The organism is Xanthomonas axonopodis pv. maculifoliigardeniae (genome assembly GCF_041519315.1).
GTDB classification, from domain to species: domain Bacteria; phylum Pseudomonadota; class Gammaproteobacteria; order Xanthomonadales; family Xanthomonadaceae; genus Xanthomonas; species Xanthomonas euvesicatoria.
In genome coordinates this window covers 1,259,946-1,317,616 of the sequence record NZ_CP167998.1, presented here as the reverse complement: position 1 = coordinate 1,317,616, position 57,671 = coordinate 1,259,946, and the positions used below count along the sequence as shown (strand labels likewise).

Genomic DNA, 57,671 nt, shown 5'->3' with positions numbered 1-57,671 from the left:
GGGAGCGCTTGCCGTGACCGGCATCACATCGGCACATGCCGGCACGGACCTGGCGGATGCGACGTTCGTTACCGCGCACACAGCGTCGTGCGCCGGCCCTGGGTCGCAACGGCACCCGCGCACGCTGGATCGCATGGTGCTGTCCCCGGCTCTGCGGTCCAGCGACCACTGTCGCCTCACCGGCCAACGGGCAGATGGCCGAGGCGGTCACGCAGTCGTCCCTTCGGGCGGCGTGACGCTGCGTACGAAGGGAAAACCCGTGAGGACGTCAACATGAATCTGTCGAAAAAATCGCCAACCAATGGTGCGCAAGCGCTGCAGCGGCCCGCCGGGGCCAAGGGCCAGCTGGAGCCCCTGGACCAGCGTCTGTGGAAGCATGTCGGCGGTGGGGACTATCCCCCGCCGGGCGCCAATACCAAGCACGATCCGCCGCCCAAGAACGGGCACCACTGATCCGCCTGCGCGGGCAGTCGCGAGCGGGCGCTGCCGTTGCCGGACCACCCGGTAGCGGAGAACAGCAGCCGCTCAAACCCCGGAGGCCGGACGAGGCGACTCGCCCGGCCTTTGGCATTTCATGGCGCCGAAAAGCGTTTCGCCAAGCGGCTGGGCGCTGGCTATACTAGCCAGGCAACACGGTGGGAGAAGCGGCACTGCCGCTGCCGAAGGCGCAACAGCCCGTAATCGCTCAGGCCCGATACCATCCGCAGTACAACTCTGGAGAGACCGGCCGATGCCGGCGCCGAAGGGGCACGAAACGCAGGCAGGCCGCGGGCCAGGCCGCGTTTTTAAACTCTCAGGCAAAAGGACAGAGGGGCGCGAGGAAGACTGCTGCTGCGGCAGGTCGTGGTGCGCGCATGCGCGTCATACCGGCCGTGATGCGGGTCGACCATTCGTCTGCCCCTACTCCGGATGCCCGCCATGTCCCAGACCCCGTCTTCCCTGCGCGACCTCGAACACCACAGCGCGTTCGTCGAGCGCCACATCGGCCCCAACGACGCGGAAATCGCCCAGATGCTGGACGTGGTCGGCCACGCCTGCCTGGATGCGCTGACCGATGCCATCGTGCCGGGCAACATCAAGTCGCCGGCGCCGCTGGCGCTGCCCGAGGCGATCACCGAAGAAGAAGCGCTGGCCAAGATCCGCGCCATCGCCGACAAGAACACCGTGTTCCGCAACTTCATCGGCCAGGGCTACTACGGTACCCACACGCCGAAGGTCATCCTGCGCAACATCCTGGAAAACCCGGCCTGGTACACCGCCTACACACCGTACCAGGCGGAAATTTCGCAAGGCCGCATGGAAGCGCTGATCAACTTCCAGACCCTGTGCGCCGACCTCACCGGCATGCAGATTGCCAACGCCTCGCTGCTGGACGAAGCCACCGCCGCGGCCGAGGCGATGACGCTGGCCAAGCGTTCGGCCAAGTCCAGGTCCAACACGTTCTTCGTGCATGACGCAGTGCATCCGCAGACGCTGGAACTGCTGCGCACGCGCGCCGAGCCGCTGGACATCGTGCTGCGCGTCGGCACGCCGGAAGAAGCGCTGCAGGCCGAGTGCTTCGGCGTGCTGCTGCAGTACCCGGACAGCTTCGGTCATATCGGCGATCACGCCGCACTGGCAGACGCCGTGCACGCACAAGGCGGCCTGGTTGCGGTGGCCACCGATCTGCTTGCACTGACGCTGATCGCCGCCCCGGGGGAATGGGGCGCCGACATCGTGGTCGGCAATTCGCAGCGCTTCGGCGTGCCGTTCGGTTTCGGCGGCCCGCATGCCGCGTTCATGGCCTGCCGCGATGCCTACAAGCGCTCGATGCCGGGCCGTTTGATCGGCGTGTCGATCGATGCCGCCGGCAACCCGGCGTATCGCCTGACCTTGCAGACCCGCGAGCAACATATCCGCCGCGAAAAGGCCACGTCCAACATCTGCACCGCGCAGGTGCTGCTGGCGGTGATGGCGTCGATGTATGCGGTCTACCACGGCCCCGACGGCCTGACCCGCATTGCGCGCCGCACGCACCGCCTGGCGGCGATCCTGGCGGCGGCACTGCGCAGCGCCGGCATTACCGTGGGCGAGCGCTTCTTCGACACCTTGCACGTCAAGGCCATCGATGCCGATGCCATCCACGCCCGTGCGCGTGCAGCCGGCATCAACCTGCGCGCCATCGACAGCGAAGCGGTCGGCATCAGCCTGGACGAAACCAGCACGCGCGCCGATGTGGTCGCACTGGCTGCGTTGTTCGGTGCGCAGGCGGATGTGGACGCGCTGGATGCCGCCACCGCCGATGCCTTGCCGCAGGGTCTGCTGCGTACCACCCCGTTCCTGACCCACCCGGTGTTCAACACCCACCACAGCGAACACGAACTGCTGCGCTACATGCGTTCGCTGGCAGACAAGGACCTGGCGATGGATCGCACCATGATCCCGCTGGGCAGCTGCACCATGAAGCTCAACGCCACCGCCGAGATGATTCCGGTGACCTGGCCGGAGTTCGGCGCCATCCACCCGCTTGCACCGGCAGAACAATCGGCCGGCTACGCGCAGCTGATCGACGAACTGGAAGCGATGCTGGTCGAGTGCACCGGCTACGATGCGGTCAGCCTGCAACCCAATTCCGGCGCGCAAGGCGAATACGCCGGCCTGCTGGCGATCCGCGCCTATCACCGCGCACGTGGGCAAGCGCATCGCGACATCTGCCTGATTCCCGAGTCCGCGCACGGCACCAATCCGGCGTCGGCGCAGATGTGCGGTATGACCGTGGTGGTGACCAAGTGCGATGCCAACGGCAATGTGGACGTGGATGACATCCGCGCCAAGGCGGAAAAATATTCCGACCGCCTGGCGGCGCTGATGATCACCTACCCGTCCACCCACGGCGTGTTCGAAGAAGACGTGGTGGCGATCTGCGAAGCGGTGCATGCGCATGGCGGCCAGGTCTATACCGATGGCGCCAACATGAACGCGCTGGTCGGCGTGGCCAAGCCCGGCAAGTGGGGCTCGGACGTGTCGCATCTGAACCTGCACAAGACCTTCTGCATTCCTCATGGCGGCGGCGGCCCGGGCGTGGGCCCGTGTGCGGTGAAGTCCCACCTGGCCCCGTATTTGCCGAAGACGCTGGGCGGCGAAGGCGATGTCGGCATGGTGAGCGCAGCAAGTTACGGCTCGGCCTCGATCCTGCCGATCAGCTGGATGTACGTGACCATGATGGGCAGCGCCGGTCTGCGCAAGGCCACGCAAGTGGCATTGCTCAACGCCAACTACATCGCCAAGCGCCTGGCGCCGCACTACAAGACGCTGTATACCGGCCGCAACGGGCTGGTGGCGCACGAGTGCATCCTCGACGTGCGCCCGCTGGAGAAGACCAGCGGCATCGGCGCCGAGGACATCGCCAAGCGGCTGATCGACTTCGGCTTCCATGCGCCGACCTTGAGCTTCCCGGTCGCCGGCACGCTGATGGTGGAACCGACCGAAAGCGAATCGCAGCATGAACTGGACCGCTTCATCGACGCGATGATCCAGATCCGCGAAGAGATCCGCGCCATCGAAGACGGCCGCCTGGACCGCGAGGACAACCCGCTCAAGCACGCGCCACATACCGCAACGCAGGTGTCGGCCAGCGAGTGGACGCATGCCTACCCGCGCGAACTGGCCGCCTTCCCGCTGCCCAGCCTCAAGCAGCAGAAGTACTGGCCGCCGGTGGCGCGCGTGGACAACGTCTACGGCGACAAGAACGTGATGTGCGCCTGCATCCCGGTGGATGCATACAAGGAAGACGCCGAGGCCTGATCGCCGTACCCGCGATGGCCGACAAAACCCAGCCGGTGACACGGCTGGGTTTTTTATTGGGCTGCGTGTGAATGCCCGGATGCCATACACGCCCCAGCGCGCTGCCAGCCGTTTTCCTGGCCTACACGTGCCACCAGGATGATGACGGACGCTTTCATCCCACAGCAGACCCTGGCGCATGCGTGAACTGAACTTTCTTGGTGCCGTTCTGGTGGCAGCCTGCCTGCTGATTGGCTGCGCACCGCGCCGTCCCGGCGAGGTGCCGGCGCTGGTGCACGCGCCCGATGCGCGTGCCGAAGTGGTGCAGACAACGGCCGGCCCGGTGCGCGGTGTGGCCAGTGCACAGGGTCGGGCATTCCTGGGGGTGCCGTTCGCGGCGCCGCCGGTGGGTGCACTGCGCTTTCGCGCACCGCAACCGCCAGCCGCATGGACGCAGGTCCGCGATGCCACCCAGGCCGGCCCGGCCTGCCTGCCGCGCTATCGCTTCGGGCAGAAGCATGTGTCCGAAGATTGCCTCACGCTCAATGTCTACGCACCGCCCGGCCCGGCAGCAGCGCATCCACGCGCGGTGATGGTGTGGATCTATGGCGGTGCGCTGGAATTGGGCAGCAATGTCGACTACGACCTGAGCGCGTTGGCTGCGCGCCAGGATGTCATTGTGGTGGCACCCAACTATCGGCTGGGCGTGTTCGGTTTCTTCGCGCATCCAGGCCTGCGTGGCGAAGGCGAAGGCGCCTATGCATTGCTCGACCAGCAAGCGGCCTTGCGCTGGGTGCAACGCAATATCGCCGCGTTCGGCGGCGATGCGCACAACGTCACCGTGTTCGGCGAATCGGCCGGTGCGTGGAGCATCTGTTATCAGCTCGCCTCGCCCGGCGCGGCGGGGTTGTTTCAACGCGCCATCCTGCAAAGCGGCAGTTGCCTGGCGAGCGATTCCAGCGTGCCACAGCGCGAGGCAGAAAGTGGCGGCGTCCGCATGGCGCAACGCCTGGGTTGCGCACGCACGCACGATGTTGCCGCATGCCTGCGCGCACTGCCGGCCGAAACGCTGGCCGATGCAGTACCACAACGGCGCGGCCTGACCGGCAGCGATGCGTGGGCGCCGATGTCCGGCGGCCAGGCGTTGCCGCTGCCGCCGGCCGCCGCAATCGCCAGCGGTCGGCATGCGCAGGTGCCGGTACTGATGGGCACCAATCGCGATGAAGGGCGTTTGTTTGCGCAATTGCTGTCCTACATCGGCAAGCTCAACCTGCGCGGCGGATATGAAGCGCGCGTGCAACGCATGCATGCCTCTCCAGCCCCGGTGCTGACGCAATACGCAGCCGTTGCCGCGCAATCGCGCTGGGAGGCGTTCGCCGACATCGTGACCGATGGCGGCTTCGCCTGCCCCACACGCCGGCTGGGGCGGGCATTGCGCACGCATGCGCCGGTGTACGCCTACGAGTTCGACGACCCGCACGCGCCGTACGGTCTGTTACGCCTGCCGTTTTCGCCTGCATTGGGCGCGTTCCACGCCTCTGAACTGGTGTATCTGTTTCAGCGCCCGTGGGTACTCAGTGGCCGGGCGCAGTTCAGTCCGGCGCAGCAGGCGTTTGCCAACACGGTGCAGGATTATTGGGGTGCGTTCGCGCGCACCGGCGATCCCAACGGTGGCGGGCGGCCGCGGTGGCCGCTGTTTGATGGCGACACGCCACTGACGCTGTCGCCACACAGGATCGGCGCAACGCCCGACTTCGTGCAGCGTCATCGTTGTGCGTTCTGGGATGCGCGTGCAGACACTGCGACAACATCGGTGCAGCCATCGTCGCCGTGACAGGGCGATCGGTGTGATGCGACCGCCACCCTCATTCCAACGCGACAGGAACCCATCATGTCCGAATCGTCTTCCCCTTCCTGCGCACAGGTGCGCCTGCGCAACGGGCGTCGCGTGCCCGCGTTAGGTCTGGGCTCCTGGAACCTGGGCCAGGGCCGGCATGCGCCCGAGCAGGAAATTCAGGCGCTGCAACTCGGTCAGCAATTGGGGATGCAGCTGATCGACACCGCCGAGATGTACGGCAATGGCCGCTCTGAGCAACTGATCAGCCAGGCCATCGGCCGTGCGCAGCCGCCCTACGTGGTGTCCAAGGTGTTGCCCGGCAATGCCAGCGCCCGCGGAATCGCACGCGCCTGCGAAGCCAGCCTGCAACGGCTGGGGGTGCGCACCTTGGATCTGTATTTGCTGCACTGGCGTGGCGGCAGCGATCTGGCCGAAGTGGTGGATGCATTCGAAGCACTACGCGATGCCGGCAAGATCCGCGATTGGGGCGTGTCCAACTTCGATGTCGATGACATGGAGGAGCTCTGGGCAATCGATGGCGGCTCGCGTTGCCTGGTCAACCAGGTGCTGTACCACGCTGGCAGCCGCGGTATCGAATTCGACCTGTTGCCGTGGTGCGCCGCGCACGAGGTGGCCGTGATGGCCTATTCGCCGCTTGGCAGCCGCGCGTTGCTGGATCATCCGGTCTTGCACGCCATCGGCGAGCGTCGTGGCGTTGCAGCCACCGCGGTGGCGCTTGCGTGGGCGATCCGCAGCGGCAATGTCATCGCCATTCCCGAATCCGGAACGCCGGCGCATGTGCGTGCCAATGCCGCGGCCTGCACGCTGCAATTGCACGCAGACGATCTTGCCGAGATCGATCGCGCCTTCGCGCCGCCTACCCGCAAACAGCCGCTGGATCTGCTGTAAAACATGGATAGTCGCGCCCGCTTGTCTGCGCATCTGCACGGCTGCGCGTGTGCGTGCTCGTGATCGCTGCAACATGCAACTGCGACGTCGCGCAATGTTTGCTGCACATGTGAGTTTTCGTTCGCAAGCAGACACATGCAATTAACAGCGCCACTCCCAGGCTTCATTGCTCAGCCCGCATCCCAAGCCCGCCAGAGTGGAGTTCCTATGGCCAAGTCCCCCAGCAAATCCGCGCAGGTCCCTGCCCTCGCACCTGCCAACACCACCGTCGATGGGTCGCGCGGTACTGGCGATGAATTGCACCAGAAGGCAGGCGGCACGCACCCGCAGCTGACCACCAACCAGGGCATTCCGGTAGGTGACAACCAGAATTCGCTCCGCGCCACCCCGCGCGGCCCGACGTTGCTGGAAGATTTCATCCTGCGCGAAAAGATCACCCACTTCGATCACGAACGCATTCCCGAGCGCATCGTGCATGCGCGCGGCAGTGCCGCCCACGGCTATTTCGAGCTCACCAAGTCGTTGAGCCAGTACACCACCGCCAAGATCTTTACCGAGGTGGGCGAAAAGACCCCGTTATTCACCCGTTTTTCCACTGTCGCAGGCGGCGCCGGCTCGGTGGATACGCCGCGCGATGTGCGCGGGTTTGCGGTGAAGTTCTACACCAAGGAAGGCAACTGGGATCTGGTCGGCAACAACATCCCGGTGTTCTTTATCCAGGATGCGATGAAGTTCCCGGACCTGATTCATGCGGTGAAGATGGAGCCGGACCGGGGCTTCCCGCAGGCTGCCAGCGCGCATGACACGTTCTGGGATTTCATTTCGCTGACACCCGAATCGATGCACATGGTGATGTGGGCGATGAGCGACCGCACCATTCCGCGCTCGCTCCGCATGATCGAGGGTTTCGGCATCCACAGTTTCCGATTCCTCAATGACAAGGGCGAAAGCACCTTCGTCAAGTTCCATTGGCGGCCCAAGCTGGGCCTGCAATCGACGATCTGGGACGAGGCGGTCAAGATCGCCGGCGCCGATCAGGATTTCCACCGCCGCGACCTGTTCGAAGCAATCCAGAACGGCGATTTCCCCGAGTGGGAACTCGGCGTGCAGTTGTTCACCGAAGCCCAGGCAGCAACGTTCCCGTTCGATCATCTGGATTCGACCAAGGTCATTCCCGAAGAGCTTGTGCCGTTGCAAATCGTCGGCCGCATGGTGCTCGACCGCTGGCCGGACAACTTCTTTGCCGAAACGGAGCAGGTTGCCTACTGCCCGGCCAACATCGTGCCCGGCATCGACTTCAGCAACGACCCGCTGCTGCAAGGCCGCCTGTTCTCGTATCTGGATACGCAGCTGAGCCGCCTGGGCGGGCCGAACTTCCATCAGATTCCGATCAACGCACCCAAGTGCCCGTTCGCCAACAACCAGCGCGACGGTCACATGCAGATGAACGTACCCAAGGGCCGCGTCGCCTATGAGCCCAGTTCGCTGCAGGCCGATGCGCCGCGTGAAGCGCTGCGTGGCTTCCCCAGCCATGCAACTGCGGCCGAAGAAGGCACCAAGGGCCGAGTGCGTGCAGAAAGCTTTGCCGATCATTACAGCCAGGCGCGGCTGTTCTTCCGCAGCCAGACCGCACCGGAACAGGCGCATATCGCCTCGGCATTGGTGTTCGAGCTGTCGAAGGTGGAAACCGCCCACGTACGCGAGGCCATCGTGGGTCATCTGCGCCACATCGACCAGGAGCTGGCGCAACGTGTGGCCGATGGCATGGGCATGACCGCCCTGCCGCCAGCACCGCCGGCTGCAGTGGCGCCGATCGACATGCCGCTCTCGCCTGCCTTGCAGGTCATCGGCAAGATGAAGGACACCCTGAAAGGGCGCACGGTGGGCATCCTGATTCACGACGGCTCCGATGCCGCGGCGATCAAGGCCGTACGCAAGGCGGCCGAAGCTGCGGGTGCGACGGTCAAGATCGTTGCGCCCAAGCTCGGCGGCGCCAAGCTGAGCGACGGCAAGCAGTTGGCCGCCGATGGGCAGCTGGCTGGGACGCCTTCGGTGGTGTTCGACGCGGTGGCGGTATTGCTGTCCTCGGAAGCGGCCAAGCTGCTGACACGCGAATCGGCGGCGCTGGATTTTGTGAGCTTTGCCTGGGCGCATCTGAAGGCCATCGCATTCGACGAAGGCGCGCAGGTGTTGTTGAAGGCCGGCAACGTCGGCAAGGATGCGGGCGTCGTTCCCGCCGCCGATACCAAGGCATTCATTACCGCAGCAAAAACCCGCCAGTGGGCACGCGAGCCGAAGGTGCGCATGCTGGCGTAACCGCGGGAAGACCCGGTACCCGGGTTTGAAACCGAGGCACGCCACATTCGCCGCGCTGACGGCCCCCAACCCTCGGTTTTCGCCGCTCCCGCGCGTTTGCGCGGTAGCGGCAGGTTACTGCGCATTTCCACGGCAAGCGCTAGCTGTTTCGCGTTAGCCACAGCTTCGATCGCGCTACCAGCATTCGCACTGCGCGATGTTCGTTACCAGGCCGCGATGGAGCACCCTGACGCGAGCGAGGTTTACCTGTCGCTCGCGTCCAAGGTCATGTAGGTCGGGTCGATGACGACGCTCGGTCGCTATTCGCTTCCCGGATGACGATTACGCCAACTGGCGTTGCTTGGGATTGGCCGCATTGCAGAATGTGCCGCTAGTCACTGGAGCACGGTATGGAATCTCGGATCACCCCGACCTCTGGCACAGCAAACTTGCCGCTTCCTGCAGCCGATGACGCGGCGTTACCACGCAGCCCGGCGACCGACGACGATCGGCACCACCGCACTGATGCCCGATTGGCTGGACTAACGCCCCGCCGCAGCGCGGCGCGGACCAGCGCAGCCACCGCGCTCGATTGCGTAATGCCGGACGCCGCGGGCAGCAGGAGCATCGGTGCGCCTGCCTCGGCTCCCGTCGTAAACCGGCCGGATAGACCTCTATTCTCGATCATTCGGCCTATCGCGTTTCTAGCCACCAGGGCCGACATCGGCGGCCATCGCCACCCGATGAGCCTGTCCGAAAGCGCTGTTGTCTTCTCGCGCTCCAAGGCGACATTGGGAGGCAGCGATGTGGGCATGGTCGGGATGCTCGATGGCCAGGAGCATCTTGTCAAAACCGGAATTTCGCGCAGCCTGCTGGGTCAGGCAGTGAAATGTTGCGCGAAGGGGCAAGGCGCGGAGGCCAGCAAGCGCTTGGGCTACATCGTCGGCTCGGCAGCCAGGCTGCTTGAGGGCAGCATGGACAAGCAGGCCACGCAGCAATGGCTGACACTGGCCTTCCATGCCTTTCTCGATACCGAAAAAGGTAAGAGATTGACGGAAAAAGCGAAGACGGATGCGTTGGACATCGACGATGTCTGCGAGATTCACGAAAGCCTGGTTGCTGCAGATCCTCGTCTACGCAATCCGCTTGGCATCCCGGCCTTGTTTGACATCATCAACGTCGCTGCCGCGCAGGATTTGGTCAACGCGCTACAGGCACGCCATCTTCCGCGGCAACACATTCCGGACTCAACGCTGCTGACACTGCCCGACAACGCCTTCATCGCCTCGCGACTGATTCATGATGCAGAGCCGCTGGATACATTCCTGACCAAGGCGTTCCTGCCGCCTGACGTTTCGCTTGCGCAGGCCAAGCAAGCCGCTGCCCGTGTGAAAAGCGCAGCCGGCAGCGGTGCGCAGGCCGATGAACTCGCCGCAGACCACGCGCTGCTTGCGCGGATCAACGATCCGGTCAATCTTCGTTCGGGCAAACAGGCGTTGATCGATACCTTGCGCCACAGCGGTCTGGACGGGCTGTTCGCCTCGTTGCTGGCCAGGCTGACCCTGGGCGAAGCGTCTGATCTGGGCCCTGACAATATGCTGGTCATTCCCGGAGAAGATGCACGCCACAAGGTCGTCAGCATTGACGTAACCGGCTTTCGCTACGACCGGGAGAAAGATACCCCGGCAAATCCACGAGAGCCGCTTCGGTATGGTTGGGGAGACGTCGTCCAGAACCCGGCACGGGCGCTGCAAGTGCTGCTTGATGCCAGCGTGATGAGCAGCCGTTATGCGAAAGGCCTGGATGGCGTACATGCCATGGTGATTGAGGCGATACGCGAGGCGCTTGCCTGGCAAGCCACGCCTGAAGTGGAAATGGTCAAGCAGTGGTACGCCGCGCTCGATGTGGACTCCGTCACGTCCTCCTTGCACTCGCTGGGCGATCAATTGAAAGACATGTCTGGCGCGGGTTGGATGCCGGATGCCGCGCTGGTGAATCAGGTGTTGGCACGCAATTCCTCCTTCCTCAGCAATGTGATTCAAAAATCCCGGACATGACGACTGCGACCAGTACGCGCCACGGGCTGCACGTGCGCGATACCAGTACCGCCCACGGCGACGGTCAGGCGAACCACGCCTGGCCTCGCGCCAATGCCTGCGCGTGCGCGGCTCGGGCGTCGACACCGGCTTCATTCCGCACGGCGTTGGCGGGCAAAAAGACCGAGCTCCCTGCCCGCCGAATTGCCTCTATCAGATGCTCACCGTTTTCAGGTTCCTGCCTGGCCCGCTGCAACTGGCCACTCACGTTGAGCGATCCGTGGAGCTTTGAGCCGTGTGTTCGAGGATCTCTTCCTTGGTGAGGACAGGCGACGCGTCGTGATTAGCGCTCCCCACCAGCGCCAGCCACCCAAAGCTGGCCAAGCAGCTTGGAGCCGATGGTTGCCCGGTGCACCTTGGCCTCGGTATTTCCGAGGGCGCGCATCATCTCTTCCCAGCGTGCGCCCAGGTTGACTTCTCTCTCCGTCTTCAGGTGGACGGCGGCCAAGTCCTTATAGTCGAGCGCGCGCAGCGCGTCGGGGGTGACCGGTCTTTTGGCATGTACGTGGACGAACCAGGGCCGCGGGATGTTTCCATTCGACTGCGGCGTGTGCTCGATACGCACTTCGAATAGCCTGCCACGGTCGCCAATGTCGTCCTCCGAGCGAAGGCGGCGCGGCGACGTGACGCGTGCCAGTCCATTCATCGCCAACAGGCGCTCCAGATGCGGCGCACGTGGCTGCGGATCGGTCTTGAGCGCATCGGCTTCGCGCCGTTTGAAATCGTGCTCGATCCTCTGGAGAAGACGCAGCCGCGTGTCGAGGTGTTCGATGCGCGCGTCTCCTGCACCGAGCTTGCCTTTGAGCTGCAGCACACGCTCACTGGATCCGAACCAGCCCTGCATGGTGATCCTGGCAGAATCGAAGGCCGTCGCCGCGTCATATCTGGAGTCGCCGATCAGGCGCTCTACGTCGGTGGTGTCCTTGCCAAGGCGCTTGGCGAGCGCGATGAAATCACCGCCGAGTTCTGCCACCGGCAACGACTCCAGACGCGTGCCTTTCAGTATCTCGTCGGCCTGCTTTTGCGCTGCGCTGCGCTCATCCATGGCCCGCCGCGCAGGCGCTGCCGCCGAGCTGGAAGCGTCAGGCGTGCGCACGCGTGCCTTGCGCGACCGGCTCGATTTACCTGTTGCCGTCGTGGTTGTCGGCACGCTTGATGTTGTCGACGCCGGTGCTTGCCCGGGCGAGGCCGCTGCTGTGCCAATCAGCTGTCTGTCCTGGACGGCGAACTCACACATGTCAACAATCGCCTGACGTTGGTCGGCAAGTGCCTGTGCAAGATCGAGCATCGTCGGCCATAGATGATCTCTGGCATGTTCACCTGCTTCGATGAGCGCGGCGGCATCCATACACAGCTGCGTCGCCGCTCGGCCACGCAGCTCGGCGTATTCGATAAGCACTTGCTTGTACATGGCCAGCATCTGCGGCGTCAGCGAGTGCTCGGTTGATAGAAAGCGTTCAAGATGGATCTTGGTCAGCTCCGTAAACGCTTGTCCGACCTTGGCTTCCATGCATCTGTCTACTTCTTCGAGCGCGCTCAATCGATCCATCACCTGTCGCAACCCGCAACAACTGGCTTGATCGGAAAGCCTTCTTGAATATATTTCGTACAGCACTCCACGAACGGTTTGCATCCGCGTGTGACAAGATCCCATCGTGATCCTGATGATCGGCAGCTGGGCCTTCAGCACGTCGGGTGGCGCCCGATTCGTCATCGGCGACTTGATACGCCGGAAAACCTCTTCCAATGCTGCAATGACATCAAGAAGATGCGTGCGTAACGCATGCCATGATTCCGGCTGCTGCAGACGGATGGCCTGGACATTAAACCGTGCAAACTGGCTGCTTTCCGCAAGCACAGACCCCAATTCCTGGGTCAATTTGTGATCGATCATTTTTTCGCATGACAGATAGTTCATCGCTGCGGCTTGCCCGAGAGACGAAATCAATCGATCCTCATGGGCTTCGATGTCGGAGGATGACATGCGGCGTTGGATCTTGAGCTCGCTCAGCGCCTGCAAGCCTTGTCGCGCGGATGCGATCGCCGATGCGCCTGACTTGAGCCTTGCTTCAAGGGATCTTGTGTCTGCCACCCCCCTTGGCGCCACGTTTGTGACCAGGTGATTGAACAGTTGCAGCCTGGCCGAGGCCGTGTGCAATACCTCGAGCTGATCTGGTCCTGCTGAGACAGACGCCGAGGTGAAGAGCGGTCCGCGGACGCCCCTGGCGTTAGCGGATGATGATGCAGGCGCACTGGCCCTGGAAGCTCTGGCCGGTCGCGGCGTTCTGATGGCAAGCCCGCTGAGTTGCGTGGAGCGCGCCGCTACCTCGTCAGGCACGCTCGCGTTGGTTGATGCATCCTGTGGCGGCGCCGCTGGTTGAGCGGACCGCGCGGGATCCACTGGGGCTTGATTGGTCGCTCGAACTCTCGGCACGGTGCATCCTCCGACATTGCTATTCTATTGCCACGCATGGACGCCCAGATGCGCCTGTTCTCCGCAGATCCGAGACCTGGTGGTCTGGGTATGCGACGGCACCTGGACCGTTGTGGCTATCGCTGTCCACCAGAGCCAAGCGCCCAAAGCTGGCCAAGCAGCTTGGAGCCGATGGTTGCCCGGTGCACCTTGGCCTCGGTGTTTCCGAGGGCGCGCATCATCTCCTCCCAGCGTGCGCCCAGGTTGACTTCTCTCTCCGTCTTCAAGTGGACGGCGGCCAAGTCCTTATAGTCGAGCGCGCGCAGCCCGTCGGGGGTGACCGGTCTTTTGGCATGTACGTGGACGAACCAGGGCCGCGGGATGTTTCCATTCGACTGCGGCGTGTGCTCGATACGCACTTCGAATAGGCTGCCACGGTCGCCAATGTCGTCCTCCGAGCGAAGGCGGCGCGGCGACGTGACGCGTGCCAGTCCATTCATCGCCAACAGGCGCTCCAGATGCGGCGCACGTGGCTGCGGATCGGTCTTGAGCGCATCGGCTTCGCGCCGTTTGAAGTCGTGCTCGATCCTCTGGAGAAGACGCAGCCGCGTGTTGAGGTGGTCGATGCGCGCGTCTCCTGCACGGAGTTTGCCTTTGAGCTGCAGCACACGCTCACTGGATCCGAACCAGCCCTGCATGGTGATCCTGGCAGAATCGAAGGCCGTCGCCGCGTCATATCTGGAGTCGCCGATCAGCCGCTCTACGTCGGTGGTGTCCTTGCCAAGCCGCTTGGCGAGCGCGATGAAATCGCCGCCGAGTTCTGCCACCGGCAACGACTCCAGACGCGTGCCTTTCAGTATCTCGTCGGCCTGCTTTTGCGCTGCGCTGCGCTCATCCATGACCCGCCGCGCGGGCGCTGCCGCCGAGCTGGAAGCATCAGGCGTGCGCACGCGTGCCTTGCGCGACCGGCTCGATTTGCCTGCTGTCGTCGTGGTTGTCGGCACGCTTGATGTTGTCGACGCCGGTGCCTGCCCGGGCGAGGCCGCCGCTGTGCCAATCAGCTGTCTGTCCTGGACGGCGAACTCACACATGTCAACAATTGCCTGACGTTGGTCGGCAAGTGCCTGTGCAAGATCGAGCATCGTCGGCCATAGATGATCTCTGGCATGCTCACCTGCTTCGATGAGCGCGGCGGCATCCACACACAGCTGCATCCCGGCTCGGCCGCGTATCTCGGCGTATTCGACGAGTACCTTTTTGCACCGGGCCAGCCCCTCCGGGGTGAGCGAATGCTCGGTTGAGGAAAAGCGTTCGACATGGACCTGGATCACATGCTTGAGTGCTTCGCCCACCTCAGCATGGTGAAGGCTGTCGATTTCTTCGAGCTCCCTCAGTCCGTCAAGCACCTGGGGCAGGCCGCACTCGCTGGCCTCATCGGCAAGGCGCCTTGAATGTATTTCGACGAGCATTCCGCGGACGGTCTGCATCCGTTCATGGCACGATCCCATCATCGCCCTGACGACCGGGAGATGGTCCTTGAGCGAGTCGCGTGGCCCCTGACCCGTCATCGGCGACCTGATGCGCTGGCAAACCTCCTCCATCGCTGCAAGCGCATTCAGAAGATGCCCGCGTAACGCAAGCCATGGTCCCGGTTGCTGCAGACGCATGGCGTCCGCGGACAACACCACCATCTCAACCCTTTGGGTATTCACATGGCCAAATTCGCTGGCCATTTTCTGATCGATCATCTTCTCGCATGCGCCGTAGTGAAGCGATGCGGCTACTGCGAAATGCGGCACCAGGAAATTCTCGTGTTCTTCGACGTTGTCGACCGGCATGCGTTTTTGGATATTCAGCTCGGCCAGCGCCTGCAAGGCTTGTCGAGCGGATTCGATCGCAGACTTTCCGGATTCGAGTCTTGCTTCCAGCGCTCTGATATCCGCTGGTGCGTCACGTTTTTGTGCCAGGTCGTTGAAGCGTTTCAGCCTGGATGAGGCCTTGCTCAATACTTCGAAAGGATCTGGCCCTTGCGGAACTGGCGCCGCGGCAAAGAGCGCCGCCATGACGTCCTGTGCGTTGGTGGACGATGCCGCTGGAAGATTGGCTCTGGAGGCTCGGCCCAGCCGTCGCGGCCTGATGGAAAGTCCGCCGAGTTGCGCTGAGGGCGCCGCACTGGCGGCAGAGCTACTTGCGGCTGATCCCGAGCCCGATGGTGTCGGTGCAGTTTGAATCAATTGCGCGGGATCGGGTGGGGCCTGCTTGGTCGATTCAATTTTAGGCACGGTGCATCCTCCGATATCGCCATTCGATTTGCTCGCACACCGCGCCCAGTTTTCCCCGTCCCGGAATGTGCGTGGAACGTGGCGGCGCCGTACGCCAGGCCTTGCGAGCCGGCAGCGATGCGTGTTGCCACTGCGTGGCGCAGTCACCGCGTGACCCGTGCCATGGCGCTCGAACCGCCTGCCTCATCGTGTTGCATGCTGCAGCGCCTGCCTCACTCACTGCTGGCTCGACCCGGCATTGTTCATCATGCAATTGCCGATGACGTGCAGCGAAAACCGTGTTGCCGTTTCAACGCAGGAAGCGCGACCCGCTCATGTCGATGTGCGTGACATCGCTGCCTTAGTAAACCACCGAATGCGGCGCGGTTTGCATGCGGCGCGAATGCGTGGTGACTGAGACGAAGACGAGCCGGCTGCGCATGCAGTTGTTCAATGACCAGACGAGGCGGTCAAGGCATCTCCCAATAACTTGGGCACCTCTCAAGACCCGTCATCATGTCCGATGCCTTTGAATCATCGGCACAACGCTCAGGAATCAAGAAACGACGCAATGTTGCAGATCCGGTGGACGCCTATCCATGGCAAGCCCTAGTTCGGAAACCTCAGCAGGCAGTTCGAGAGAATTTTCAGGCTCAACGCACGTCTTGCGCATGCACGTTGAGATCGCCCCGCCCTCTACACTGTTTCGGCTGAAAACTGCTGCGCATTCGCCAACGCACGATATTCGCGCGGCGTCATGCCCACCGCTTGCTTGAATTGCCGCGCGAACGCGCTTTGGTCGCTGAAGCCGCAAGCGTGGCCGATTTCGGTAAGGCTCTTGTTTCCGTGCAGCAGATGCATCGCCATCTGCAGACGCAGCTTGGCCAACACTTGCTGCGGCGTGAGCTGGAATACCTTGCGGAACGAGCGCTGCAGCTTGGACATGGAAAACCCGGTGATCTCCACCAGCGCCTGCATGCGGACGTTCTGCGCGTAATTGGCGTTGAGATACGCCAGCGCAAGTCGCAGCTTTTCGTACTGCGATTCGTGCCCGTCCTGCGGGCCCAGATCGCGCGAGATGCCGATGATGCCCTGCACCTTGCCATTCACCAGCAACGGACGCTTGCAGGTCAGGCACCAGCCAGGCTCACGGTTAGCGAACAGGTGGAGCTCCAGCAGGTTGTCGATCACCTCGCCGGCCAGCACCTGCTCGTCCTGATTGGCGTAATTGGCGCCCAGGCCACTGGGATAGACCTCGGCAACACGCTTGCCGATCAGGTCCTTGCGCGATTTCAGCCCCAGCCGCCGCAGCATGGTCTGGTTGACGTGGGTGTAGCGGCCCTCGCGATCCTTGACGAAGAACAACACGTCCGGCACGGCATCGAACAACGCTTCAAGATCGGCAGGATCGATGCTCTTCATGCGAGAGGGTTCATGCAGGGCAAGGTGCTCGAGACCGGGAAAGGCGCATCAAACCAGGCGCGCGATCGAAACGATTCGCCCCTGCCGCGCCATGATACGCCGCATGCGCGATCGGCCTGCGGCCGGAGGACTCAGCGCGAGGTGCTGCCTGCGTCCACTGCCGCCGGTGCAGGCTTGGCATCTCCCGCCGCAGCGGTCGGGTTACCGATGCGATCCAGCGGCACCTGTCGCGCACGCCAGCTCTGCACCACCGCCGCACCGGCCTGTGAGCCCACCTGCACGCGCAGCCGCGCGCTGCCGCCGGGCGCGATGAACTCGATCTCGCAGTCGCCCGCGGCCATGCAGCTATCGGCCGCAAGGGGATCCACCAGTTGCCAGCCTTGCTCCATCACCGCCTGCGCAAACGCGCGATACCCCATGCCGGATTTCAGCACGGCCGGCAATGGCACGCTCGTATCGCCGCCTTGCTCGGAAGACGCAACCGCCACCGGGGCGCGCGCGGGCGCAACGGCAGGCCGCGACGCGGCGCCCAGGGCGGGACTGCAGATCAGAGCGATTACCCACAATGCGGGGCGGAACGACGTGCGCATGCAAACGGTCCTTGCGGTCCTGGCAGGGAACTGGGAAGAGGAAGATGCGCTAGTTTGACATGCCTGTGATGCGCTGCGGCAATTGCATTTGGGATGCATTGGCCCGTGATCTGCACAGCGGCGCTGCAACCGGTTCACGCCAAGCGTGCTCATCCAGCGCACGGGATGTCAGTGGAACGGCCAGACGCTCCGGATCGACAATTGCCGCCGGCAGACTCATCGGTATCAGCGCGTCCACCGCCGATCCGGTCGCCATCGTCGCAAGCAAGCTGCATGATTGCGGTTTGCGCGCGGAGTTCCCGATGGCCATTGCCAACGCTTCAACCACGACGTCTTCAACCTATGCAGTCGGCCAGCTATGGCGCTGCCGCGGGCGCAGTGCCGCCGAAACGCCGCTACTGCTGATCAACCAGATCGATACGCATCCGCAGGGAGGCCAGATCCTGCACGTGACCATCAGCGACGTCCAGGTCCGTCATGCGGGAATGCCCAACGGAACGCTTGACACGCTGCCGCACATTCCGGTGATTGCACAGACGCTGGAGCGCAGCGCTGCCGAACATGTCGGCGACAGCACGCCCAATCAGGCGTATCTGCCCGGGTATGCCGAGTGGAAGGCCGCGTTCGACGCCGGGCGTGCCGGCTCGTTCGGGATTGCGGTGTCGGAAATTCTGGACATCGTGGAAGGCCAGCTGGCCAAACGCGGCTAGCACTGCGCAGGTGTCAGGTGGGCATGGACTGCCGGCAAGACTGCGGTGCACGCGCGGCAGATGCGAGGTGGAATAACCGCTGCTTGCTCTGGCGGTGCGCGAGCACTCCAGGCGCAACGGGCAGGATGCGGTTGCCAAAACGCTGACTTCGACAACGCCCATCGCCCAGGGAAAGCATTCGCTCAAGCAACCGACACGCCGCGCCTGGCGGCGTGTCGGTCGTCCGTCACTGGCCGATATGCTGCTTCAACCAGCCATTGACGGTGTCATGCCACAGGATGCTGTTGTCCGGCTTGAGTACCCAGTGGTTCTCGTCCGGGAAATACAGGAACTTGGAATCGATGCCCTTGCGCTGCAGCGCGGTGAAGGCAGCCAGGCCCTGTTCGACCGGAATGCGGAAATCCTGCTGGCCGTGGATCACCAGCATCGGCACCTTCCACTTGTCTACGTGCAGCACCGGGTTGAACTTCTCGTAGCCGGCCGGGTTCTGCCACGGCGTGCCGCCATTTTCCCACTCGCTGAACCATAGTTCCTCGGTGGCATAGCCCATGGTGCGGTTGTCGAAGACGCCGTCGTGGTCGACCAGGCACTTCCATGGTTGATTCCAGTTGCCTGCCATCCAATAGACCATGTAGCCGCCGTAGCTGGCGCCCAATGCGCAGGCCTTGTCGCCGTTGAGGAAGCCGTATTGCTTCTGCGCGGCGGCCCAGCCTTTTTGCAGATCTTCCAGCGGGCGGTCGCCCCAATGCTGGCTGATGGCGTCGGTGAATTCCTGGCCGTAGCCGGTGGAGCCGTGGAAATCGATCATCACCACCGCGTAGCCCTGGCCGGCGTAGGTCTGCGGATTCCAGCGGTTGCTCCAGCCATTGCCGAAGCTGCCCTGCGGGCCGCCGTGGATCAGGAACGCCACCGGGTAAGTCTTGCCCTGCTGGTAGTTGTACGGCTTGACCACGTAGCCGTGCACGGTGTCGTTGTTCCAGCCCTTGAACTGGAACTGCTCGTAGTCGCCGAACTGCACGTCCGGCAACAATTCGCCCGCGCTCTGGCTGATCGCGCGCAGTCCCTGGCCTTGCGTGTCGCTGACGAAGATCTGGTCACCGCTCTTGAGCGAGTTGCGGGTAAAGGCCAGCGTATTGCCGGCCAGCGTGGGGGCGTGCACGCTGCCCTCGCCCACCAGCTTGGTTGCCTCGCCGCTGGCGATATCGATCTTGAACAGTGGGTGCTCGCCGAGTTCGTCGGCACTGGTGTAGAGGCTGGCACCGTCTTCGCTCAACACGATCTCGCCCGCCGAGCGGTCCCACTTCGGCGCGATCTCGCGCGTCTTGCCGCTGGCCACATCCATCGCCATCAGGCCGAAGCGGTCGGCCTCGAAGCCCGGGCGCTTCATGGCGCGGTAGTACAGCGTCTTGCCGTCGGTGCTGAACACCGGGCCGGCATCCCAGGCCGGGTTGGCCGCGGTCAGGTTGACCGGCGCGGACTTGCCGGTCGCATCCAGGCGGTACAGATCGAAGTTGGTCTGCCACGGCTCGTCGTTGCCGGTGGGCTTGCCGCTGGCCTTGGCATTCTTGCTCGCCTCCGGGCCATGCGGCTGCGGAATGCGCACGCTGGCCACCACGCTGGCGCCATCGGGCGACCAGGTGTAATCGTCGTTGCCGCCGAACGGCTTGGACGGCGCGTCGCCGGCCAACGTGGCGCTGATCGCCGATGCCCCGACCACTGCCTTGGCACCGGCCGCAGGCAACTCGGCCACGAACAGGGTGTTGCGGCGGCCATCGTTCCAGGTGTCCCAATGACGGACGAACAACTGGTCGTACACCACGCCGCTGGCCTTGTTGTTCTTGAGCTCGCCCAGCTTCTTCTTGGTGCAGCCCAGGTCCGAGCCGCAGTCCTGGAACACGCCCGCGCTGAAGGCGATGCGCTTGCCGTCCGGCGAGAGCTTGTAGCTGTCCACGTCCACCGCAAATGCGGTGAGTTGCTGCGGCGTGCCGCCGGCCATCGGCTGCGCGTAGAGCTGCTGGCTACCGGATTTGCTGCTGAGGAAGTACACCGTCTTGCCGTCCGGCGACAACGCCGGGCTGTTGACGTTCCATCCTTCCGGGGTGAGCCGCTTGGGCGGCGCCAGATCGCGCGTGCGCAGATTGCGCACCCACAGGCTGGTGGCCGGCTTGCCATTGGCGGTCTTGGCCTGGCGCTTGGCGAACAGCACCACGCTGCCATCCGGGCTGAGCGTAGGCGAGGACACCCGGTCCAGCGCCACCATGTCGCGCACATCGAAACCGCGCGCAGCGGCAAGGCTTGGCAGGGCAGCCAGCAAACACAGGGGCAGTACGGCGTGACGCAGCTTCATCGAGATCTCCGGCAACGGCAAAACGTCGATGGTAGGCGTTGCTGCGGCGCACGCGCAAAGGCAGGAGATCCTGCGGCGCGACGCGGTGCGCCGCGCACGCATGCGCAGACCATGCCGCCTGCACGCGACACGGGCGGCTGGGCGCTTTAGAGCGGCTTACGACGTAGCGAGCAGTCGTCAGGTGGGTGCGGACGGCGCACTCAAAACCGGCGTGTACGCGTGGTACATGCCGATTCCGGGCACCGGCCGCGCCCGCCTGGCGGCTGCGCAGTCGTTTTGTTCGCTGCTCTTAGAAGCGGTGCGACAAGCCGACGTAGACCTGGGTGTCGGGCGTGCGGTCGTTGAGGCCGAAATTGGCGCCTACGTCCAGCTGCAAGAGCGGATTGAGCAGATACGACGCCGCGATATCGGCCGAGTACTGCTCCACGGTCTGCGCCGGATCGCGGTTGATGGAGGACCACACCTCCACCGCCATCGACAACCTTGGTGTCAGTGGGCGCGCCAGATTGATCACGTTGACGATGGCCACATGCTTGCCGCTGCCATCGCTGTCGGCCAACCAATCCAGTTCCGGACCGAACGTCAGCGAGAAGCTGCTGGGCAGCACGAAGTTGACCGGCAGCGCCAGGCCGCCTTCCCAGGTGTCGTTGCCCAGGCCGGTACGCGCGGTGGGTGCCTTGACGAATGGCAGCAGCGCCACGCTGGCGGTGTCGCTCTCGTACACACGCGCCTTCATGCGCAGATAGAGATCGCCGCCGCCGCTCAGGCTGCTGCGCGCGCCGGTGGCGCGGTCGGTGGTCTTGACCTGTAGCTGCGGCGCCCAGTTGAGTTGCAGATCGATGCGGTCGCTGACGCCGTACTTGAGCGTGGGATTGGTGAAGTACGCCGTCTCTGTGCGTGTGCCGGGCTGGCTGTCGCGCGTGTAATTGCCGATGTCGGTTTCCAGCTGCCACTCGCCAGCCGGCACGGTGCAGGTGGCATTGGCCTTGGTCGGCCGATCGGTGCAAAGCGCCGCGTCGGTGGCGTCTTGCGCCTGCGCCTGAACTGCGAGGCTGCTCAGTGCTGTCGTAACGATGACGGCGAGCAGTGTCTTGCGGGAAGGCGAGCGCGAGGTGATGGTGGGCATTGCGGTGATTCCAGGGCAAAGCGCGGCACGAATCGCATGACCGTGCCGCGTTGAAGAGTGGGAGGTGGTGCGTTACGACGCGCGGTATGGCGGCGCTGCGCTTGGTCAACGGTGCCGCAACTGCGGTTTTTTCGGGCGGCGTCGGTGCGGTCGCGATGCGATGCACACGCCCACTGCAGGGAAGTGCGCGGGCTTGCACTGCCAGACACTTGCCTGGCGTTGCGGCGTCATGCACAGCGCATGAGCGCACCACGGTCTACCGGGTGGTTGGGATCAGATCAGTCCAGCATGCAGCACTCGTGGCGCACCGTTGTGCGGGAGACGGCACGATAAGCAGCAGCGGCATAAAGTCGCTATGCACGGCAGTTGCGCAGGGCGTAAAGCCGGCGCAAAGACATTGAATCTGAATGGCGGGTTAGCGGGTGGCTGTGCAGGCCGCGATGCCCGCATGCGGCAGTGCTGCACGGTTGCATGCGGTGTGCAGGACGCAGTGGCAGCGATGCAATCGAAACGGCGAATCGAGCTCCATCGTGCGCAGGACCTGGCGCCATTGCAGCGCTGGCATGCCTTCGCCAGGTAAAGCCCGGCGGCCCAGACAGCTGTTTCCCGTTCCCTCACAGCTGTGCTGGATCAAGCTGCGCACGCCACCAGGCGCCGCTTGCAGATGGCGCATGCGGGGCGCATGCGCCATCTGGCATCACACTCAGGCGGCCTGTTCGCCGCGCTTGCCAACGCGATACAGCAGCCAGCCGACCAGGGCCAGAATCGCCAGGCCGACCCACTGGTTGAGCTGCAGCGCGGCCGGCAATGCCAGCACGTCGGCGCGGCTGGACAACACGATCGGCACCGCAATGGCGATGCCCATCAACGCCTCGCCGGTGATCAGGCCAGCGGCAAACAGCACGCCCGGGCGATGCACGCGGTCACGGCCGTCTTCGTCGTCGGCACGGATGTTGTGGAAGCGCTCCACCAGATGCGCGATCAGGCCGCCGAGGAAGATCGGCACCATCAGTTCCAGCGGCAGATAGATGCCGATGGCCGCGGCCAGCACCGGTACACGGAAGCGCTTGCCGTTGGCCTTCAACCATTCGTCCAGCGCGATGATGGCCGCGCCCACGCCGGCACCGATCGCGATCATGCTCCACGGCAGCTGGCCACCGAACAGGCCCTTGGCCACCGAGGCCATCAGCGTCGCCTGCGGCGCGCCCAGCGAGTTGGGATGCTGTGGCGTTGCTGGGCCGATGCCGTAGGCTTGAGCCAGCAGGTTCAGCACCGGCGCCATGATCAACGCGCACGAGAACGCGCCAATACCCAGCATCAGCTGCTGTTTCCACGGTGTGGCACCGACCAGATAACCGGCCTTGAGATCCTGCAGGTTGTCCCCGCCCACCGCCGCCGCGCAGCACACCACCGCACCGATCATGATCGCGGCCACTGCGCCCAGCGGTGCAGCGCCGATACCCACCGGCACCAGGCCGCTCTTGCCGAGCAGCAACACCAGCACCGCCGAGGCGAACAGGATGGTGGAGATGGTGATGCCCGACACCGGGTTGTTGGAAGAGCCGATCAAACCGGCCAGATAGCCCGAAACGGACACGAACAGGAAGCCGGCCACGATCATGATGATGGTCATCGGGATCGACACATGCCACTGCTGCACGATGGCCTGATACAGGCCCAGCAGCGGCAGCGTGCACAGCACCAGCGCCACCAGCATCCACTTCATCGGCAGATCGCGCTCGGTCTCTGCAACCACGCCGCCGCCACTCTTGCGCGCAGCGGCAAAGCCGCTCTTGACGCCGGAAAACAGCGATTTCCGCAGCGAGAACAAGGTCCACACGCCACCGATCAACATCGCGCCGACACCCAGGTAGCGAATCTTCGCGCCCCAGATGCCGAACGCTGCATCGGCAGCCGACGCATCGACCAGGCTCTGCGCCAGGGCCGGGTCCGAGCCCATGAAGAACTGCTGGTACAGCGGGATGGCGATGTGCCAGGACAGGATCGAGCCGGACAGCACCACGATGCCCACGTTCAACCCGACGATGTAGCCCACGCCCAGCAGCGCCGGCGACAGGTTGGTGCCGATATAGCCCACCAGCCGGCTGCTGCCCAGGTAGGTGGCCTGCGCCCAGGTGTCGGGAATCACGCGCAGGCCGCTGGCCGCAGCCAGCTTGACCAGCGCACCGATGGCGCCGGAGATGGCCAGGATCTTCAGGCCCGGCCCGGGATTTTCGCCGGCCTTGAGCACTTCGGCCGCCGCCTTGCCTTCGGGGAACGGCAGCGGGTCTTCAACGATCATCGAGCGACGCAACGGCACCGAGAACAACACGCCAAGCAGGCCGCCCATGCCGGCGATGCCGAGCACCCACCAGTACTTGAAGTCCGGCCAGTAGCCCATGATCACCAGCGCGGGGATGGTGAAGATCACCCCGGCCGCGATCGACGAGCCGGCCGACGCACCGGTCTGGACGATGTTGTTCTCCAGAATGGTGCCACCGCCCAGCAGGCGCAGCACACCCATCGACACGACGGCCGCCGGGATGGCGGTGGCGATGGTCAGGCCGGCGAACAGGCCGAGGTAGGCATTGGCGGCCGAAAGCACGACCGCCAGCACGATGGCCAGCGCGACGGCACGGAAGGTGAGCTGGCGCGGCTGCGCGTCGTGGCTCATTGGGCATTCCCCTGTAGGCAAAAAATCCGCACCACGCTAGCGCCTGCGTCCACGCGAGTCCAGCTGCGGCGCGGCGTGACAGTGTGCGTGCGATGGCGGGTGGACGTCGCAGGGGCAACCCGACGCACGCGCTGCCGGCTGGGTTGCAATCTGTCCGATCGCAGCGGTATCCGGCGCGTTGGCTGTTGAGGACGCGGGCACGTTTCGAACCACGCTCACCCCCAGCGTCGATACAGGTGCGCCGCGCCGTGCAACTGGCGTCAGCTGCTGCCGGGTGGATGTTATTGCGCTAACGCGCCTGCCGGGATCTGCGCCCGGCGCGGCGATCACTGCACGGCAACAGCCCGACACCGCGCGTGCGACGCCAGGCGCAGAAGAGTGCGCGTGCGCCGCTACGCCGGGAATGACGTAGCAGCGCATCCTGCCGAGGGTTAGTGCAGCAACTCGGCAAAGGCGCGATCGGCCTCGATGACCTCCGGCAGCGCGGCGAACAACGCGTCCAGATCCACGCCGTCCATCAGCGGGCTGCGTATCGCTTCCAATGCCGCCGCGGTGGCGCCGCCATGTGCATGCAGCGCATCGCAGACCAGTACCGCCTGGGCCACCAGCAATGGCATGCGTGCCCCGTCCGGGGCCGCGGCGGGCCGGACCTGGTACGCGATGGCTTGCTGGATCACCACGGGCAGTTGCCAGCGCCGTGCCAGCTCGGCCCCAACTTCCGGGTAGCCGAAGCCCAGTTGCAGGGTTTCTTCGGCCGCATGACCGGCAGAGGAGGTTTCGTGATTGATGCGGCTGGCGTATTCCGGCGCACCGGACTGGATCAAGAGCTCGCCGATGTTGTGCATCATCCCGCAGGTGAAGGCCGTCTCCGGGTCCAACCCCTGCTGGCGCGCCAGCAGGCGGCAGATGCCGGCCACTTCGAAGCTGTGCCGCCAGAAGGCCTTGAGGTCGAAGCCCGGGCCAGCCCGGAACGCGCCCGTCATCGCCGACGCCAGCACCAGGGTGCGCAGGGTATTGAAGCCCAGCCGCATGGCCGCGTCTTCCACGCTGGTGGAATCGCGCAGGCCATGGAAGCGCGCCGAATTGGCCAGCCGCAACACTTTGGCGGCAATCACCGGATCGCGCTCGATACTATGCGCCAGCGTATCGATATCGGTCTGCGGATCGTCGAATTGACGGATCAGGTCTTGCGCCACCTTGGGCACGGTGGGCAAGGTGTGCAACTGGTCGAACAACGCCTCCAACTTCATGATCGCCTCGTGGGTGAAAGACAAGCCAGCGCGGCTGCGCGGACCTGCATGGTGTAGCACGGACCGGTTCACTGCCAATGACCGACGGCAGGATGATTCACTCAGGCTTCTGGCTGGGTCTGTACAGCGCACTGCCTCACCGCGTGGCCCAACTGACAGGAGAGGCAAGCGAACTGGACAGTTCGACGAGGCGACCGTCTCGGTGACCCTCAGTCGGCCTTGGCGCCACCCAGCGATTTGGATAAAAACGCCAACAGCTGGGTGTAGAACGCGCGTCGATGGGGCTCGGTGTAGAAGCCGTGGCCTTCTGTGTCGAAGTACAGCGTTTCCACTTGGGTGCCGGCCTGGCGCAACGCTGCTTCCATTCGCTTGCTGTGCTGGATGGGCGCGCGCTCGTCTTCGCCCCCTGCAGCCAGAAACACCGGCACCTTGATCTGCCTGGCCAGACTGACCGGCGAACGCGCGGCCAGGGTGGCCGGATCGCCCAACCATTGCTTGAGATAGTTCTCGCCGGAACCGCGCTTCTGGATATCGCCGCTGGTGAACATCATCGGCAAGTCGTAGACGCCCACATACCCGGCCGCGCACGCATACAGGCCCGATTCCTTGGCCGCACCCATCAGGGCTGCGTACGCACCGTAACTGGCGCCAAAGATGCAGATCTTGCGTGCGTCCGCATACCCCTGGTCAATCGCCCAACGCGTTGCATCGGTCACATCGTCCTGCATGGTGCCGCCCCACTGACGCGCGCCGGCGTGCTGGAAGTGGCGCCCATAATTGCCAGAGCCGCGGAAATTGATCTGCAGCACCGCATAACCCGCTTGCGCCAGCAGTTGCGCATCGTCGTCGAACTGCCAGCTGTCGAAGATCTCGAAGGGACCGCCATGGGGCATCACCACCATTGGCAGATGTTTGTCGCCCCCGCTGCGCGGCAGCGTGAGATACCCATGCAGTGGCACCCCGTCACGTGCCTGCAGTGCAATCGGCTGCACGGTGGCCGTGCGCTCGGGGTCGAACCAGTCGCGCCGACTGATCACATGCTGGGCTTTGTTCTGTTGCGTATCGAACACGTAGAAATCGCCAGGGTTGCTGCCCGAATAGGCTTCAAGCATCACGTAGCGACCGTCTTTGGTGCTGGAGGTCACGCGCACCGCATTGCCGGCAAAGGCCGCCTCCAGGCTGTGATACATCCGCGCCTGTGCCCCATGCTCGTCGAAAAAGCGGGTGCGGGGACGGTCGGCCATGAAAATGGCGCCGACCGGGATGGTGGTGCCGTTGCGGTAGATGATCTCCAGTGGGTCGGCCACCGCGTCGCGCAATACCTGCTCACGGCGATTGGCCTGGATGTCCCAGCCGACGATCGCATCGGGGCCGTCGGCACTTTGCACGCGCAAGTACGCAATGCGCTCGTCTTGCGAAAAACCCAGCGGTGTTTCGACATGGCCACTGACCTGCTCGTCATTGATCAGCGCCCATTCGTCGCCCGCGCCCTTGCGGTAATACAGCTTGCTGACGTTGTCCGAGCCCGCCCCCTGCGCAAAGCGCACCTGCCCATGATGGTCGGTGGTGAAGCTGGCGCGCTGAATCGGCGCACGCGCCAGCGGGAGGCGGCGGCCGGTGGTGACGTCGAGCTTTTCTGCGCGCGTATAAGGATCCTGCCCCGACATCGGCCAGATCGCCACGATCACGCTGCGGTCGTCGTCGGGCAAGGGATCGGTCAGGAATGCGGCCACCGCTTCGGTCTTCTTGACCTTGATGTTGGTGCCAAGGCCGGTGCCGCGTGCGCGGTAACCCACCAGCAACTCGGCTCCGATGCCATCGGCATTGATGGCATACAGCTCGCCGGTCGGCAGCGGCTTGTCGAGCAAGCCGTACTTCTGTGCAATGGAGATCAACACGCGGGTGTCGCTGACCCAGGCGAAATCGCTCACGTAGGTGTTTTTTTCCAGCACGAAGGTGGCGCCGATGCTGTTGTCCGAACGCCGCATGATCGCAAGGGCGGTCTTGTCTTCCATCGGCACGGTCGCGGCGAAATACGCGCCGCTGGGCGATAGCTTGATGTCGGCGAACTTGTCCTTCTTGATATAGGCGCCGACATCCACCTGGGCCGTGGCAGTGCCGGCCGCCATCAGCAGCACCAAGGCCGCAGGAATGATCCATTTCCGCATGTACGACTCCGTGTTGTAGGCAAACCGATGGCGAAATCTAGCAGCAATCCATGCACCTAAAAAGCGTCAATGGAAATCGCGCGAGGGCAGCTGCATGTCGCCGAGCAGGTTGCTGAGGTCGTACAGGTCGCCGGCGATGAGATGCTCTACGCCGTCCACGCGTTCCCAGCGACCGCGCACGGCGAGCAGGCGCGATTCCAGTAGCGCACGGCGGCGACGCAGCGCAAGGTGCGACCAGACGATGACGTTGATCATGCCCTGCTCGTCTTCCAGGGTGACGAAGATGGTGCCCTTGGCGGTGGCCGGGCGCTGGCGCTGGGTAACCAGGCCGGCCACATGCACGCCGCTGCCATGGCGGCGGCCCTGCAATTCGCGCAGGCCCAGGATGCGCCGCTGGCGCATCTGCGGGCGCAGCAGCGCCATCGGGTGCTGGCGCAGACTCAGGCCGACCGAGCGGTAATCGGCAAGGATTTCTTCGCCGGCGCGCGGCGCCTCGAACGCCACCGGGCGCTCCTCCGGGCTGCCCGGCAACAGGGGGCGGCGCGCCTCCACGCCGGCCATTGCCCAGCGCGCGGCGTTGCGGTTGCCCACCATGCCGTGCAGAGCGCCGGCTTCTGCCAATGCCAGGCGTGCTTTTTCGTCGAGTGCGGCGCGCAGGCACAGATCGCCGATATCGGCGAACGCCCGCTGCGTGCGTGCGGCAACGATGCGCTGCGCCACCACTTGCGACAGTCCGGCGACCTGCCGCATGCCCAGCCGGATCGCCGGTTGTTCGCCGGGATCGGCAGCGCTGCGCCACGGCCGGCCGCCGACCAGGGTGTTGTCCCAGTCGCTGTGCAATACATCCACCGGCAGCACCTCCACACGCTCGCGCTCGGGGCTGCCGCGGCGCGCATCCTGCACGATCTGGCTGGCCGAATAGAAACCCATCGGCTGCGCGTTGAGCAGCCCGCAGGCGAAGGCGGCCGGCTCGTGGCGTTTGAGCCAGCAGCTGGCGTAGACGAGCTTGGCAAACGAGGCGGCATGGCTCTGCGGAAAACCGTAGGAACCGAAACCCTTGATCTGTTCGAAAATCTGGTCGATGAAGCTGGAGGCGTAGCCTTTGCCTTCCATCAATGCGCGAATGCGCACGCGATGCGATTCCATGTCGCCACCGCGGCGCCAGGCCGCCATCGAACGGCGTAGCTTGTCGGCCTCGTCAGGGTCGTAGCCGGCGTGGATCACCAACTCCATGACCTGCTCCTGGAACAGCGGAATCCCCAATGTCGGCCCGAGAATTTGCTCTACGCCTTCGGAGGGATAGTTGATCAGGCTCTTGTCCTTGCGACGTTGCAGGTACGGATGCACCATGTCGCCCTGGATCGGGCCAGGGCGCACGATCGCCACTTCGATGACCAGGTCGTAGAACTCTGCCGGTTTGAGCCTTGGCAGCATGGCCATCTGCGCACGCGACTCGATCTGGAACACGCCGACCGTATCGGCGCGCTGGATCATCTTGTAGGTCGCCGCATCCTCATCCGGCAAGGTCGCCAACGTGTAGTCGCGATGACGGTGGCCACGCACCAGGTCCAGCGTCTTGCGAATGCAGGTCAGCATGCCCAGGGCCAGGCAATCGACCTTGAGCAGCTTCATGGTTTCCAGATCGTCCTTGTCCCACTGGATGATGGTGCGGTCGGCCATCGCGGCATTTTCCACCGGTACCAGCAACGACAACGGCTCGTCGGAGATGACGAATCCGCCCACGTGCTGCGACAGATGCCGTGGGTGATCGCGCAGGTGGTCTGTCACGAGCAGGATCTTGTTGATCAGCGGGTTGGCCAGATCGAAGCCGGCTTCTTCGATGCGCTGTTCCATCGGTGTTTCGCCATTGCCCCAGCCATAGCAATTGGCCAGCAAGGCAATCTGGTCCGGTGGCAGACCGAAGGCCTTGGCCACGTCGCGCACCGCGCTCTTGCCGCGATAGCAGATCACCGTCGCCGCCAGCGCTGCGCGTTCGCGCCCGTATTTGGCGTAGACGTATTGCAACACCTCCTCGCGGCGTTCGTGCTCGAAATCCACGTCGATGTCCGGCGGCTCGTTACGCGCCTTGGACAAGAAGCGCGAGATCAACAATCGCGTCTTGCTCGGATCAACCGAGGTGATGCTCAGTGCATAGCAGACTGCCGAATTTGCTGAAGATCCACGCCCCTGGCACAGGATGTCTTTGGAACGCGCAAACCGCACCACATCCTGTACCGTGAGAAAGAAAGCCTCGTATTCCAGTTCGGCGATCAACGCCAATTCGTTCTCGATGTCGTCGCGTATTTTCTTCGGCACCCCATCCGGCCAGCGCTCCCGCATCCCGGCTTCAGTGAGCTGACGCAGATAACTGGCAGGCGTATGCCCCTGCGGCACCAATTCTCTGGGATAGGTGTATTGGAGCTTGGAAATGTCGAAGGTGCAGCGTTGCGCCAGCTCCACCGTGGCCTGCAACAACCCATCCGGGTAGATATTGCCCAACGCGCGCCGGGTGCGCAGATGGCGCTCGCCATTGCGGAACAGGTGTGCGCCGCATTCGGCCAGCGGCAGCGTGTGGCGGATGGCGGTCAAGGTGTCTTGCACGATGCGCTCGCGACGCTGCGCCATATGTACATCGCCGCTGGCCAACGCGGTCATGCCCAACTGCTGCGCCAGCGCTTGCAGGACCTGCAGGCGTGCGACATCGTCCTGTTCGCGATGCAATTCCACTGCCAGAAACGCCCGCTCGCCGAAGACTTGTTGCAACCAGGCACCCTGCTCTGCCTGCGGCTGCGCGCCGGGTAGCCACAGTGCAAACACGCCCGGCGCCACATCGCGAAACTGCGCTTGCACCTCGGCCCGCCCCAAGCGATAAGCGCCCTTGCTGGCCGCGCGCCGCGCGGTGGTGATCAACCCGCACAGCTGCGGGTAACCGTGCGCGTTTTCCACCAGCAGCACGAAGCGGGTGCCATCGACCAGGGCGAATTCGCTACCGACGATCAACCGCACCCCGGTGGCGCGCGACGCTTCCAGGCCACGCACGATGCCGGCCAGCGAGCATTCGTCGGTGATGGCCAAGGCGCTGTAGCCGCAGTGTTGTGCGCGCACGAACAGCTGTTCGGCGCTGGAGGCGCCACGCAGGAACGAGAAGTCCGACAGGCAGTGCAGCTCGGCATAGGCGGGCAAGCCATCGGCAACGTGCGCATGGCTGATGTCGTCGTTGGCCGCGCGCAACCGTGCGGCCACATTCCAGGCGCGCGGCATGCGCCCGCCGGGCGTGTCGCGGTCTACGCCATCGATGGCGTCATCCCAGCTCATGGACGGCTGCCTTCAACAGCGCGCTGCGCCAGACGGTTTTTGCAATGCGCAGCAGATCGCGCCGTTGCAGATGCTGCTGCTCTTGCCTGCAGCCCTGGCATCGGCCACGCGCGCCCCAGCCGCAACCACCAGACAGCCGGTACCTGCTCCGATACCGCGCGAACATACGCGCGCTCACGCGAACCATCCATGCAGCATCCAGCCGTCCACCCGACCGGGCGCGGCGAAGGCCCAACCACGCCGGCCGCGCGCAGTCTCCACCACGTAGTAATCGCGACGGGCTTCATCGTCGTCCCACCAACCGCTTTCCAGCCGTTCCGGGCCGGACACGATGCGCAGGTGCGGGTCGTGCAGCGGCACCGGCTGCGGCAGCAACCAGGTGGGGCGCGGCGGACGCGGCGGCGCAGCGGCTTCGCGCACCGCATCGCCGATGGCGCGACGCCACGCGCGCTCCGGGCGCGGGTCGTCGGCCGGCAACACGCGATAGACCGCGTCATCGCCAAGCCGTGCACGCAGGCGCTCGCGCAGTTGCGGCCACTCCACCGATTGCTGCGCGCGCTGATCGAACAGGTCGCGCATGGCCGGTACGAACGGTGGCAGCTGCCGTGCCAGCAAGCGCATCGCCACCACCGGCCGCGGAATCTCCACCCGCTCCAGCCGGTTGCGGGCCAGCTCGAACAGCAAGGTGGGCGCGCGTTCCGGCGTGAGCAGACCGATCTCCACATCGGTCGCGCCTTCTTCATGCTCCAGGCGCAATAAAAACCGCTGCACGCCGCCATCGCGAATGGACAGATACGTGCACAGGTCGCCGATCAGCCGGCGCAACGGAAACAGCAGCGCTAGATGCGTTTCCACCTCATAGCCCAGCTCCACGCGGTGGTCGAAGTGGTCTGGCGGCGCGTAGCACTCCAGTGGGTCGTCGACCTGCCCGTAGAGGCGATCCAGATGATCGAGCAGGCCCGCACCAAACCGCCGGCGCAACCCGTCACGCGGCAGGCCGCGCACCGCCGCGAGCGTGCGCACGCCCATGTGCTGCAGGCGCTCGCCGGCATCGTCAGGCAATGCAGCGCGGCGTACAGGCACCTTGTCGAGCGTGCTGTGCAGGGCCGGCAATTGCGTCACCACCATGCCGTCGCGCAGCCCAGCCAGCACGCGCGCGGCGCGCGGCGTGGGCGCCAGCGCAAGTCGGTGCTGGAAGCCCAAGGCCTGCAGCTCATCGCGCAGGCGACGCTCGAAGCGCGGCCAGGGGCCGAACAGGCGAAAGCTGGCACCGGCTTCCAGCACGATGGCGCGCGACCACTGCTGGCTGACCAGCGAACTATGCCGATACGCCCAGGCCGCAAGAAACCGCTGCGTGCGCGCTTCGTTTTGCGCGTCGTAATCGATGGTGCGTACCTGCGTCATCAAGGCATGCGCCGCCGATAGCCGCATGCCGGCCTTCAACCCAGCTGCGCCAGCGGCAGCATTGACCGAATGCAGGCTGCGCAGCTGCGCCGGGCCTTCCACCAGCGCCAGTGGCGCCTGCGGTTCTTCCAGACGCCGAAGGACGGCGTCCAGCGCCAGCTGCGGCAGCAATATGCAGGCCCACAACATGCGCGCGCCTCAATGCGCCAGCCGCAACGGCTGCGACGGCACCTGCCCGCCCCGGCATTTGCGCACCTGCCAGGCATCGCGCTCGGGCAGGAATTCCAGCCGCAAGGCCGCCGGCGATGCATTCACCGCATGACGGCGGTCGCGCAGTGCGAACGCGCAGCAATTGCCGCTATCGGCCGCCACCTGCAACCGGCGCAGCGCACGCGCATCGCCGGTCTGCGGCCAGCCCAGTACCGCAGCGCATGCGCCGCTGCGCAGGCATTGTTCGAACGCCCATAACGCTTCGCGCGGCTCGGCCTGCACCACTTCCAGATGCTCCAGCACCACCCCGCCCGCCTGCCAGGCCGGCGCGTAGGGAATGAACGGCGGTGCCACCAATACCACCCGGCTGCTGCTGGCGGTCATGCGTGCCAGCGTGGGCAGCAACAAGGCGATCTCGCCGATGCCATGCGCAGGCAACAACAATTCGGTCAAGGCACGCCGCGGCCAGCCGCCATCGGGAAGCAATGCATCCAATGCCACATGCCCGGTGGATTCACCGCCATTGGCGGTGGCCGTGCCCTGGCCTGCACGCCAGACCGTGCGCGCGGCCAGCAGGGCGTCCAACGGCAGTGCCACGGCCGCATTGCCGTCCTGTCTGATGCGCGCCGGCTCCTGGCTCATGTCAGCCCTGCCGGATCAGGCCGCAGTACAGCCCTTCGATCGCGAAGTCGGCATCGGCCGCCACCACGATCGGCGCATGCGCGCGATTGCGCGGCAGCAGGCGGATCCGTTCGGCGCCGCGCTCCAGGCGCTTGATGGTGATTTCGCCATCCACCCGCGCCACCACGATTTGTCCGTCGCGCGCCTCGTTGCTGCGATGCACGCCCACCAGGTCGCCATCCAGAATGCCGTCATCGATCATCGAATCGCCCTGCACCTGCAACAGATAATCCGGGCGCAGCGAAAACAGCGCGCGGTCCAGCCAGAGCTGACGCTCCAGGCCGATATCCGCACCGATCGGCAGACCTGCTGCCACTCGCCCCAGCACCGGCAAGGCCAGCAATGCATCGCGACCGGCGCCTCCCGGTACACGGATGCCACGTTTCTGATTGGGCAGCAGCTCGATCAATCCGGCGTCGGCCAGCGCCTGCACGTGCTTTTGTGCGGCATTGCGCGAGGCAAACCCGAAGGCCTGCGCGATCTCGGCCAGACTGGGCGAGACGCCCGCCAGGGCCTGCTCCTGCAGGAACGCCAGCACGGCGGCACGTTGGGGGGGAAGCGATGGCATCGGGGCGAGGCAGCAGGACGGGACAAGGTGTACATTTGTACACCAACCGATCGCAGCAGGCGAGACTGGCGTGCTGAGCCGCTTCAGCACGCCACTTGCGACTGGCTGACGACAGGGTTATAACCTTCGTAATAACGCGAGATGCCGCCATGAAGCTCAAGATCACCGCCATCGGCAATTCCGCCGGCATCATCCTGCCCAAGGAACTGCTGGCCCGCCTGCGGCTTGGAAAGGGCGACGAACTCTATGCACTGGAAACGCCCGACGGCATCAGGCTGACCGCATTCGACCCGACGTTGGCCGCGCAGATGGATGTGGCCGAGCAGGTGATGCGCGAGGATCGCCAAGTGCTGAACAAGCTAGCCAAGTGAACACGCGCATGCTGGTCTGGATCACGCACGCACTTGCATTGGCGATCCACGAACGTCAATTGAGCGAGCACGGCGGCGCAAGCGGAGTGCGCGACGAGGCACTCTTGGCCTCGGCACTGGCACGCCCGCAGCAACTTTTTTCCTACGGCGATCCTCCACCCGATCTTGTAGAGCTGACGGCCAGCCTGGCCTACGGGCTGGCGCGCAATCATCCGTTCGTAGATGGCAACAAACGGACTGCCCATGTGTGTTATCGGGTTTTTTTGCTACTCAACGGCGCCGAACTCATCGCTTCGCAGGAAGAGAAATACGTTGCCATGATGGGCCTAGCCGATGGCGCGTGGAGCGAAGCGACGTTTGCGCAATGGCTGCGACCTCGCGTGCGTTTGCGCGCGGACACGCATGTACACGAACCGCAGGGCCACTACGGCTGAAAACAGGACTGTGGCACGCGACGCGCTTGTCTGGCATTTGCACGCGCAGTCTTGGATCCACACGCCGCAACCAGTCAGCACTGACGTCGCTGCATGGCACAGATGCTCTTACTCGGCACGCTTGCGCGTTGCCGCGGCTTTCTTTGCGGCGGCCTTGCGTACTGCCGGGCCCTTGGTCTTGGCCGCCTTCTTTGCTGCCGTCGAACGGTCGCTGGCAGTGCGCTTTTTTGCGGCACCCGTGGTCTGTTTGGACAACGCCTTTTTGCCTACCGTCTTCTTGGCGGTAGTGCCCTTGCTGGCGGTCTTGAGGGCTTTCTTGGCACCGGCCGAGCGCGTAGGCGACACCGGCTTTTTGGAGGTTGCCGCTGCCTTGTCCTGCGCGGCTTTTTTCTTGGTGGCCCTGGACGCGGAACTGCGCGGGGCAACGTCCACGCCATCGCGGCGCGCCTTGGACAAGCCGATCGCAATGGCCTGCTTGGTACTTTTCACACCATGCGCGCCGTCGCGCACCTGGTCGATTTCTTCTTTGACATATTCGCCGGCCTGGGTGCTGGCCGATTTTCCTTCGCGCTTGTCCTTGGCAGCAGCGCGGCGTGTCTTGGCCTGTGGCATGGCACTTCCCCTGTTGTGGATGGCAACTCGATGTAACAAGCGCCGCGTCAATGCGCAGTGGGCGCGGTGCTCACCTGGCGTTGAAGCCTGCCTGCCGCTTTTTCCAGGTCATGCACCCGCGCCGTGACCGATCCACTCAACGACATGCGAAACCGCCAGCGATCACGCCCCCTCACCGGCTGGCAAGGGTTCGCCTTGGGCATCGTAGGCAGGCGGGTGATAGAAATTGACCGTCTTCAACGGTGTGCTCCCGGTATTGCGGATCTCATGGGTTTCACCGCGCTCGATGGCGATCAGGCTACCGGCCTGCAGTGCATGCGTCTGCCCCTCGATCACCGCCTCGCCGGTGCCGTCCACCACGTACAGCCATTGATCGGCACCACGGTGGCGATTGTCTGGCCCGCCCTCGCCCTGGCCCGGTGCAATCGCCATTTCGGCAGCTTGCACCTGGCGCACCGAAAACAGCACCTTGAACGCGTCGGTCAATGTCAGTTGTGCAATCTGCATAAGGCACTCCTCAGGGTTGAGGCGATGCTGAGGCGACGCACGTCAACGTGCTGGCAACATGCTCAGCCGTTGCGGCAATACCAGGCCCAAATATGTTCGGGCACATGTGCCTGCACGGGAAGATCCAATGCGCGGTAACCATCGAGTACATCGCGCAGCGCACGTTGTGCTGGCGTGGGGCCGACCAGGCCATCCAGTTCGTCCGCACTCAACTGCACCGCGGCCCAGTCGTAGAGGCGATCGATACGCTGGGCCATCGCCGCCTGCAGCCAGTCGCGCAACACGAACACGCGATACCCGCCCTGCTGCAGTTGCGCGACTGCACCTTGCAATGCCTCGCCCACGCCCCGAAACCATTCGGTATGCCCACCGGCCACTGCGCGGATCGCCATCGGTGCCGGTGCGTTGTGCGCAAGCAGCGGGCGCCGCAGTTGCAGTTCGAGATCGCGCGCATCGCGCTCGCGCTCGGTTTCCACCAGCAGCCCGTGCTCCAGATCGAAAAAATCGAACCAGCGCGGATGCAGGCTACCGATGCGCCCCAGCGGATCGCGCGAGAAACCGATCTTGCAATGGTCTTCCCACTGGCATGGGAACACATAGGTGAAGCAACGTCCGTCGATGGCCACTGGCGTGCTGCCAGGCGCGCGCACGCTCATCGGCGACCTGCATGCGCTTGGGTCGGCTGCACCTCGCGCGCATCCTCCGGCGCCGGTTCCCACCCGAATACGCTACGCCCGCCATAGCGATGCGAATCGCGACGTTCCTGCGCGATGTAGTCGTCCACCGTCGGCCCTTGCGCGCTGGCTTCGAGCCGACGCGCCTGCGCGTCAAGCCGCGCAATCGCCTGCAAGCGTTCGTCGTTGCCCAGTCTGGCCTGCTGCATCGCTTGCTTGAGTACGCCGATGGTGTGATCGAGCACGCGTGTGGGCACCGGGAACGGTTGCCGGTCCTTGCCGCCATGCGCAAGCGAAAAGCGTGCCGGGTCGCTGAAACGGCATGGCGTGCCGTGCATCACCTCGGCCACCATCGCCAGCGAGCGCAAGGTGCGCGCACCCACGCCGGGCACTTGCAGCAGCGCGGTGAAATCGCGCGGCCCCGCTTCGGCAGCGGCGGCCAAGCTGGCGTGCAGCCGTCGTGTGATCACGTTTTCGCTGCGCACGTCATGATGGTCGGGCATGCACAGGTGCGGTTGCTGTGCCGGGTCCCAGGCGTGCACGGCGAACAGATCGCCGGTGAGCGGACCTTGCGCCGCAGGCGCCTCCACACCCGCAATCCGTTGCCACTGCTGTGCCAGCCGGTCCGGCGCGGTGCTGCGCAGCAGTGCCACCTGCGCATCGCGCGAGGCAGCGGCGCGGTGGTCGGCGAGATTGACGATGTTGCCTTGATGCGCGCCATCGATGGCAGCATGCGGCGCATCCACAAAACTGCTCAGGCCTTCGGAGAGCCAGTGATATCGGCGTGCCTGCTTGCGCTGCCCATGCATGCCTTGCTGCACCACCACCCAGCGGCCATCGTCGCTGACGATAAAGCCGTGCAGATACAGATCGAAACCGTCCTGCACGGCGGCGCTGTCCACCTTGGCGACCAGGCGGCTGGCCTGTGCCAATGCGGCGCCGTCCAACCCGACCGCATCGCCCACGGCCAGCAACTCCGAAGGCGTGGCACGCGAATGCCGGCCGCGCCCGCCACAGACATGAATGCCCAGTTCGCCGGACAGTGGCGTCAACCCACGCTTGAGCGCGCCGATCACGCTGGTGGTAATGCCGGACGAATGCCAGTCCATGCCCATGACCGCACCGAACGACTGAAACCAGAACGGGTGCGCAAGCCGCCGCAACAATTCATCGCGCCCATAGCTGTGCACGATCGCCTCGCACATCACTGCGCCAAGCCGCGTCATCCGCTCACCCAACCAACGCGGAACGCGGCCTCCATGCAAGGGAAGATCCGCACTACCACCACGCCGGCTCACTGCTGCCACCTCGTCTTCATGCCGCCAGGATAATGGCGGCACGTCGCAACAGCTGGGACACCAGCACCACGACGCATGCGCAAAGCTGACACATTCAGCGCACCGCGTGACACTCCACACAGTGCCCGCCTGCACGCTCGCGCCATGCAGGCACGAGCGTGCAGCGATCACGATGCCGCTCCTGAATGCGTGTACGCCGCGTCGTATCGGTGCCAATCGCAGCCGTGGTCACTTTGCGTTGACCACAGCGCCGTCAAGGTGGTGGTCCTTCTCCTCAGCCATCGCCACGGGGTTCGCATGACTGCCACACCCGCCACTGCCCATGACACGGCGCCGGCCACTGCCACCACCAGTGCGCCGACCTACCCGGTCAACCTGCGCATCAACGGTCAGCCGTATCACTTGCAGCTCGAAGCCTGGGTGAGCCTGCTCGACCTGCTGCGCGACCGCCTCGACCTCACCGGCACCAAGAAAGGTTGCGACCATGGCCAATGCGGCGCTTGCACGGTGCTGGTCGATGGCCGCCGCATCAACAGCTGCCTGACCCTGGCCGTCATGCAGGACGGCGCCGACATCACCACCGTCGAAGGGCTGGCCGATGGCGACACACTGCATCCGCTGCAACGCGCCTTCATCGCCAACGACGCATTTCAGTGCGGTTACTGCACTCCGGGGCAGCTGTGCTCGGCCGTGGGCTTGATCAACGAAGGCAAGGCGCACGACCGCGACCAGGTACGTGAACTGATGAGCGGCAATATCTGCCGTTGCGGTGCCTATCCGCAGATCACCGATGCCGTGATGGAGGTGATGGGCAAGCCCAGCGACAGCAGCGACAGCGCGGCCACTCCGTGGACGCCCGGGACGGTGCCGGCATGATTCCGCTCACCTACACCCGCCCGGACACCGTCGATGCGGCGCTTGGCGCCATTGCAGTGCGCAGCGGCGACACGCAGCCGGTGCCCTCCGAGGCACCGGTACGCTTCATCGCCGGCGGCACCAATCTGACCGATTTGATGAAACTGCAGCTGATGCGCCCCAGCAGTTTGATCGACATCAATCGGCTGCCGCTGGACAGCATCAGCACCCAACCCGACGGCGGCCTGCGCCTGGGTGCGTTGGCGCGCAATGCCGACACCGCGTATCACCCGGAGGTGGAAACGCGTTACCCCTTGCTGAGCGCGGCGATTCTGGCCGGCGCTTCGCCGCAGATTCGCAACATGGCCAGCAATGGCGGCAACCTGCTGCAGCGCACGCGCTGCATGTATTTCTACGACCATGCCACCCCGTGCAACAAACGCGACCCGGGCACCGGCTGCTCGGCCATTGGCGGGCTGACCAAATACAACGCCATTCTCGGCACCAGCGCGCATTGCATCGCCACGCATCCATCGGATATGTGCGTGGCATTGGCCGCGCTGGATGCCGTGGTGCATGTGCAGGGCGCCAAGGGCGAGCGCGACATTCCGCTCGCGCAGTTCCACCGTCTGCCTGGCGATCACCCGGAACTGGATAGCACCTTGGCGCCGGACGAATTGATCGTGCATATCGATCTGCCCGATGCGCAGCGCTTCGTTGCGCATAGTGCCTACCTCAAGATCCGCGAGCGCCTCTCCTATGCGTTCGCGCTGGTGTCGGTGGCAGCGGCCCTGGATCTGGCCGACGACGGCAGCATTCGCGAAGTGCGTGTGGCACTGGGCGGCGTGGCCCACAAACCCTGGCGCAATGCCGATGCAGAGGCAACGCTGGTCGGCCAGCCGGCCACTGCCGACACCTTCGGCCGCCTGGCCGATGCGCTGCTGCAGGGTGCACAACCGCAGGGCGAGAACGCCTTCAAGCTGCCGCTGGCACGCCGCGCCATCGTGCGCGCATTGAGCGTTGCGCGCGAGGGCACCCTCGACAACCGCGGGCGCACCAGTGCGCTGGAGGAATCGCCATGAACGCACGCATCCCTGACCTGTCCGACAGCGCGCTGACCCCGCCGGTTGCCGACAGCGGCACCGGCTATCGCCCCACCGGCACCGGCGTCACGCGCATCGACGGACGCGCAAAGGTCACCGGCCAGGCGCGTTATGCCGCCGAATGGCCGGTGCCGGACCTGGCCTATGGCGTGGTGGTCAACAGCAGCATTGCCAAGGGTGAGATCGTTGCCTTCCATCTGGATGCAGCACGCGCAGTCCCCGGCGTGCTGGAGATCGTCACCCATGAAAACCGCCCGCACATGCGCGGCATGGACCTGTTCTACAAGGACATGACGGCGCCGGCCGGCTCGCCGTTCCGTCCGTTGTACGACAACAAGATCTTGTACAGCGGCCAGCCCATCGCGCTGGTGGTTGCCGAGACCTTCGAAGCAGCGCGCCATGCCGCGCATTTGGTGGAAGTGGAGCTGTTGCAGGACCCGCACGACACCAACCTGATGACCAACCTGGACCGTGCACACGCGCCCAAGCCGCTGAAGGCCGGATTTTCGCCGCCGCCCAAGGACAAGGGCGATCCGCAGAGCGCATTCGACAATGCCGCGTGCCAGGTACAGGCCGACTACTACAGCGGCGTCGAGCACCACAACCCGATGGAATTGTTCGCTTCCACCGTCATCCGCGACGCCGACGGCCATTTCACCATTTACGACAAAACCCAGGGTTCGCAGAACAGCCGCTGGTACGTGTCGCACGTGTTCGGGCTGAGCAAGCGCAAGGTGACCGTGCGCAACCCGTACGTGGGAGGCGCGTTCGGCTCCGGGCTGCGCCCGCAGTATCAGTTGCCGCTGGCGGTGATGGCGTCGATCCTGCTGGATCGCTCGGTGCGCGTGGTGCTGACGCGACAACAGATGTTCACCTTCGGCCACCGCCCGGAAACGCTGCAGCGGCTCAAGCTCGGCGCAGATCGCGACGGCACCTTGCGCTCGGTCTGGCATGAAGCCATCGCCGAAACCTCGCGCATCGAAGACTACGTGGAGGTAGTGGTCAACTGGAGCGGTCAGTTGTACGCCTGCGACAACGTGCACCTGGGCTACAAGCTGGTGAGTCTGGACCAATACAGCCCCATCGACATGCGTGCGCCCGGCGCCGCGCATGGTGTGCATGCGCTGGAAGTGGCGATGGACGAGTTGGCCTATGAGGTCGGCATCGATCCGTTGGCACTGCGCCTGAAGAACTACGCCGAGGTCAATCCGGCCGACGACAAGCCCTACTCCACCAAGGCGCTGCGCCAGTGTTACGAGCAAGGGGCTGAGCGCTTCGGTTGGGCGCAACGCCCCCTGCAGCCGCGCGCGCGCAAGGAAGGCAGCGAGTGGGTGGGCTGGGGCATGGCCACCGGGCAGTGGGATGCGATGCAGATGTTCGCGCGCGCACATGCGGCGCTGCATGCCGACGGCCGTTTAGTGGTCAGCAGCGCAGCCAGCGATATCGGCACCGGCACCTATACGGTGATGGCGATGATCGCTGCCGAAGCGCTGGGCCTGCCCCTGGAGCAGGTGACGTTTCAACTTGGCGACTCCACCTTGCCGGTTGCGCCGATCGAAGGTGGCTCCTCGCACGTCACCACGGTGGGCTCGGCAGTGGATGGCGTGTGCGCAAAGCTGCGCGGGCGTCTATTGCGCCTGGCCCAGGCCCTGCCGGACTCGCGCTTTGCCAAGGCCAAACCTGACGATGTGGTTTTTGCCGACGGCAAGCTGGCATTGCGGGCCGATGCCGGCAGCGCCATCGCCTTGACCGACCTGCTGCGCACTGCAGGGCTGGAGCAGATCGAAGATAAGTTCCTCCTGCTGCCGAACGTGCTCAAGCAACGCAAATACACCCGTGCCACGCACGGCGCGGTGTTTGTGGAGGTCCGGGTGGACGAAGAACTGGGCACGGTGCGGGTCACCCGCGTGGTCAGCGCCGTTGCCGCCGGGCGCATTCTCAATCCGATCACCGCACGCAGCCAGATTGTGGGGGGCGTGGTCTGGGGCATCGGCCAGGCGCTGCACGAGCACACCCAATCGGACCATCGCTTCGGCCGCTTCATGAATCACGACCTGGCGCTGTATCACGTCTCCGCCAACGCCGACATTCACGACATCGACGTGATCTTCGCCGACGAAGACGACCGCGTCGTCAGCAGCCTGGGTGCGAAGGGCGTGGGCGAGATCGGCCTGGTCGGCGTGTCTGCGGCGATCTGCAACGCCATCTTCCACGCCACCGGCAAGCGCATCCGCAGCACGCCGATGACGCCGGACAAGGTGATGGCGGACTGACCTGCAGCGTACGTTGCGCTTGCAGGCAATGCTTGGCGCTTTGGGTAGTGAAGTGATCCCAACAGTCGGGCCCAATGCAGCGATGCATTGGGCCCGCTGCCATGTCGGTCAGACGCATGGCCGTACGGTAGCGCGGCAAATGCGACGCATGCCACTTGCAACCCTGTCATGCGCAGCGTCTTCTGCCTTATGTGTCGATACCGCTCGTACGCACCTGCACAAGCGGTCGTGATCGACAGGCAGGCATGCGGGTGATCAGCCTGGGCAGGCAGCGGCAAGTTGACCGCGATGCCAGATACATCCCGCAACGCATCACAGCTTTCCGGCATCATCCGTTAGCGTCGTCCGTAGGCTCACGGGGGATCGCAGGCACGGCACTTCGTACGATGCGGCGCGGGCTGACCTGTTGGTTCTACTGTCCGCGCAACACCTGCGCCAGAAACGGTGCGGTGCGGCTGCCACGATGGCGCGCCACGACATCCGGCGCTCCGGCCACCACGACCTTGCCGCCCGCACCGCCCGCGCCCGGCCCCATATCCAGCACCCAGTCGCTGCTGGCGGCCACGCGCATATCGTGTTCGACCACGATCACGGTATTGCCTGCATCGACCAGCCCTTGCAACTGGGCCATCAAGGTATCCACGTCGGACGGATGCAGGCCGGTGGTGGGCTCGTCCAGCACGTAGACGGTGTCGCGCCTTTGGGCGCGTTGCAGTTCGGTCGCCAGCTTGATGCGCTGCGCTTCGCCACCGGACAGTTCGGTGGCCGGCTGGCCAAGACGCAGATAGCCCAGCCCCACTTCGCGCAACACCTGCAACGGGCGCAACACGCTGGCATCGTCGGCAAAGAAGATGGCTGCCTGATCCACCGTCATTTCCAGCACCTGCGCGATGTTGCGACCGCGTAGCGCGATCTCCAACGTCTTGGCGTTATAGCGCGCGCCGTGGCAGGTGGGACACGGTGCGTAGACGCTGGGCATGAACAGCAATTCCACATACACCGAGCCTTCGCCCTCGCAGGTGGCACAGCGGCCCTTGGCGACGTTGAAGGAGAACTGCCCTGGGTCGTAACGGCGCCGGCGTGCGGCGGGCGTGGCCGCAAACAGCTTGCGCACCGGGTCGAACAGGCCGGTGTAGGTAGCCAGATTGGAGCGCGGGGTACGGCCGATGGGTTTTTGATCCACGCGCACCAGGCGGCGCACCTGATCCAGCCCGGCAACAATCGCACCCTCCGACGGCACCTGCGTGCCGCGCTCCAGTGGATCCAGTGCTTCTTCGTCCTCTGCCTGCGCCTGCCCCAGATGGGCGGCCAGCAGTTCCACCAGCGCCTGACTCACCAACGACGATTTGCCCGAGCCGGACACACCGGTCACGGTAGTGAACACACCTAACGGCAGGTCCACATCCAGCGCGCGGACGTTGTTGCGGGTGATGCCGCGCAGCTGCAACCAACCGCGTGCCGCGCGCGCCTGGCGATGCACCTGCGGCGGCGTGCCGAACAGATAGCGCCGTGTGGAAGAGGCCTGCACCTGCTCCAATCCCGCGGGCGGCCCGCTGTAGAGCACCTGCCCGCCCTGCACGCCGGCTGCCGGGCCGACATCCACGATCCAGTCTGCATGGCGGATCACGCCCACTTCGTGTTCGACCACGAAGACCGAATTTCCGGCCGCCTTGAGTTGATCCAACGCACCCAGCAGCGCCTGCGCATCGGCGGGATGCAAGCCTGCCGATGGTTCGTCCATCACGTACACCACGCCGAACAACTGCGAGCGGATCTGCGTGGCCAGCCGCAGCCGTTGCAACTCGCCCGGCGACAAGGTGGGCGTGCTGCGCTCCAGGCTGAGGTAGCCCAGACCCAGCGCCTGTACGACGGCGATACGCGCGCGCAGATCCGCGGCGATGCGTTGCGCGGCGATCGCTTGTTCCGGATGTTGGCGCGCATCTTTACGCGTACCTTTGGATGGGGCGGCTTCGGCGGCGGGGCGCAGCAGCTCGGCCACCTCGTCCAGCGGGCGCCGCGACAGCTCCCCGATATCCAGCCCGGCAAAGGTGACCGACAAGGCCTCGCGGCGCAGGCGTTTGCCATCGCACTGTGGGCATTGCGTGCTGAGCAAATACTGCGCCACGCGCTTTTTCATCTGCGCGCTCTGGGTGGTGGCAAAGGTGTGCAGCACATAACGCCGCGCACTGGTAAAGGTGCCCATGTAGCTGGGCTCTTCCTTGCGCTTGAGCGCGCGTTTGACCTCGGCCAGGTCGTAACCGGCGTATACCGGCACCACCGGCTGTTCGTCGGTGAACAAAATCCAGTCGCGGGTCTTCTTCGGCAGCGTGTGCCATGGCACATCCACATCGATGCCCAGCGTGGTGAGGATGTCGCGCTGGTTCTGCCCATGCCATGCGCCCGGCCAGGCGGCGACCGCACGCTCGCGAATGCTCAGGCTGCGGTCCAGCACCATGGTCGCTTCGGTGGCGTCATAGATGCGCCCCAGGCCGTGACAGGTCGGGCATGCCCCCGCAGGCGTGTTCGGCGAAAAACCGTCGGCGTAGATGATCTCCTGCCCCGGCGGGTACTGGCCGGCACGCGAATACAGCATGCGCAATGAGTTGGAGATGGTGGTGACGCTGCCCACCGACGAGCGTGCACTGGGCGCGCCGCGCGCCTGCTGCAAGGCCACTGCCGGTGGCAGGCCATCGATGGAATCCACCTCCGGCACGCCTACCTGGTCGATCAGCCGCCGCGCATACGGCGAGATCGAATCCAGATAGCGCCGCTGCGCCTCGGCAAAGATGGTGCCGAACGCCAACGACGACTTTCCCGAGCCGGAAACGCCGGTGAACACCACCAGCGCATCGCGGGGGATATCCACATCCACGTTCTTGAGATTGTGCTCGCGCGCGCCGCGCACGCGCACCAGGCCAGTGGAAGACGTCGCGTTTGACATGACTACCGAAACCAGAGATCGACAAGACGCCAGCCTAGCGTGCGCGCCATGCAGCCGGTGTCAGCGATGGTGATCGAGCGCAGGCAACACCCAAGGTGCCAGGCGCTGCAGGGCGCATGCGGTGGCTGACGAGGCACGGGACGCATTCATCAGATGGAGGTCGGACAGGGCCCAGCAACACATCTGCGCGTCGTACCTGCCGCTGCCGGACGTACCGCCGTCTCCCAGCGGCGCTCAGCCCAGCGCATGTGCCGGCGTCACCTGCTCACCGGTGTCGGCCAGGGTATGCATGCGCGTCACCACGCCACTGAACCACCGCGCGGTAGCGGCATTGCGTGTACGGAAGACCTCTTCCAGCGCGGCGTAATACCACAGCGTGCCTTCGCGCCCGGCAGTGAACACATCGAAGATGCCCTGACCGACGGCAGGATTTTCCAGGTCCTGCACGATGCTGCGCGCGTTATAGAGCTTGTCGCAGCCGGACACCAACAGCGCGCGCTCGGGCGTCTTGCGCAGGTGCGCAAGATAGGCCTGCTTGCGCTCGCGCCAATCGCGTTTGCGTGCGCGCTCGCTGTTGTCCACCTCGGCCTTGTCTTCGGCAGTGGCATCGGTGCAAGCCATCACGATATCGGCCACCGCATCGCCGAACTGCGCACGGATCGAGGCCTCGTGCCCGCCACCGCAATCTTCCACCACATCGTGCAGCAGGCCCGCGATGGCTTGTTCCTCATCGCCGCCGCATTCCAGCACCAGCGTCGAGACGCCCAGCAAATGACTCAGGTAGGGCACCTGCGTGCCCTTGCGCACCTGCCCGGCGTGAGCGATGCGCGCGTAGTCCACGGCCAGGGCGTAGCGTTCGGTGAGAGCGGTCATGGGGCATCCGATGCGAGCGATGCGCCTAGTATCGCCGAGCCCGACTGCCGACAGGTGAGGATGCTGCCATGAGCGATTCAGGCTCAATCCCACGCGATTGCGGCCGATAGGTCTAGGCTGCACCTACGCTGTTCGATGACCTGACGCCATGACCACGCTTCCTGTCTGCAATGCCTGCCGCGACGGCCAGGACTTCCCCACCGCGATCACCATGGCCTTCCAGCCCATCGTGGACGTGTCCACCCGCAGCATCTACGCAGGCGAGGCGCTGGTGCGCGGCATCAACGGCGAGTCGGCCGGCAGCATCCTGGCCGCAGTGGATGAGCGCAATCGCTACGCATTCGACCAGGCCTGCCGCATCAAGGCCATCGAATGCGCTGTGCAGATTGGCTTGCCGGCGCTGCTGTCGATCAACTTCATGCCCAACGCGGTCTATAACCCCGAGCATTGCCTGCGCGCCACGCTGTCGGCCACTGCGCAATACGGTTGGCCGCTCGACGCCATCATCTTCGAGGTCAGCGAACAGGAACATCTCACCGATCCGGCGCATCTGCTCGGCATCCTGCGCACCTATCAGGCGCGCGGCATGAAAACGGCCATCGACGACTTCGGCGCCGGCTACGCCGGGCTCGGCCTGCTGGCCGAGTTCCAGCCGGATCTGCTCAAGCTGGACATCGCCCTGGTCCGCGGGATCGACACCGACCGCAGCCGCCAGGCCATCGTGCGCCACGTGACGCGCATGTGCGAAGAACTCGGCATCGCCGTCATTGCCGAAGGCATCGAACAACCCGATCAATACCGCGCCCTGCGCGACCTGGGCATCCACCTGCAGCAAGGGTATCTGTTCGCCAGACCGCAGATCGGCGAGCTGCCGAAGGTGCATTGGCCGCAGTAAGCTCACGCTTGTGCGTATGAACTAAGCAACTCAGCGCACCTAGCAGCAGGCGCCACTCGCCGTAACAGACCCACAACATCCGAACACAGCGGCAATGAAACGTGCGGAAGCCGCTCTTACGATTCCCTAATCCCGACTCCCGATTCCCGATTCCCGGCCGCCTCGCAAGCCAGCAGCGACCGCCGAACACCACGCGGCGCCGCTCACACATACCGCGGAATCGGCCCCAGCTGCGGCGTCTGATCCGGCAGCTCCACTTCCACTTCGTCCACATAGCACCAGCCCCAGCCTTCAGGCGGGTCGTAGCCTTCGATGATGGGGTGGCCGGTGGCGTGGTGATGCGCGGTGGCGTGGCGGTGGGGCGAATCGTCGCAACACCCGACATGGCCGCAGCTGCGGCACAGGCGCAGATGCACCCAGACGCCGTCGATGGCCAGGCACTCCTCGCAGCCACGCGCACTGGGAGTGACTGCATGGATTTGATCAGTATGGCGGCAGTGCCGGCTCATGCGCTGGTCGACTCCTGGGTGGCGCTGGCAAGTTCGGAGACCGGCACCGGGTTGGCCTGATGGGCGAGGTACTGATGGATCTGCGCGACCACGGCGGCGCCCTCGCCCACTGCGGCCGCCACGCGCTTGACCGAACCCGCACGCACGTCGCCGATGGCGAACACGCCAGGGCGATTGGTTTCCAGCGGCAGGCACGCCGGTACGCCGTCGCCACGCGCGGTGCCGGTCATGACAAAGCCGCGTTTGTCGGTGTCCACGCAGTCCTGCAGCCAACCGGTGTTGGGATCTGCCCCGACGAACAGGAACAGGTGCCGTAACGCCACGCGCGCGGTTGCACCGTCCTTGCGGGTGCGCAACACCGCGGCCTGCAGGCCGCGCTCGGGGTCGCCTTCCAGCGCGGCCACTTCGGTGCCGGTGTGCAGCTGCACGTTCGGCAACGCGGCGATGCGCTCGATGAGGTATTGCGACATCGAGCTCTCCAGCCCATCGCCCCGAATGATCAGGTGCAGTTCCTTGACCCGCGGCGCCAGGAACGCCACCGCCTGCCCTGCAGAATTGCCGCCGCCCACCAGCGCCACCACGCCGCCTTCGCACAGGCGCACCTCCACCGGCGAGGCCCAGTACGAGACACCGTGGCCTTCGAAGCGATCCAGGCCCTCGATCTCCGGGCGCCGGTAACGCGCGCCGGAGGCGATTACCACCGTGCTGGCCAGCAACTGCTTGCCATCGGCAAGATCCAGCTTCAGCGCGCCATCGTCGCGGCCGCATTCCAACGTGGCCGCTTCGATCGGAATCGCCAGTTCCGCGCCGAATTTCAGCGCCTGGTTGTAGGCGCGCCCGGCCAGCGCCTGCCCGGAAATGCCGGTGGGAAAGCCAAGATAATTTTCGATACGCGCCGAGGCACCCGCCTGCCCGCCGATGGCGCGTTGGTCCAGTACCAGCACCGACAAGCCTTCGGATGCGGCATACACCGCCGTCGCCAGGCCGGCAGGGCCGGCGCCGACAATCGCCACGTCGTAGCGTTTGTCCGGGTCGATGTCCGGCGTCATGCCCAGGCAATGCGCAGCTTCGGCATCGCTGGGCTGGCGCAGCACGCGCCCGCTCGGGCACACCATCACCGGTAGGTCGTGCTCCTGGATACCCAGGCGCTCCACCAACGCGCGGCCTTCGTCGTCGGAGACATCCATCACCGTGTTGGGGTAGCCGTTGCGGGTCAAAAAGCCCTGCAAACGGGTCAGATGCGGATCGTCAGGCTCGCCGATCAGCACCGAACCCGACGCATCGCCCTCGATCAGCCCAACGCGGCGCAGGATCAAGGCACGCATCACCACTTCGCCCACTTCGGCCGAACTGATCATCAGCGCGCGCAGATGCGCGGTATCGAATGGCAGCGCCAGGCAGCCGTCCGGCCCGGCACGTCCAGCCGCCAGCGACGCGCGCCCGGCCAGCTGACTCACCTCGCCGGTGAACTGGCCGGGCGTGTGCCGGGTGATCGGCTTTTCGTTGCCCAGTCCGTCGCGGCGCACCACTTCGATGGCGCCCTCCAGCACCACCCACACCGGCGCATGGGCATCGCCGACCTCGAACACGGGGTCGCCCGCGTCGAACCGTTGCGCCGGCCCGCTGGCAAAGCGCCGGGTGATCGACAATTGGCCCGCGTCCAGCTCGGGAAACATCTGATGGTGGCGGGTCTGGTCCAAAGACATGGAGGGGCGACGCGGCTAGGGGATCACATGCAAGCATGGGCAGTGGTGATGGCAATGGCAATCACCCGAAATGGTCACTGAAGGCCACGACAGCGCGCAGACGCCAGGCACGCGTAGGCGAGCGAGCGCTGCCGCCGGTCAGGCGCACGCAGCTGCTGTAAAGATCGCATGCGCCCAGCATGCGGGACATCCAGCACAAAAATAACCTAGCGAGCAGCCCTCAGGCCGGGGGCGAACCGCACATGGCAAACGCAGTGCGGTGCATCCAGCACGAAGCAACGGCCGTGCGTCTCCGGCAGCAGCACAGGCGGTTTGCAAGCTGCCAATCAATCGAGCCCAAGCCTGTGCCTTACGATCGCACAGGCTCCCAGTGTGGCCCATGTTGCCCGGCCGCCATGCGCTGGGCCGGGCGCACGCGAAACACCACACTGATGCGCTCGCCCACCGCGCGCGCGGTCTTGGCAATGCCGTGCGCGTGCGTGTGTTGCGAGGCGTGGCTCATCGCCAGCAGGCTCCCCGGCGCCAGCTCCAGCGCAACCGCCCGCGTGCTGCCGTCCTTGGCGCGCAGTTGCATCCGGCGCGGTGCACCCAGCGACAGCAGCGCGATCGGGTGCGGTGCCACCAGCGTGTGCAATGCGTCGTGATGCATTGCCACGCTGTCGCGCCCATCGCGGTACAGATTCAAACCTACCGCGTTGTATGGCGCCGGGAGCACCGCCTGCACCGCATCGAGCAAGCGCTGCAGCGGCAATCCCGCAGGCCATGCATCATCCAACCGATACGAGGCCAGCAAGCGCGGTACGTCCACGACCCGTTCGTACATTTCGCGGCGCTGGCTGCGCCAATCGGCGCCATCGCGCAATGCGTCGAACGCCTCCTGCGCAAGTGCGGGCGGCAACAGCTGCGGCCAGTAGCGCACGCCGCCTTGCTGGTCGTGCAGCACCTGCAGCGGTGCGATGGGAGCGTTGAACAGATCCATCAGCGCGATATGCGGGCGCCTGCCGCCGATTTCAGCGCCACGCTGTCATCACGCGTGGCGCCAGCCCGACAAGTTCAGCTTCACGCTACGGTACGCAAAGCGCCGCACCGTGTTCACGCACGACGATCAAGCATGCCTGCTCGTTTTCGTGGAGACATCGCATGCATCGCACCCCTCCTGCCCACGTGGTGATTTCCGGCGCGTCCAGCGGCATCGGCCAAGCCACTGCAGAAGCATTCGCCGAACAAGGCGCGCGACTGGTGTTGGCTGCACGCGGCGAAGAAGCCCTCAATGCGGTTGCCGAACGCTGTCGTGCGCGCGGTGCCGAAGTCTTGGTGGTGCCCACCGACGTCAAACAGGCCGAACAGGTCAAGGCACTGGCCACCAGCGCGCAGAGTTTTCTGGGCCGCATCGACCTGTGGTTCGGCAATGTCGGGGTGGGCACGGTCGGCAAATTCCACGAGGCACCGATGGAAGCAAGCGCGGCCGTCATCCACGCCAATCTGCTCGGTCGCATGCACGACGCCCATGCCGCCATCCCCATCTTCGTCGAACAAGGCCACGGCATCTTCGTCAACATGATCTCTTCGGGCGGCTTTGCATCCACGCCGTTTGCAGCGGCGTACGGCGCCAGCAAATTCGGCCAGCGCGGCTTTTCCGAAGCGTTACGCGCCGAGCTGAGCGACTACCCGCATATCCACGTGTGCGATGTGTACCCGTACTTCGTCGACACGCCAGGCCTGACCCATGGCGCCAATTACGTGGGCCGCCGCATCAGCGGGCCGCCGTTGATGCTGGACACCCGCACCGTCGCGGCAGCTATCGTGCGCCTGCTGGACCGGCCACGCAACACGGTGGTGTTGGGCACCGCCGTCCATGCGATGCGCCTAGGTCATGCGCTGGCACCGCAGACCCTGGCGCGCGCCATGTACCGTATTTTCAAGCGGTATTTTGCGCAAGCACCACAGGTGGCGCGATCCAGCGGCAATGTGTTCGCAGCGCCCGGCATTGCCGGCGGCATCGACGGTGGCTACCGGCGGCGCCCCACGTTGCGGGCACGCTCTGCGCGCGACAAGATGTTGATCGGTGCGGCCGCTGCAGCAGTCACGGGTTTGGCAGTGCTGGCTTTACGACGCAAGTGAGTCGCTGAAGTCTGCAATGCCGTGCCGACAATTGCGCGTTTGCCGGCGATTTCCAGACGCTGCGGCAACGCGGGAAAGTAGACCAGCCTCAATGCGACACCACCGCAGCAAGCGCGTGCGCCGCCGTGCATGCCGATCGGCACACATCGTGACGCCGTGAGTGATCAGCGAACCCAACCATGGCCGCGAGGGCCATCGCACCCTCCAAGAGTGGCTAACAAAACGTAGCGCGCAGCCGTCGGGTGGGCGCGGAAGGCGCGCTCATCACCGCAGTGTCCGCGTGGTATATGCCGATTCCGGGCACCGGCCGCGCCCGCCTGGCGGCTACGCAATGGCTTTTGTTAGCGGCTCCAGGGTGTAGCGCGCCCACGCAGCTGTGCTACGGTCCGGCGCTGCATCCGCCTGGAGCAATCTGCATGTCGCCTCGCTTGATCGCCCCGCGTCGGGCCCGTTGGCTGGCAGTGCTTGCCGCTGTCGTCGCAGTTTTCGGCAACGCTGCGCCGCGCACGCCTGCAGCTGCCTTCGACGCGGTAGACCCGTTCATCGGCACCGGCGGCGAAGGCCATACCTATCCTGGCGCCACGGTGCCATTCGGTATGGTGCAGCTGAGCCCGGATACGCAAATCAAGCCGCGCAAGGACGCCTACGGCTGGGCGGCCGGCTACCGGCACAGCGACACCACCATCGTCGGGTTCTCGCACACGCATTTTTCCGGTTCCGGGCATTCGGATCTGGGCGACATCCTGCTGATGCCGCAAGCTGGCGCCATCAAGTTGGAACGCGGCGATGCCAGCAAGCCGGGCAGCGGCTATACCGCGCAGTTCGACCACACCAGCGAACAGGCGCAGCCCGGCTATTACGCAGTGACCCTGAAGGACCGAAACATCCGCGCCGAACTCACTGCCAGCGCGCGTGTGGGCGTGCACCGCTACCAGTTTCCGAAAGGCACGCCGGCGCATGTGCTGGTCGACCTGCGCACCAGCCTGTACGACTACCCCGGCAAGGTGCAGTGGTCGCGGCTGCGGGTGCGCAGCGATGGCACGGTGACCGGCTTTCGCGAAACGCGCGGTTGGGCGCCCGGCCGGCAGCTGTATTTCGCCATGCGCTTCTCGCGCCCGCTCACTGCCACGCAACTCCACGACACCGAACAGGACATCCCCTACAAGGGGTTCCCACCGCCGGGCGAAAAGAATCCTGCACAGCGCGCGCAGATTGAAGGCCGGCAACTGGTCGGCGTATTCGATGTCACCAACGACGGCACGCCGCTGGTGGTGAAGGTGGCGCTCTCGCCAGTCAGCGAGGCCGGTGCCATCGCCAACCTCGATGCCGAAATGCCCGGCTTCGATTTCGATCGCGTACGCGCCGATGCACGCGCGCAATGGACGCAGGCGCTGTCGGCGATCGATGCACAAGGCACCACGCAACAGCGCACCCAGCTCTACACCGCGCTGTATCACACCCTGCTGGGGCCAACGCTGTTCATGGACAGCGACGGCCGCTACCGCGGGCCAGACAATGCGGTGCATCAAGCAACTGGCTGGACCAACTATTCCACCTTCTCGCTGTGGGACACCTACCGCGCCCTGCATCCGCTGCTCACCCTGGTGCAGCCGGCACAACGCAGCAGCGACGTGGTCAATTCGCTGCTCGCCTCGCGTCGCCAAAGCGCCTACGGCATCCTGCCGGTATGGGCATTCCACGGCCTGGAAACCTGGTGCATGATCGGCTACCACGCCGTCGCGGTGATTGCCGACGCGTATATGAAAGGCATCGGCGGCTTCGACGCAGAGGAAGCCTTGCAGGCCATGGTCGCCAGCGCCAACTACGGCCCGTACGATGGCATTGCGCAATACCGTGAGCTGGGCTACGTGCCCATCGACGAAGAAGGCGAAGCCGCATCCAAGACGCTGGAATACGCCTTCGACGACTGGACCATCGCGCGCATGGCCGACAAGCTCGGCAAGCCCGCCATCGCCGCAGAATTCAGCCAGCGCGCCGGCAACTGGAAGCATGCCTTTGACCCGGCCACCGGCTACATGCGCGCGCGCACCCGCGCCGGCACCTTCCGCGAGCCGTTCGACCCGTCTGCCAGTGGCTACGGCAGCGACTACACCGAAGGCAACGCGTGGCAATACTCCTGGTACGTGCCGCAGGACGTGGCCGGGCTGGCTGCCGCGCATGGCGGCGACGACACATTGCTTGCCCGGCTGGATGCGGTGTTCGATGCCAAGGTGGACCCGAAGATCTTTGAGCACATGGAAGACATCACCGGCCTGATCGGCTGGTACGCGCACGGCAACGAACCCAGCCACCACGTTGCCTATCTGTATGCGTACGCAGGCCAACCGTGGCGCACGCAGGCGCGCCTGACCCAGATCATGCGCAGCCAGTATCACGCAGGGCCCGAGGGCCTGGCCGGTAACGACGACCTCGGCCAGATGTCGGCCTGGTACGTGTTCACCACGCTGGGCTTCTATCCGGTGGCGCCCGGCAGCAACCAGTACATCATCGGCCGCCCGTTCCTGCCGCGCGCCACGCTCAACCTGCCCAATGGGAAGCGTTTCGCGGTGATTGCCGAGAGCCTGAGCGATGCACGCAGCTACATCGGTAGCGCCACGCTCAATGGCAAACCACTGACTCGCGCTTACGTTACGCACGAGGAAATCCAGGCCGGCGGTGAACTGCGTTTCCGGATGCAGGCGACACCGAATCAGCAATGGGCCACCGACCCAGCGCAGCGGCCGTATTCGATGTCGGCGCAGCTGCAATGATCCAACGCAATTGCAAGGTAGCGGCCGGATGGTCCTGTAGCGATGCAACCCCGCAGCAAATGCGCTGTCTGCGCGACCCCGAGCTAACGTTCGCTAGGTTTCGGTCGCGGCATTGGCAGTGGCACTCGCTTCCTGACTCGGTAGCAGATCCGCATGCGCAAGCCGCACGCAGCGCGTTCCACCACCGCTGCCATATCGCCAGCAGTGCCAGCGCCGTCGATTCCTGCATGACGCACGCGCTTGTCTGCCGTCAGTTTCTGAATGCGACGTTTTCAAAGCCGAGGTGATCGCACGGCGTGCACCGCCGTCACGCATTCACATGATGCACAACTTTTGTTCACTGATACGCATCGCCTCGCTTTCCACACTCCCCGTCATCGGTACGCACGACGACTGCGTGCCTGCCCTTCCCCCAATGCAGGAGAGTGTGCATGTCCGGCAGCAAGAATCAGTACGAAATGCAGAACCCGTTGACCCAGTTCCCGCAGCCGCAATTTCCGCACCAAACCCAGCAGGCTCCGGGCACCATCCACGAACTGCAGCCCAAGGCAGACCATGGCGAGCACAGCTACAAGGGCTTTGGTCGTCTGCAAGGCCGCAAGGCCCTGATCACCGGCGCAGACTCCGGCATCGGGCGCGCCACCGCCATTGCCTTTGCACGCGAAGGTGCGGATATCCTGCTCAATTACCTGCCTGAAGAAGAACAGGACGCAGCCGAAGTGGTTCAGCTGATCCAGGCAGAAGGGCGCAAAGCCATCAGCGTTCCGGGTGACCTCAAGAACGAGGCGTTTTGCACCGAACTGGTGGACCGTGCAGTGAAAGAGCTCGGCGGGCTGGATGTCCTAGTCAATATCGCGGGCAAACAGACCGCCGTGAAAGACATCGCAGACATCACGACCGAGCAGTTCGACGCCACCTACAAGACCAACGTCTATGCGATGTTCTGGCTGTGCAAGGCCGCCATCCCGCATTTGCCGCCGGGCGCATCCATCATCAACACCGGCTCGATCCAGTCGTACCAGCCCTCGCCGACGCTGCTCGACTACGCCTCCACCAAGGCGGCCATCGTCAACTTCACCAAGGGCCTGGCGCAGCAAGTTGCCGAGAAGGGGATCCGCGTCAACGCAGTCGCGCCCGGACCGGTGTGGACGCCGCTGCAGCCCAGCGGTGGTCAGCCGCCGGAAAAGATTCCCGATTTCGGCTCGGAGACGCCGCTCAAGCGCGCCGGCCAGCCGGTAGAAATGGCGCCGCTGTATGTGATTCTGGCATCGCAGGAATCGAGCTACGTCACCGGCGAAGTGTTCGGTGCCACCGGTGGCCTGCTGTTGTCTTGAGCCGTCCCGGCGCCGAGTTTCAGCGTGATGCCACCGGCACCTTGCCAATCGCCGCTTATGCGGCGATTGGCGACGGGCGCTCGGTGGCGTTATGCGGTGCCGATGGCAGCATCGATTGGTGGTGCGTGCCGAAGATGGACTCGCCGCCGTTGTTCGATCGCCTGTTGGATGCAGGCGAAGGCGGCTATTTTGCCCTCACGCCGCAACAGCTGCAGCAGGTACAGCGCCGATACCGCGATGGCAGCAATATTCTCGAAACGACCTTCAGCACCGCAACCGGCAGCGCACGTCTGACCGAGTCGCTCAACAGCGGCGAAGCCGGCCGGCTGCCGTGGTCGGAACTTGCGCGACGCATCGAAGGTCTCGAAGGCCGCGTTGTCTTCGACCTGATCTACCGCCCCGGTACACGTGCCGGAGAAGCCACTCCCTGGCAAAGCGAGACGCCGAACGGCCGTGTGCATCACGTCGGCCCGCTCATGACCATGCTGCGCTACGACACGGAGGCAGCGCAGCTGGTGCACTGCGACGACCGCGGCGTGCACGCCACGCTGGCGATCCGCGCAGGCGACACACAGGTCGTTGCGTTGCTGGCCGCCGAAGAAGATGCGCTACCGGTGCCCGCGCTGGAAGACATCGGTGGGCGCATCGAGCGCAGCGACCAGGAGTGGCGCGAGTGGAGCGGCAACCTGTCTTACGCCAATAGTTACCACGATGCGGTCGTGCGCTCTGCGCTGGCGCTCAAGTTCCTGTGGTTTTCACCTACCGGCGCCATCGCCGCTGCGGTCACCACGTCATTGCCGGAGCAAATTGGCGCAAATGGCAATTGGGATTATCGCTATGCCTGGGTCCGCGATGCCGCCTACACCACCAAGGCCTTCCTGCGCGTGGGCGCATTGGCCGATGCCAAGGCCGCGTTTAGCTGGTTGATGCGCACCATCCGCCAGCATCGGCCTGGCGTGCGCCCCTGCTACACCCTGGATGGCGCGTTGGTGCCGGACGAACGCGAGATCGACATTCCCGGTTATTGCAATACGCGCCCGGTGCGCGTTGGCAACACCGCCAACAACCAGCTGCAGCTGTGCCTGTACGGCGATATCTTCGAAATGGCCGCGCGCTTTCTTGATGCCGGGCACATCCTGGACCAGGAAACCGCACGCCAGTTGTTCGAGCTCGGCAACGAATGCGCCAACACCTGGATGCGCAAGGACGCCGGCTTCTGGGAACTGGAAACCGCCGAGCATTACACCATGTCCAAAGTGGAATGCTGGCTGGCGCTACGCCGCGCCAGCGAGCTGGCCAAGGCCGGCCATCTCTCCACCGCGATGCTGCCACGCTGGGAACGCGAACAGGCGCGGATTCTCGAGTGGATCGACATGCACTGCTGGTCCGACGCCAAGCAGGCTTACACCTTCTACGCGGGCACCGACGACCTGGACGCAAGCCTGCTGTTGGCCTCGCGCTTTGGGCTGGGCGGGCCGCGCCGCCAGCGCATGATCGCCACCCGCGATGCCATTGCCTCAGAACTTGGCAGCGACGCATTGCTGCACCGCTACAGCGGCATGCAACAACGCGAAGGCGCATTTATTGCCTGCTCGTTCTGGCTGGTGGAAGCCTATGGCCTGCTCGGCGAGCGTGCTGAAGCCAGGCGCTTGTTCGAACAGTTGCTGGAACAGCTGGGCAACGATGTCGCGCTGATGCCGCAGATGCTGGACACGAGCACGGGCGCCGCGCTGGGCAACGTCCCGCAAGGCTTGAGCCACCTTGCGCTGATCCACGCGGCGCTGGCCGTGGATGGCGAATAAGCGAAGCGCAGCATCTGTCGCCTTCACCAGGCTGTTATCGCCGCAAACTCCTTCTCCCATCGGCAGAAGGAGCACGCTCGGTGGATGCAGCTGCGCCAGAACGCAGCTCAACCAAGTGCGTCGATTCGTTTACTGCGCCAGTACCACGGTCTGGATCGCATGCGCCGGAATCTCCAACGTGCTGGATGCCTCGCCCACATACAGGTTGTAAGCAATCGCAGCGTCGCTGGCATTCATGACCACCATGGCCAGGCTGCCATCGGTGTTGAGAAACGCGGTGGTTGCCAGATTGCTACGGCTGCTGGCTGCGCTGACCCGTCGTGCACCCGGCCGGATGAATTTGGAAAAGTGGCCGATGTACCAATAGCTCGGCGTGTAGATCACCTCGCCCGTGCGCGTATCGGCATGCACCGGCGCAAAGCAATAGTTGCCCACGTGGTTCGGCCCACCGTGTTGGTCGAGCAGAATGTTCCAGTCCGTCCAGCCCACTGCGCCATGATTGAGGTCGTTGATGATGGCCGTGCCGTAGCGCTCGCCATTGGGCCAGTACTGCA

General features: G+C 64.8%; 41 protein-coding genes, 2 other RNA genes and 1 riboswitch (1 of these 44 only partly in view). Of the genes, 17 read left to right on the top strand and 26 right to left on the bottom strand.

What is annotated here, in order from left to right; genetic code table 11:
- Nucleotides 1–273: 273 nt before the first annotated feature.
- The 6 genes from raxX (at nucleotide 274) to ACDH77_RS05755 (ending at nucleotide 10,860) form a co-directional block, all read left to right on the top strand.
- Nucleotides 274–453 carry a RaxX family RiPP gene (raxX, locus tag ACDH77_RS05780; RefSeq protein ID WP_014089614.1) on the top strand — a complete coding sequence of 60 codons (180 nt, stop codon included), beginning with the start codon at nucleotides 274–276 and terminating at the stop codon, nucleotides 451–453.
- 251 nt (nucleotides 454–704) lie between these two features.
- Nucleotides 705–819, top strand: a riboswitch (glycine riboswitch).
- Nucleotides 820–909: 90 nt separating this feature from the next.
- The gene (gene gcvP, locus ACDH77_RS05775) at nucleotides 910–3,783 is read left to right on the top strand and encodes an aminomethyl-transferring glycine dehydrogenase (RefSeq protein ID WP_218489165.1); all 2,874 of its coding nucleotides are present in this window, start codon (nucleotides 910–912) and stop codon (nucleotides 3,781–3,783) included.
- Nucleotides 3,784–3,961: 178 nt separating this feature from the next.
- A complete protein-coding gene (locus tag ACDH77_RS05770) occupies nucleotides 3,962–5,596 on the top strand; it encodes a carboxylesterase/lipase family protein (RefSeq protein WP_008576585.1) in 1,635 nt (544 codons plus the stop codon).
- A gap of 57 nt (nucleotides 5,597–5,653) precedes the next feature.
- Nucleotides 5,654–6,508: an aldo/keto reductase gene (locus ACDH77_RS05765; RefSeq protein WP_011346718.1), complete on the top strand. Its 855-nt coding sequence runs from the start codon at nucleotides 5,654–5,656 to the stop codon at nucleotides 6,506–6,508.
- 207 nt (nucleotides 6,509–6,715) lie between these two features.
- Entirely contained in the window at nucleotides 6,716–8,824 is a 2,109-nt protein-coding gene (locus ACDH77_RS05760; protein WP_008576589.1) for a catalase, read from the top strand.
- Between the two features lie 800 nt (nucleotides 8,825–9,624).
- Nucleotides 9,625–10,860 carry a hypothetical protein gene (locus ACDH77_RS05755; RefSeq protein ID WP_031421550.1) on the top strand — a complete coding sequence of 412 codons (1,236 nt, stop codon included), beginning with the start codon at nucleotides 9,625–9,627 and terminating at the stop codon, nucleotides 10,858–10,860.
- A gap of 322 nt (nucleotides 10,861–11,182) precedes the next feature.
- Here the strand turns inward: ACDH77_RS05755 and xopP (ACDH77_RS05750) are convergent, their stop codons facing one another.
- The 5 genes from xopP (ACDH77_RS05750) to ACDH77_RS05730 form a co-directional block, all read right to left on the bottom strand.
- Nucleotides 11,183–13,333, bottom strand: coding sequence for a type III secretion system effector XopP (gene xopP / locus ACDH77_RS05750; protein ID WP_372353762.1), 2,151 nt, complete (start codon nucleotides 13,331–13,333; stop codon nucleotides 11,183–11,185).
- Nucleotides 13,334–13,449: 116 nt separating this feature from the next.
- Nucleotides 13,450–15,594, bottom strand: a complete 2,145-nt coding sequence (gene xopP, locus ACDH77_RS05745) for a type III secretion system effector XopP (protein WP_218489167.1) — start codon at nucleotides 15,592–15,594, stop codon at nucleotides 13,450–13,452.
- A gap of 675 nt (nucleotides 15,595–16,269) precedes the next feature.
- Nucleotides 16,270–16,995, bottom strand: coding sequence for an AraC family transcriptional regulator (locus tag ACDH77_RS05740; RefSeq protein ID WP_008578160.1), 726 nt, complete (start codon nucleotides 16,993–16,995; stop codon nucleotides 16,270–16,272).
- Between the two features lie 131 nt (nucleotides 16,996–17,126).
- A complete protein-coding gene (locus tag ACDH77_RS05735) occupies nucleotides 17,127–17,585 on the bottom strand; it encodes a hypothetical protein (RefSeq protein ID WP_218489168.1) in 459 nt (152 codons plus the stop codon).
- A gap of 49 nt (nucleotides 17,586–17,634) precedes the next feature.
- Entirely contained in the window at nucleotides 17,635–17,895 is a 261-nt protein-coding gene (locus ACDH77_RS05730) for a hypothetical protein (protein ID WP_372353924.1), read from the bottom strand.
- Here ACDH77_RS05730 and ACDH77_RS05725 point away from each other — a divergent pair.
- On the top strand, nucleotides 17,870–18,295 hold the full coding sequence (locus tag ACDH77_RS05725; RefSeq protein ID WP_370486015.1) for a hypothetical protein: 426 nt from the start codon (nucleotides 17,870–17,872) through the stop codon (nucleotides 18,293–18,295). The genes ACDH77_RS05730 and ACDH77_RS05725 overlap by 26 nt on opposite strands.
- 226 nt (nucleotides 18,296–18,521) lie before the next feature.
- Here ACDH77_RS05725 and ACDH77_RS05720 read toward each other — a convergent pair whose 3' ends face one another.
- The 10 genes from ACDH77_RS05720 to lexA all read right to left on the bottom strand — a co-directional run bounded on the left by ACDH77_RS05720 (nucleotide 18,522) and on the right by lexA (nucleotide 34,038).
- Nucleotides 18,522–20,642, bottom strand: coding sequence for an alpha/beta hydrolase family protein (locus ACDH77_RS05720; RefSeq protein ID WP_014089605.1), 2,121 nt, complete (start codon nucleotides 20,640–20,642; stop codon nucleotides 18,522–18,524).
- A 153-nt stretch (nucleotides 20,643–20,795) separates the two neighbouring features.
- A non-coding RNA gene (locus tag ACDH77_RS05715) (sX9 sRNA) lies at nucleotides 20,796–20,870 on the bottom strand.
- A gap of 61 nt (nucleotides 20,871–20,931) precedes the next feature.
- The gene (locus tag ACDH77_RS05710; protein WP_031421542.1) at nucleotides 20,932–21,768 is read right to left on the bottom strand and encodes a transporter; all 837 of its coding nucleotides are present in this window, start codon (nucleotides 21,766–21,768) and stop codon (nucleotides 20,932–20,934) included.
- A 703-nt stretch (nucleotides 21,769–22,471) separates the two neighbouring features.
- On the bottom strand, nucleotides 22,472–24,442 hold the full coding sequence (locus tag ACDH77_RS05705) for an OPT family oligopeptide transporter (RefSeq protein ID WP_011346708.1): 1,971 nt from the start codon (nucleotides 24,440–24,442) through the stop codon (nucleotides 22,472–22,474).
- A 431-nt stretch (nucleotides 24,443–24,873) separates the two neighbouring features.
- Nucleotides 24,874–25,692: an HDOD domain-containing protein gene (locus ACDH77_RS05700; RefSeq protein WP_014089602.1), complete on the bottom strand. Its 819-nt coding sequence runs from the start codon at nucleotides 25,690–25,692 to the stop codon at nucleotides 24,874–24,876.
- Nucleotides 25,693–25,901: 209 nt separating this feature from the next.
- On the bottom strand, nucleotides 25,902–27,494 hold the full coding sequence (locus ACDH77_RS05695; RefSeq protein WP_218489182.1) for a S9 family peptidase: 1,593 nt from the start codon (nucleotides 27,492–27,494) through the stop codon (nucleotides 25,902–25,904).
- 432 nt (nucleotides 27,495–27,926) lie between these two features.
- A complete protein-coding gene (locus ACDH77_RS05690) occupies nucleotides 27,927–31,175 on the bottom strand; it encodes an error-prone DNA polymerase (protein WP_218489169.1) in 3,249 nt (1,082 codons plus the stop codon).
- A gap of 174 nt (nucleotides 31,176–31,349) precedes the next feature.
- Nucleotides 31,350–32,768, bottom strand: coding sequence for a DNA polymerase Y family protein (locus tag ACDH77_RS05685; RefSeq protein WP_218489170.1), 1,419 nt, complete (start codon nucleotides 32,766–32,768; stop codon nucleotides 31,350–31,352).
- A 9-nt stretch (nucleotides 32,769–32,777) separates the two neighbouring features.
- Nucleotides 32,778–33,431: a translesion DNA synthesis-associated protein ImuA gene (gene imuA / locus ACDH77_RS05680; protein WP_011346702.1), complete on the bottom strand. Its 654-nt coding sequence runs from the start codon at nucleotides 33,429–33,431 to the stop codon at nucleotides 32,778–32,780.
- A gap of 1 nt (nucleotide 33,432) precedes the next feature.
- Entirely contained in the window at nucleotides 33,433–34,038 is a 606-nt protein-coding gene (gene lexA, locus ACDH77_RS05675; RefSeq protein ID WP_031421534.1) for a transcriptional repressor LexA, read from the bottom strand.
- A gap of 149 nt (nucleotides 34,039–34,187) precedes the next feature.
- Here lexA and ACDH77_RS05670 point away from each other — a divergent pair, with 149 nt between their 5' ends.
- A complete protein-coding gene (locus ACDH77_RS05670; RefSeq protein ID WP_008574105.1) occupies nucleotides 34,188–34,409 on the top strand; it encodes an AbrB/MazE/SpoVT family DNA-binding domain-containing protein in 222 nt (73 codons plus the stop codon).
- An 8-nt stretch (nucleotides 34,410–34,417) separates the two neighbouring features.
- Complete coding sequence (locus tag ACDH77_RS05665; protein ID WP_029818875.1) at nucleotides 34,418–34,843, top strand: type II toxin-antitoxin system death-on-curing family toxin; 426 nt, start codon at nucleotides 34,418–34,420, stop codon at nucleotides 34,841–34,843.
- A gap of 108 nt (nucleotides 34,844–34,951) precedes the next feature.
- On the opposite strand, the gene ACDH77_RS05660 is transcribed toward ACDH77_RS05665, so the two are convergent.
- From ACDH77_RS05660 to ACDH77_RS05645, 4 genes are all read right to left on the bottom strand, one after another.
- Nucleotides 34,952–35,455, bottom strand: a complete 504-nt coding sequence (locus ACDH77_RS05660) for a DUF6496 domain-containing protein (protein ID WP_014089599.1) — start codon at nucleotides 35,453–35,455, stop codon at nucleotides 34,952–34,954.
- Between the two features lie 162 nt (nucleotides 35,456–35,617).
- Nucleotides 35,618–35,962, bottom strand: coding sequence for a cupin domain-containing protein (locus tag ACDH77_RS05655; RefSeq protein ID WP_008574109.1), 345 nt, complete (start codon nucleotides 35,960–35,962; stop codon nucleotides 35,618–35,620).
- A gap of 62 nt (nucleotides 35,963–36,024) precedes the next feature.
- Nucleotides 36,025–36,618, bottom strand: coding sequence for a GIY-YIG nuclease family protein (locus ACDH77_RS05650; protein ID WP_029818872.1), 594 nt, complete (start codon nucleotides 36,616–36,618; stop codon nucleotides 36,025–36,027).
- On the bottom strand, nucleotides 36,615–37,934 hold the full coding sequence (locus ACDH77_RS05645; RefSeq protein ID WP_218489171.1) for a DUF763 domain-containing protein: 1,320 nt from the start codon (nucleotides 37,932–37,934) through the stop codon (nucleotides 36,615–36,617). The genes ACDH77_RS05650 and ACDH77_RS05645 overlap by 4 nt, the downstream gene beginning before the upstream one ends.
- A 297-nt stretch (nucleotides 37,935–38,231) precedes the next feature.
- Between ACDH77_RS05645 and ACDH77_RS05640 the strand changes: the two genes are divergently transcribed.
- Genes ACDH77_RS05640 through ACDH77_RS05630 form a run of 3 tightly spaced genes read left to right on the top strand, consistent with a single transcriptional unit; the run spans nucleotide 38,232 to nucleotide 42,165 of the window.
- A complete protein-coding gene (locus tag ACDH77_RS05640) occupies nucleotides 38,232–38,810 on the top strand; it encodes a (2Fe-2S)-binding protein (protein WP_184422228.1) in 579 nt (192 codons plus the stop codon).
- Nucleotides 38,783–39,871, top strand: a complete 1,089-nt coding sequence (locus tag ACDH77_RS05635; protein ID WP_218489172.1) for a xanthine dehydrogenase family protein subunit M — start codon at nucleotides 38,783–38,785, stop codon at nucleotides 39,869–39,871. The genes ACDH77_RS05640 and ACDH77_RS05635 overlap by 28 nt, the downstream gene beginning before the upstream one ends.
- Nucleotides 39,868–42,165, top strand: a complete 2,298-nt coding sequence (locus ACDH77_RS05630) for a xanthine dehydrogenase family protein molybdopterin-binding subunit (RefSeq protein ID WP_008574116.1) — start codon at nucleotides 39,868–39,870, stop codon at nucleotides 42,163–42,165. Before ACDH77_RS05635 ends, ACDH77_RS05630 begins: the two co-directional genes overlap by 4 nt.
- A 412-nt stretch (nucleotides 42,166–42,577) precedes the next feature.
- Here ACDH77_RS05630 and ACDH77_RS05625 read toward each other — a convergent pair whose 3' ends face one another.
- On the bottom strand, nucleotides 42,578–45,106 hold the full coding sequence (locus tag ACDH77_RS05625) for an excinuclease ABC subunit UvrA (RefSeq protein WP_338338717.1): 2,529 nt from the start codon (nucleotides 45,104–45,106) through the stop codon (nucleotides 42,578–42,580).
- Nucleotides 45,107–45,340: 234 nt separating this feature from the next.
- Nucleotides 45,341–45,979 carry an HD domain-containing protein gene (locus ACDH77_RS05620; RefSeq protein ID WP_277574270.1) on the bottom strand — a complete coding sequence of 213 codons (639 nt, stop codon included), beginning with the start codon at nucleotides 45,977–45,979 and terminating at the stop codon, nucleotides 45,341–45,343.
- Between the two features lie 148 nt (nucleotides 45,980–46,127).
- Here ACDH77_RS05620 and ACDH77_RS05615 point away from each other — a divergent pair, with 148 nt between their 5' ends.
- Nucleotides 46,128–46,874, top strand: a complete 747-nt coding sequence (locus tag ACDH77_RS05615) for an EAL domain-containing protein (protein WP_057680990.1) — start codon at nucleotides 46,128–46,130, stop codon at nucleotides 46,872–46,874.
- Nucleotides 46,875–47,077: 203 nt separating this feature from the next.
- On the opposite strand, the gene ACDH77_RS05610 is transcribed toward ACDH77_RS05615, so the two are convergent.
- The 3 genes from ACDH77_RS05610 to ACDH77_RS05600 all read right to left on the bottom strand — a co-directional run bounded on the left by ACDH77_RS05610 (nucleotide 47,078) and on the right by ACDH77_RS05600 (nucleotide 50,068).
- On the bottom strand, nucleotides 47,078–47,383 hold the full coding sequence (locus tag ACDH77_RS05610) for a UBP-type zinc finger domain-containing protein (protein WP_372353761.1): 306 nt from the start codon (nucleotides 47,381–47,383) through the stop codon (nucleotides 47,078–47,080).
- A complete protein-coding gene (locus ACDH77_RS05605; protein ID WP_372353760.1) occupies nucleotides 47,380–49,089 on the bottom strand; it encodes an FAD-dependent oxidoreductase in 1,710 nt (569 codons plus the stop codon). The genes ACDH77_RS05610 and ACDH77_RS05605 overlap by 4 nt, the downstream gene beginning before the upstream one ends.
- 349 nt (nucleotides 49,090–49,438) lie before the next feature.
- Nucleotides 49,439–50,068, bottom strand: a complete 630-nt coding sequence (locus tag ACDH77_RS05600) for an alpha-ketoglutarate-dependent dioxygenase AlkB (RefSeq protein WP_014089590.1) — start codon at nucleotides 50,066–50,068, stop codon at nucleotides 49,439–49,441.
- A gap of 161 nt (nucleotides 50,069–50,229) precedes the next feature.
- On the opposite strand from ACDH77_RS05600, the gene ACDH77_RS05595 reads away from it, so the two are divergent.
- Entirely contained in the window at nucleotides 50,230–51,210 is a 981-nt protein-coding gene (locus ACDH77_RS05595) for an SDR family oxidoreductase (RefSeq protein WP_372353759.1), read from the top strand.
- Between the two features lie 212 nt (nucleotides 51,211–51,422).
- Here ACDH77_RS05595 and ACDH77_RS05590 read toward each other — a convergent pair.
- Nucleotides 51,423–51,499: non-coding RNA, sX9 sRNA (locus tag ACDH77_RS05590), on the bottom strand.
- 127 nt (nucleotides 51,500–51,626) lie between these two features.
- Between ACDH77_RS05590 and ACDH77_RS05585 the strand changes: the two genes are divergently transcribed.
- From ACDH77_RS05585 to ACDH77_RS05575, 3 genes are all read left to right on the top strand, one after another.
- Nucleotides 51,627–53,981, top strand: a complete 2,355-nt coding sequence (locus ACDH77_RS05585; protein ID WP_218489176.1) for a GH92 family glycosyl hydrolase — start codon at nucleotides 51,627–51,629, stop codon at nucleotides 53,979–53,981.
- 431 nt (nucleotides 53,982–54,412) lie between these two features.
- The gene (locus tag ACDH77_RS05580; RefSeq protein ID WP_014089587.1) at nucleotides 54,413–55,315 is read left to right on the top strand and encodes an SDR family oxidoreductase; all 903 of its coding nucleotides are present in this window, start codon (nucleotides 54,413–54,415) and stop codon (nucleotides 55,313–55,315) included.
- Entirely contained in the window at nucleotides 55,312–57,117 is a 1,806-nt protein-coding gene (locus ACDH77_RS05575) for a glycoside hydrolase family 15 protein (RefSeq protein WP_008574136.1), read from the top strand. The genes ACDH77_RS05580 and ACDH77_RS05575 overlap by 4 nt, the downstream gene beginning before the upstream one ends.
- A 129-nt stretch (nucleotides 57,118–57,246) precedes the next feature.
- On the opposite strand, the gene ACDH77_RS05570 is transcribed toward ACDH77_RS05575, so the two are convergent.
- A protein-coding gene (locus ACDH77_RS05570) for a glycoside hydrolase family 30 beta sandwich domain-containing protein (protein ID WP_372353889.1) crosses the window boundary here: on the bottom strand, nucleotides 57,247–57,671 show its 3' portion. Its footprint extends 1,054 nt past the window's final position; only the last 425 of its 1,479 coding nucleotides appear in the window; its start codon lies beyond the right edge, outside the window; its stop codon occupies nucleotides 57,247–57,249.

Bases quoted from the DNA above. Each gene is read 5' to 3' on its own strand.
- raxX (WP_014089614.1), top strand. From the start codon at position 274: ATGAATCTGTCGAAAAAATCGCCAACCAATGGTGCGCAAGCGCTGCAG.
- gcvP (WP_218489165.1), top strand. From the start codon at position 910: ATGCCCGCCATGTCCCAGACCCCGTCTTCCCTGCGCGACCTCGAACAC.
- ACDH77_RS05770 (WP_008576585.1), top strand. From the start codon at position 3,962: ATGCGTGAACTGAACTTTCTTGGTGCCGTTCTGGTGGCAGCCTGCCTG.
- ACDH77_RS05765 (WP_011346718.1), top strand. From the start codon at position 5,654: ATGTCCGAATCGTCTTCCCCTTCCTGCGCACAGGTGCGCCTGCGCAAC.
- ACDH77_RS05760 (WP_008576589.1), top strand. From the start codon at position 6,716: ATGGCCAAGTCCCCCAGCAAATCCGCGCAGGTCCCTGCCCTCGCACCT.
- ACDH77_RS05755 (WP_031421550.1), top strand. From the start codon at position 9,625: ATGCTCGATGGCCAGGAGCATCTTGTCAAAACCGGAATTTCGCGCAGC.
- ACDH77_RS05740 (WP_008578160.1), bottom strand. From the start codon at position 16,995: ATGAAGAGCATCGATCCTGCCGATCTTGAAGCGTTGTTCGATGCCGTG.
- ACDH77_RS05735 (WP_218489168.1), bottom strand. From the start codon at position 17,585: ATGCGCACGTCGTTCCGCCCCGCATTGTGGGTAATCGCTCTGATCTGC.
- ACDH77_RS05730 (WP_372353924.1), bottom strand. From the start codon at position 17,895: ATGGCCATCGGGAACTCCGCGCGCAAACCGCAATCATGCAGCTTGCTT.
- ACDH77_RS05720 (WP_014089605.1), bottom strand. From the start codon at position 20,642: ATGAAGCTGCGTCACGCCGTACTGCCCCTGTGTTTGCTGGCTGCCCTG.
- ACDH77_RS05710 (WP_031421542.1), bottom strand. From the start codon at position 21,768: ATGCCCACCATCACCTCGCGCTCGCCTTCCCGCAAGACACTGCTCGCC.
- ACDH77_RS05705 (WP_011346708.1), bottom strand. From the start codon at position 24,442: ATGAGCCACGACGCGCAGCCGCGCCAGCTCACCTTCCGTGCCGTCGCG.
- ACDH77_RS05700 (WP_014089602.1), bottom strand. From the start codon at position 25,692: ATGAAGTTGGAGGCGTTGTTCGACCAGTTGCACACCTTGCCCACCGTG.
- ACDH77_RS05690 (WP_218489169.1), bottom strand. From the start codon at position 31,175: ATGAGCTGGGATGACGCCATCGATGGCGTAGACCGCGACACGCCCGGC.
- ACDH77_RS05685 (WP_218489170.1), bottom strand. From the start codon at position 32,768: ATGTTGTGGGCCTGCATATTGCTGCCGCAGCTGGCGCTGGACGCCGTC.
- imuA (WP_011346702.1), bottom strand. From the start codon at position 33,431: ATGAGCCAGGAGCCGGCGCGCATCAGACAGGACGGCAATGCGGCCGTG.
- lexA (WP_031421534.1), bottom strand. From the start codon at position 34,038: ATGCCATCGCTTCCCCCCCAACGTGCCGCCGTGCTGGCGTTCCTGCAG.
- ACDH77_RS05670 (WP_008574105.1), top strand. From the start codon at position 34,188: ATGAAGCTCAAGATCACCGCCATCGGCAATTCCGCCGGCATCATCCTG.
- ACDH77_RS05665 (WP_029818875.1), top strand. From the start codon at position 34,418: ATGCTGGTCTGGATCACGCACGCACTTGCATTGGCGATCCACGAACGT.
- ACDH77_RS05660 (WP_014089599.1), bottom strand. From the start codon at position 35,455: ATGCCACAGGCCAAGACACGCCGCGCTGCTGCCAAGGACAAGCGCGAA.
- ACDH77_RS05655 (WP_008574109.1), bottom strand. From the start codon at position 35,962: ATGCAGATTGCACAACTGACATTGACCGACGCGTTCAAGGTGCTGTTT.
- ACDH77_RS05650 (WP_029818872.1), bottom strand. From the start codon at position 36,618: ATGAGCGTGCGCGCGCCTGGCAGCACGCCAGTGGCCATCGACGGACGT.
- ACDH77_RS05640 (WP_184422228.1), top strand. From the start codon at position 38,232: ATGACTGCCACACCCGCCACTGCCCATGACACGGCGCCGGCCACTGCC.
- ACDH77_RS05630 (WP_008574116.1), top strand. From the start codon at position 39,868: ATGAACGCACGCATCCCTGACCTGTCCGACAGCGCGCTGACCCCGCCG.
- ACDH77_RS05625 (WP_338338717.1), bottom strand. From the start codon at position 45,106: ATGTCAAACGCGACGTCTTCCACTGGCCTGGTGCGCGTGCGCGGCGCG.
- ACDH77_RS05620 (WP_277574270.1), bottom strand. From the start codon at position 45,979: ATGACCGCTCTCACCGAACGCTACGCCCTGGCCGTGGACTACGCGCGC.
- ACDH77_RS05615 (WP_057680990.1), top strand. From the start codon at position 46,128: ATGACCACGCTTCCTGTCTGCAATGCCTGCCGCGACGGCCAGGACTTC.
- ACDH77_RS05610 (WP_372353761.1), bottom strand. From the start codon at position 47,383: ATGAGCCGGCACTGCCGCCATACTGATCAAATCCATGCAGTCACTCCC.
- ACDH77_RS05605 (WP_372353760.1), bottom strand. From the start codon at position 49,089: ATGTCTTTGGACCAGACCCGCCACCATCAGATGTTTCCCGAGCTGGAC.
- ACDH77_RS05600 (WP_014089590.1), bottom strand. From the start codon at position 50,068: ATGGATCTGTTCAACGCTCCCATCGCACCGCTGCAGGTGCTGCACGAC.
- ACDH77_RS05595 (WP_372353759.1), top strand. From the start codon at position 50,230: ATGCATCGCACCCCTCCTGCCCACGTGGTGATTTCCGGCGCGTCCAGC.
- ACDH77_RS05585 (WP_218489176.1), top strand. From the start codon at position 51,627: ATGTCGCCTCGCTTGATCGCCCCGCGTCGGGCCCGTTGGCTGGCAGTG.
- ACDH77_RS05580 (WP_014089587.1), top strand. From the start codon at position 54,413: ATGTCCGGCAGCAAGAATCAGTACGAAATGCAGAACCCGTTGACCCAG.